Below are 56,772 nucleotides of genomic sequence, written 5' to 3'. Positions count from 1 at the left end.
CCGTTCGCTATGAACGACGGTGAGCCGTGGAAAGACAGCGCCTCGGCCTCGTCCTCGGAGGTTACTTCACGGACCGTTACGCGTCCGGCGCCTTTTCCTTCGGCTGCCAGGGCTTGACGGAACAGTTCCAGGGCCGGACCCCTATTGGGGCAACCCGGGATGGTGCGCAGTTCGTAGTCCATGACTCAGCCGTTCATGGGGCCGCGGGTCAAGCTGACAGTCGCCGGTTCAGGGTTGGAACCACAGCCTTCGCAGCAGCCGGAGACCCCGCCCTGCTCAGTGTCCCTCGTCGGTGTTACGCGTGCGTCCGGATCGGCCCGGCCGCCGTCGTGGCTCGTGCCCGCGCCCGTTTCAGGCGCGGAGCAGCAATCGTCCTTTTCGACGTCAAGCGCGTCGTGGCTGTGCGGGACGGTGCAGCAGACATCGCCGCGCCAGGCGTTGATGCCTTCCCGGACGGCAATCGCGGCGATGACCAGGGCTGCGCCGGCGTCGGCCCACCACCAGCCCAGCGTGCTGTTCAGCACGAGTCCCACCAGCAGGACCGCGGAAAGGTAAGTGCACAGAAGCGTCTGCTTGGAATCCGCCACCGCGGTCCTGGATCCGAGTTCCCGTCCGGCCCGGCGCTGCAGCCAGGACAGGACCGGCATAATCGCCAGGCTCAGGGCAGCGATCACGATGCCAGCTGAGGAATGCTGCGCTTCGCCGCCACCAACCAGGGACCGGAACGAGTCCATCGTGACGAACGCCGCGAGGGCGAAGAAGGAGAACGCGATGATCCGCAGCGTCAGGTGTTCTCGCTGTTCAGGGTCCTTGGTCGAAAACTGCCAGGACAGGGCGAGGGCGGACGCGACCTCGATCACCGAATCGAGTCCAAACCCCAATAGTGCCGAGGAGCCCGCGACATTCCCGGCCCAGAGCGCCACGACGGCCTCGATGACGTTGTAAGTGATGGTCGCGGCCGCGAACAGCTGGATCCGCCGACTCAAGACGGCGCGCCGGGAGGCGGCGGGCGCGGGCTGGAGTGCCGTCGTCATACCAGGCACGTCCCGTCCGGTGCGCAGCAACCCGGGTCAACGGCCAGCACCACGCCGAGCAGGTCCGTGACGGCGTGGCCCAGCCGGACATCGGCGAGTTCATACCGGCTCCGCCGGCCATCCGGGACAGCCACCACGAGGCCGCAACCACGAAGGCAGGTCAGATGATTGGACATGCTCTGCCGTGAGACACCCAGCGAATCGGCCAGATCCGACGGGTAGGCAGGCTCATCAGCCAGTGCCAGAAGGATCCGGGCCCGGGTCGGATCCGAGACGGCGTAGCCGAACCGTGCCAGCACCGGGGCGTGCGTGAGGGTTTCCATGAGACGAAAGTACATCCGTGCGTGTATTCATGCAATTGTGTACTGGGAGCAGGGATCAGCTGACGTTGCGTGGGGCGAACATGATCACGGCGACTCCGAGCAGGCAGATCACCGAACCGGTGATCTCCCACCGGTCGGGCCGGAAGCCGTCGAAGATTATTCCCCAGGCCAGGGAGCCGGCGACGAACACGCCGCCGTAGGCGGCGAGGATCCGGCCGAAGTTGGCGTCAGGCTGCATGGTCGCTGCGAAGCCGTAGATGCCCAGGGCCAGGACCCCGAGTCCGGCCCACCACCAGTCCTTACCTTCGCGAACCGCCTGCCAAACGAGCCACGCCCCGCCTATTTCCGCCACTGCGGCCAGGACGAACAGCAGGATCGTTTTTGCGATAGTCACGGATTCATCATGGCAGTGCCCGGCTGAGCATCCACGAAGGGACTCTCCAGCCGCACTGTGGTCTGCGTGCGCACTGACTAGCGGCTCTCGATAACGAAGGATTCCGATAATATATCGGATCGAGAATCCCGGGGCGGGTCACTCTTTAAGGCAATGTGGAGTTCTGCCGCAGAAAAATGGCTGGGGACTTTGACGGTAAATGGCGGCGTTCTGTGATCGCTTGGTGTGGCTCTTAGAGATGAGTCGCCACTCGAGCCTTGTCTTACGTGGGCTGGCCAAGCGCGGATGCCCTTCAGAAGGGCTCCTGCGCGGTAGGGGCAGCACCGAATGCGTTGACGTGCCGCTGGAGTCCTTCAACGGATTCTTCACCCCGGCATCTACAAGGTCACCGCCGAGAAAGACGCCGCCGTTACCGAACTCACCGCCCGGGTCGCCGCACTCGATACCCAGACCGCGGCGACGGACGGAGGCGCAGCTGGAGCAGGCCCGCGGGGCCGAAGGAACCAGCAGCGGCGTCCGCCGGCGGCTTCAGCCGCGCGGGAGGAGGCGCTACCTAACTTCCCTGACCTCATGAGTCGGGGCCGCCGGCCCCTCATGGAACCGCTGACCATCGTGAACTTCACTGCTGCCACTGACGGCCCTGGCGGCTTCGACTGCACCTTGACCCCTGCCGCGCGTTTGGCTGCCTGATAACTATCTTTAGGAGGGTCGGGAACCCGAGGGCGGACGGCCCTGATAGCGCCTGCTGCGCCGTCAAGAAGGCGCGCGATTCCGTGTCGTGGTTAGAATCGTCGTCATGGCTGATGATTCGAAAAAGTTGTCGCTCGCCGGTTCCGTCTCGCTAGGGACCGGGGTAATGGTCGGTGCCGGGATCTTCGCCCTCGTCGGCCAGGTGGCCGGCCTAGCGGGTGGGTGGGTGCCTGCGGCGTTTCTGGCCGGAGCCGTCGTCGTCGCCTTCAGCTCGTACTCCTACGTGAAGTACTCCGGGGCCAACCCGTCGTCGGGCGGCATCGCCATGCTGCTCAAGGACGCGTATGGGCCCGGTGTCATCGCAGGATCATTCTCACTGTTCATGTATGTGTCCATGGTGGTCGCTGAAAGCCTCCTCGCCCGGACCTTTGGTACCTACATACTTCGTCCCTTCGGTCTCGAGGGATCAGCTCTGTTGGTGCCTGCCTTGGGCGTGGCGGCGATTGCTGCCGCTGCCGTGGTGAATATCTTCGGCAATACACTGGTGGAGCGTTCCGCGACCGTCACGGCCGCGGTCAAGATCATCGGTATCGCGTTGCTGGCTATCGCTGGCCTTGTGGCTTCGGGGTGGTCTTCGCTGGGTACGGCGCTCACGGGCGGCTCGGGTGAACCTCCCCAGCAGGGCCTTATTGGGTTCCTGGCAGGCACGACGCTCTGCATCCTTGCTTACAAAGGGTTCACTACCATCACCAACCAGGGCGGTGATATCAGGGAACCGAAGAAAAACATCGGCAGATCCATCATCATTTCCTTGGCGTTGTGTACCGTCATCTATCTGCTGCTCACCATTTCAGTGATCGGAAGTCTGAGCGTCCCGGAGATTATCCAGTCCAGGGACTACGCCCTGGCCCGGGCTGCCGAGCCGCTCTTCGGTGCGTGGGGTGTGGGGCTAACTATCGCCCTGGCCGTTGTGGCGACGTTATCGGGGCTGCTCGCCAGCATCTACTCGGTGTCCAGACTCTATGCGATGCTCCAGGAGATGAAGCAGGCGCCCGGACTCCCGGGGAAGGTGAAACACCAGCCCCTGCTCATCACGGCCGGCCTCGCGATCCTGGTCACCGTCTTTCTGGATCTGAGCCAGATAGCATCCCTTGGGGCCCTGCTGTATATCAGCATGGATATCGCCGTCCACCTTGGGGTCATACGTCATCTGCACCAGGACATCGGCGCCCCAAGGTGGGTACCCTTGGTCGCGATCGGCCTCGACGTCATCCTCCTGGCAGCCTTCATCGGGGTCAAGGCCGGACAGGATCTGCTGATGCTGACCGTAGCCGCGGCCCTGTCACTGGCCATCTTTCTTACACAGTGGTGGGCCGTCCGCCGACGCGGCCAGAGTATCGAGGCGGACGACGGTCAGGTTGGGGCCGGTTAGGTCTAATCTGCGGTGCCTGCAGTGCGTGCGGTGCCCCCGCTTATGTCCGGGGCGCAGCTTACGTGCGAAAACAAGGTACGCAGCACGGCCGCCCTGGTGGCGGCGGTGACGAGCAGGTCGGCCCGGCTGCCCGCCTACACGGACCGGGGTTGGCGCGGACTTGGTCCTCAAGCCCCCATCTTTCACGCCTGCGGGGCCACGTCGTGGCTCTTGGAGGCGGGAATTCCGGCAGGGAGGCGTGGGTTGTGGGTTTCGGGGCACGAATTCCTGGGCCACCCGGCCATGCTTGACCCCATAGTTGTCGTTGCTTGAGAAAGGACCAGTCATGGATCTGCACGATCGTTCAATTCTGCTCACGGGTGCCGGCAGCGGTATTGGTGCGGCGATGGCGTTGGAGCTGGCCGCACGTGCAGCCAGGCTCACCCTGGTGGGTCGCCGGCGTGAGCCCTTGGAGGAAGTCGCCGCGATAGTGCGGGAGCGGGGCGGCCAGGCCCACGTGGTGGCCCTGGACCTGACAGCGCCGGGCGCCCCGGCCATCGCGGTCGCCGCCGCACAGGACCACTTCGAGGGCGTTGATGTTCTGATCAATAACGCCGGCAATGTCCGTGCCGGCCGGCTGGAGACCTTGGATGAGTCAGAGGTCCTGGCCCAGATCGCGTTGAACCTGACCGCGCCGATCCTTCTGACCCGTGCGGCGATCCCGGCGCTCCGCGCTTCCGGTGACGGGCTGGTCGTGAACGTTTCCTCGGGCATCGGGCTGATCGGTATGCCGTTTTATTCCACCTATGCTGCGACGAAGGCCGGGATCGCGCATTTCGGTGAGGCCCTGCGCCGGGAACTCTTCGGTGAGGGCATCCATGTCCTCAACGTCTATCCCGGCGCGACGAGTACTCCGATGATGGACAGCTCCCAAGCGGGGGCGGAGCACGGCTTCGAATATGAGAGCCCGGAGGACGTCGCAGCCGCCACGGTGGCCGGGATGGAAGAGGGCGCCCTGACGGTGGTGCGGGGAGGCGGAACCCGCAGTGCGATGATCGCCTTGAACCGTGAAGACCCCGCCGCGGTGGACAGGACCCTCTTCGCGCGGAAGGCCGACCTGGAGGAAGCCGTTGCGGAGCACTCCAGCATTTAGGCCGGCTAGACCGGCAGGCAGGTCCGGGAGAGCGGGTCAGAAGAAACGTTTGCGTAAACGGAACCTGGCGATGAGGGGGCAGTGGCGGTGGCCGGCGCTGGCGATGTTCGCCGCCGGTTACGGGGCGAACCAGTTCGTTCCCCTGCTCGCGCTCTATCGCCGCACACTCGCCCTCTCGGACGCCGAAGCGACGGCCGTGTTCGGTGTCTATGCCCTGGGTTTGATCCCGGGCCTGATTCTGGGCGGAAGAGTCAGCGATGCCAGGGGACGCCGCCCGGTCATGCTGGCGTTCACCGCGTTGTCGCTGCTGGCGACCGCCGTGCTGATCACCGGGCAGTGGGGCGTGACCGGGCTGTACGCGGGCAGGCTCCTCACCGGGGTGGTTTCCGGGACCGTGTTTACGGCCGGTACGGCCTGGGTGAAGGAGCTCTCCGGGGATGGTGCTTCGGGGACAGGTGCGCGGCGGGCCGCGCTGGCACTGACGGCAGGGTTCGGGGTCGGACCGCTCGTCGCCGGCCCGCTGGCCCAATGGGCGCCTGCGCCGCAGGTGCTGCCCTACGTGGTGCATCTGGCCCTGGCCGGTACCGCGCTGGTGATGCTCCCGCGCGCACGCGAAACACTTATCACGGGCGGGGCCGTCCACGCCCGGGCGCCTTTCTTGCCCGCATCGGTGTCCTCGGCCCGGTTCCTGCGCGTGGTCGTGCCGCTGGGGCCATGGGTGTTCGGCAGCGTCACCCTGGCGTTCACCACCCTCCCGGGGCATGCGACCGGCCCGACCGGTGTCCTCGGTGTGGCGTTCCCCGGGCTTCTCGCCGCGGGCGCCCTCGCCGCCGGTGTGCTTTCACAGCCTCTGGGCCGGCGTCTGCACCAGGCCGGCACGGCTCGCGGCGGGACCACCGCGGCGATGACGGGCCTTGGCATTGTCGCCGCCGGCTGCGCCGCGGCTGCGTACGCCACCGCCCATCCCGGGATGGCCACCGCCACGGTCGCTGCCCTGCTCCTCGGTGCGGGGTATGGGATCTGTCTCATCGTGGGGCTGCGGGAGACCGAAGACATCGCCGCCGCCGGGGAACTCGGAGCTGTGATCGCCCTGTTCTACAGCCTGGCGTACTCCGGCCTCGCCGTACCGTACGTGCTGGCCCTTCTGGCCCCGCACACCGGTTACCCCGCGGCGCTGCTCTTCACCGCAGCGGCGGCCACCTTGACGCTGTCCGCCATATTCCTGGCAGGACGGGCCGGCTACCGGGCCGGGCCCCAAACGAACCACATCTGACCCGCCGCTCCTGCCCCACCCTCAGGAGCTGCCGACGTCGGTCGAGCGTTGCACACCGTCGGCGGTGGTGGCCAGGACAGAGTCGGTGTAGGGGTGACCGACCAGGGCAGCGGGCTGGAATCCGGCCGCGGCGGGGTCGGGAGGGATGGCCCGGGTGGCCGGAGGCGAAAAACACGCCCGGATCCCTGGCGGGCGCGAATCCCATCAGGTCGTTGTCGGGCCCGATTCGGACGGCCGGCTCTGCGGACACGTCGTAGAGGCTGCTCTTGCCGGCCTCACCGTGGTCATTGCAGGCAACATCACGCAGACGCCGATCGTGGGCGGTGCCGGGTTCCTGTTAATGATCGGGGGAACGCACTGGACCCTGACTTGTATCCAGGGGCATCCCTAAATCCACGTAGGATGCTGGCAGTTGCCCGGGACCGCGCCGCATGGACACCACCGCCTCCGGTCATGCACGCCGGCTACATTCGCATCAGTGCAGAGGACGTGGGCTTGCCGGAGGAGTACGCTGTGAACTATCCAGGTACGGACGGACTACTCCGGATTTAAGGGGATGAAAACGTGGCTGCCAACCCAGCATCGAGTCCTTCAACCGGCCCAGGGCGCCTCCCGCGCCCGGTGGATACAACTGTGCCTTCCAAGCCGAAACGTCGCCCCCGGATACCATCCCCATCTTCGGCCCGGGGCGGGGGTGGGGGCCGGGAGGCGGCAGTGACGCGGGCCGGGATGATTTGGGTCGCCGTCAGCACCGGGCTGATCCTGCTGGTGTTGCTCATCATCTTCATCCTGCAAAACCAGGACCGCGTGACCGTACACTATCTTGGCGTGACCGGGGAGCTTTCCCTGGGCATGGCGCTGTTTATCGCCGCGGTGGCGGGCGGGATTCTGGTGGCCGTGGCCGGAGCAGCGCGGATCCTCCAGCTTAGACGCCAATCCCGCCACCTGCCCGGCGATCCGCCGGCCGTTCCGGGACCGGGAACAACCGGCAAGCCCGGACCTGCACCCGTGCCCTGAGAGCCCGCCTCCGGTCCGACGTTCAGCCGCCGGGATGCCCCTTTGAAAAGGAGCGGAAATGCCGGTGCACCGGTGACGCCGGCATCACGGCCCTGTTCCGTCATGGACGTCCGGACCCAGGAGCATCCTGAATACCATCGAGTGCCGATCCGTTGCCCAGTTCACTCTTGGGAATGACGCTGATGGTTCCGTTCGTTTCGAGCACCACAGCCGCAATGTCGGAAAGGTCGCCGGAACCGGCGGCACGGACCGCCTGCAGCACCTCGGATTCGCTGAGGCGGTGCCTGCGGAGCTGGGCATGCTGGAGTTCCCCGGACACAACCAGTGCCACAGGCCTGGATGTCACGGCAGACCTGGCCCCGGGCACATGCGCGGACGCCCACGCGACGATGAACTGCAGGCCCGCAAGCAGCGCCAGCGCCGTCAGTCCCTCAAAAAAGGCGACGTCTGAACTGAGCAGGATGGTCGCGAGCGTGGAACCCAGGGCGACGGTCACAATGAAATCGAACGCGTTCAGCTGCCCCAGGGTTCTTTTGCCCGATACCCTCAGAACCGCCACCAGGGCAGCATACGAAACTGAACCCACGATCAGGACACGGAGGATCTCTGCCCAGGAATCAAACCACATACGCTTCATGCTCCTTCAAAAGAGGTTCGGCCGATAGCAGGACACGGGAACGTCATTGACAGTACGCTTTGTATTCCGGATGGGTTAGCTGCAAGCCAACGGGGCCGTGGAAGAGGCAGTGAGTCACCCGCCGGTTCCTGGTCCCCGCGGGAGAGTAGGAGCATATGACTGGAGCACCTCAGGAACAGTCAGGCCGCCGCTGATGAACGGCCGTGCCGCGCATTGGCTGGATGCGCTGCGGACCAGGTTGTGGCCTCTGCCGGTGTTCGCGGTTGCCGTGGCTGTGGTGCTGGGCATGGTGTTGCCTGCCTTGGATTCCGCTGTTGATGGTCAGCTGCCCGAGAGCGTCACTGTTTTTCTTTTCAGCGGAGGCCCGGAAGCGGCCAGGGCGGTCCTGCAGGCCATCTCGGGGTCCCTCATTACGGTGACGTCCCTGACCTTCTCGCTCACTGTGGTCACGCTGCAGCTGGCCAGCAGCCAGTTTTCGCCGCGGCTTTTGCGGACTTTTACTTCCGACCGGTTTGTCCACGGAACGCTGGCCCTTTTTCTGGCGGCCTTCGCCTTCGCCTTGACGGTCCTCCGGAGCGTCCGCGACGAAGGCAGTGGACACACCGCCTTCGTGCCGGAAATTTCGGTCACCGTCGCGTTCGCCATTGCCATTGCCAGTGTTGTTGGTCTGGTGCTCTTCCTGGGGCACCTCACCCGGGAAATCCGGGTGGAAACCATGATGCGCAGGGTCAACGTGGAAACCCGGGAAACCATCGATCGGGTTTTTCCTGAGGACCGGCCCGCACGCGGACCCGAGCCCGGGCCCGGGCTGGCATCCGTCGCCGTACCCATTAAGTCCAGCTCCTCGGGATTCCTGACCTCGTTGGATAAAGGCGCACTCCTGGCGGCCGCGAGAGATTCCGGTGCCGTGGTGCGGATAGACCGGGAACCGGGCAGCTCCCTGGTGGAGGGCGTTCCGTTCGCTACTGCCTGGCCCGTGGAACCGGGAACAATTTTCGGGCCGGAAACCTGCGAGAAGTTGACCAAAGACGTGAATTCCGCCGTGTCAACAGGATTCGAACGCACCAACGTCCAGGACGTCGGATTCGGATTCCGGCAGCTTGTTGATGTCGCTGTGCGCGCACTCTCGCCAGGCATCAACGATCCCACTACGGCCGTGCATGTCATCGGGCACCTCTCGGCCCTCCTGTGCCGGCTGGCGGGGCGGAACCCCGGCCCGGAGCACCTCACCGACGATGGCGGGCGGATCAGGGTGGTGCTGTCATTACCTGCGCTCCAGGACTTGCTCGACATGGCGATGAACCAGCCCCGGCAATATGGCGCCGCGGACCCGGCCGTCGCGGGCCGTCTCCTGGAACTCCTTCACGAACTCGCGTGGTGCGACCGGAAAAGAGAGTATGCGACGGAGATCCTGGACCACCTGGGCCGCATGCGTAGCGCCATTGGCGCCGCGGATTATTCAACCCCTGAACGGGAAACACTGCTGGACACGGCCGATTCCATAGGCCCCAAGCAGGCATAAAAACCCGTCGCAGAACGCCCCGGCCAATGCCCCCTTGCGCCTTGCAACCCTGCCCATGTGACTGGCAGGGCCGTGGCCATGATTGCGGCATCCTGTGCCCGGTCCGGAATGCAGCACTTCAGAGCCCACTCCCGGGACCGGAACGGAAATCACGTCAGCGCCCACGCCCGGGACAGGGACGGAAATTGAGGACGTCCACCTCGACGCGATCCGTGAAGCGGTACCGGGTGCCGACCTGGAGTACACGAAAGACACGGCACCCGGTGAGGTGGAGAAGGTGATTTCTCCGTGCGCTTTTTCCATCAAAGATCCGGACAAACCCGCCGTCGAAGAACTCCTGATCGTGAATCAATCCGGGACCTTGGCCATCGAGCCCGGTGCGAGAGTCAAGGTCACCGGCATCGTCCACCGCGGCTTCAACGTGGCGGACGTCAAACAGGAGACCGGGGTGGAACTGGATGAAGCCCCGCACCGGGAGTGGAAGGGCGAGTCGTATATCGTGGCGTCCACGTCGACGGCCAAAAGTAATACATGTGTGACCTCCTGCAGGGACACCCGAAGCTAGGCTGATAAAAAGGTGTCGAGCAGGAAGTGGTGATGTCCGCGCTGAGTGGGTCTGTGCTTGGACTGCTTCGCTGCCTCGCTGCGCTGCGAAGGGCTTTCGTGTGGCTACTAGTGGCACTCCTCCTCGCGGGAGCGGCCTCCTACACCCACGGCAGCCGATACGCCGTCGTTGGACACAGCCCCTTCCAGTCAGGGGAAGCGCAGTCGCCCGCCGCCCGGTCAGACAGCCCGGTGTGGCTTGGGGCGGTGGCGTCCTCACCCGGCCCGGGTGAGAGGCTGGCGTCGGCCTCCGAGGCGGTCCATGCAGTCCAGCAGGCCGGTCCGTTTGTTGAGCCCGGGTCGATGGAGCGGGAGTGCTGCGAACGGCGGCAGGCTCCGCGCGGCGAACCGGCACCGCTGAGGACAGGGGCAGTGGACCCGCCCTCCATATTCCAGCCGCCGCCCGGTGATGCGGTTTCCAACACTGTCCCGCCGGAGCCGGAACCCTCGGCGCTCACGGTGGTCCAGCTTTCCATCAGCAGGACGTAAAACGGCCCGCCGTTTAACTACACCAAGACCTGCTGAACAGACCTGGAAAGAGAAACCAATGACACATGTACAGTCCATGCTGGACGCCCACCCTCTGGGCGCGGGCAGCATCGATAAAGCCAAACTCGACGAATGCATCCAGGCGTGCTTTGAGTGCGCCCAAACGTGCACTGCCTGCGCCGACGCCTGCCTCAGCGAGGAGATGGTCGCCGAGCTCACCCAATGCATCCGCACCAGCCTCGACTGCGTCGACATTTGCGTGGCCACCGGAAAGATCCTCTCCCGCCATATAGGCGACACCGCTGATCTCACCCGTGCAGTGCTTCAAGCGTGCCGCACCGCATGCAAGGCCTGCGCCGATGCATGCGGACAGCACGCCTCGATGCACCGCCATTGCGAGGTCTGCGCAGAAGCCTGCCGGCGCTGTGAGCAGGCCTGCGCCGACCTCCTCACCTCGCTGGCTGAGTAAGGGAGCCGATGATGACACAACAGCTCAAGAGGGCAGCACCTGAGAGGCCCCCAGCAGATCCGCTACTTCGGCGGATGCTGGCCACACACATCCACTGCGGCGAACCGATGCAGTTACTAGCTGCAGACCAAACCCCGCCGCTCATTGAATCGCCGGAAGGTGTGAACGACGGCGGCCTGCTCACCTACCGGTGCGCCTGCGGTTTCAGCTTCGACCAGAGACAGGATTAACACTGCCCGTCTGCAACGGCGGCCGGCCGGGGTTGCTTTACTTCCGAGCCTGCCATGCACCGCCACGGTGGGTCCGTCCCACGTCCTGCCCGGTTTGCCGATGGAACTGGAACGCGCCCGTCGCGTTGATGGCCGGCAGCGTGCTTCACCACTACCGGCCAGCCATCACTGATCAGGAACCAGGTTGGGGAACAAGAGCCATTGCGGATCGGTTGCATTCGGGACAACAACCAGGAAACGAGGAACAGACCATGACCTCTGATTACGATGAACTGCGCACCGACGTTAAGGAAACGCAGGATAAGTCCCTTGAAGCGCTAAAGTCCGCCAACGCCCCCGACGCGCTCAGCGTGGTGCGGGAACTCGATGCACCCGATGATGCTGACGCTCTCGGCGTTCCCGGCGGTGAAATCGTCGCTGAGGAACTCAAAATCCAGGTCGTCCCCCAATCCGCGGACGAGTTTACGTGTCACTCCTGCTTCCTGGTCCGGCACCGGTCCCAAATGGCCCGGGAACACGACGGCCACCAATACTGCCAGGAATGCGAAGGCTAGCCGGGCAGCGCTGGAAGCCTGCAGGGCCGCGCGCAAAGCCTGCGGCGACGAAGGCGGCGGGCCCGCTTCCGTGTTCGATCACTGCCGGGTCTGCGCCACCGCCTACTGCCGGTGCGAGCGGGCCCGCCCAGACCTTCTTGTTTCACGGGTTTAATCACTTGGAATTATCGGCGGTGGCAATGAATCGCCTATGGCTGTACAGGCGCCGTTGCCGCCGCCTTGGTGGCACCGATGGGTATCCGGATGATCATCATCATGTGGGGATGTTCAAGAACAAAAGGCTGAAGATCGTCCTTACCGCTGTGATGGCTGCGGTTTTTGTTCTCATCTTCGCCTTCGGGCGGGCAGAGACATTCATCAGCGATGAGCAGTTCCTGAAATCCATGATTCCCCACCACTCCAGGGCCATCCTGATGTGCCAGGAAGCTGACATCACGGACCCCGAAATCAAAGAACTCTGGGAGGAGATCATCTCCTCCCAGCAGAAAGAAATCGACCAAATGAAAACCATCCTTGAGCGCTATTAGCGACAGAAGCTCCGGGTCGAGGTCAGCCGTGGACCGCGCCACGGCACAGTCCACGGCCAACTCCATGGGGCACGACTGAGATGAACTCCATGAAGTCCCGCTGCGGGGCAAATCGTCGGTAGCCTTGGAGCCGTTGTGAGGAAACCGGGGCCCGACGCTTCAGACGTCGCGGCGATCGGCCCGCAGAACCGACGAATGCTCAGCACCCAGATTCTCGGTGCAGTGATGCAGCCACTCCGGCTGTGACAGGTTCCCGAAGACAGCCCCGACCCATTCGAGGACGTGATCAACAACCGCTGCGGCCGCGGCCTTGCTTTCGATCAGAGGCAGTGACCCGAGTCCGTCAGGGCGGACGTAGCCACATTGGCCGAAAGCTTTTTGCACAGAGGTAAGCGTCGCCGGAAACGTAGCAAACCAAATTACTGAAGCCAGTCTGATTGCGGCCTGGAATGGGTGGGCAGATGAGCCTACCCGAGCCGCTACCGCGCAGAAGATCAGGCTGAAGCTTGACCTATCCGCCGACACACGCAGCACTTGTACGCCTAATTTGGCCAGATAGACCGCGCCCAAGCGGCCATCGGGCGCGTATTACAAGGCTCGTGGGCACCCTTTGAGTTCGCCGCATCTGCACTGCGGCTAGATTCACCGGCCCTCAGATGAACGCAATTGGGGGCGACCACAGAGTGGCCGCCCCCTTGTCGTACTTCTAGCGCTTAGAGGTCTTGGGAAGCTTCAGGCCGCGCTCGTAGGGGCTCGTCCAGCTCCGGGTACCCCGCAGCTGGATAAAGCCGCGGTCCATGGTCTTCATTTGCGCAAGCGACAGCTCCGCGGTTTGGTCCCCGACAAATTGGGGAAGCCGGCCCCGCCGGGGTCGCCGACGCACGCTTGTCTGTTAGATCGCGGCCGTCCCAGGACCTTTCCGCCGGGTGCCAAGCGCCCCTATTTCCGCAGGACCAAGCGGTCCATAATGGCCACATAAGCTTCGGGGACCCTCGCGCCGGCGATGGGTGGCGCGGCGTTGAAGAGTCCCAGGTGGCTGCCCGGCTAGGCGCAAGGACGGTCACAGGCTCCGGACAAGGATTCCGGGGACCGCAACCTGGGGGAGCAACGCCATCGCTGCGATCATCAACGCACAGAAGGGAATCATCATGTTCAAGAATTCAAACATCATCGCTGTCCTCGCCGCGAAGGACATCAACAGGGCGAAGGAGTTCTACCGGGACAAGATGGGAATAGAGCCCTCCGAATCCATGGAGGAGGGCAGCGTGATGTACAGCTGCGGCCAAGGAACGGGCTTCCTCCTTTACCAGACCGAGAATGCAGGGACAGCCAAGAACACCCAGATGGGCTGGGAAACGGACAACCTCGAACGCGAGATGGAGGAACTGCGAGGCCGCGGCGTCGTCTTTGAAGAGTACGATTTTCCCGGCCTGAAGACGGAGAACGGCATTGCCACCGCTGACTGGGGGAAGGCAGCCTGGTTCCTGGACAGCGAGGGCAACATTCTCAACATCTCCCAGCGCTCGTAGGCCGGACGCCCCCGATGCGCTATCACATTTGGTCGTTCTGAGCGCTGAGAGCAGCTACAAGTGATAGCGCAACGGTGGAGCCGAGCCGTCCGGCTCGGTGGGTGGGGTATCGGGTGATGGTGAACGTGAGGGAATGCGTGAACCTAGACCAAGATGTCCAGGACACCGCGCACAATAGTTGCGGCAGAACCAAGGTAGGCAAGAACTATCAGCAGGAGTTGGGCGCTCCTGGCGGGGACGTACTTGGCAGCGACGTCGCCCAGAACCAGGCCCGCGAGGCACGCAATGGCCACGGCCAGCCACATGCTCAACGGGAGGACGGGGAAGGATGCCGGAGCGGTAATTGCCTTGGAAACCAAAGAGAAGCATCCGATGGTGAAAAAGTAGGGTTGCATCGTGGCCGCGAACGAACGGTGGTCCCAGCCGGTGGCAATGGAGTACATGCTCACTGCGGGCCCGCCCACACCCGCCGCCGTGTTCATGAATCCGCTCAGGCCTCCGGCTGTCCAGAGGTAGCGGCGACGGGCGGGCAGTTTCGCCGATTTCAGTGCCAGCAGGACGGTCAGCCCGACAGCCAGAAAGACGCCGATCGAGATTTCCAGGACAGCCGGGGGGATCAGCCTGATCAGGAACGCCGCCGGGATGATCCCGAGGAGCGCTGAGGCGGCCAGTGCTGCATAACGGCGCCAGTCGATGTCCCGGACCACCCGGAAGATGATGGCACCGGCGGTCACGGCTCCGCAGAGGTTCACCAGCACCACACCTTCCACCGGTCCGAGGAGCAGGACCAGGAAAGGAGCGGCCACCAGGGCGAAACCCATGCCGGTGATGCGCTGCATCCCAGCGCCCATGACGACGGCGGCCAGCACCAGCCCGGTGGTCAGCACCTATGGCCTCCAGGCCACGTACTGGACCTCCTCGAACTCGGCCATGCCCAGGTCTGATCCCTCCCGGCCGAGGCCGGACTGCTTGACGCCGCCCATCGGCGCGAATGCCACGGACGGCAGGGGATCATTGACTCCCACGATGCCTGCTTCCAGCCGTTCCGGGATATTCCAGGCACGCTTGGAATCGGCGCTCCAGACATAGGCTGCGAGCCCCATCTCGGTGGCGTTTGCTTTCCGGATGGCGTCCTCGTCCGAGGCGAACGTGACAATACCGGCTGCCGGGCCGAAGACCTCCTCGGTCACCAGGGCGGCGTCGTCCGGTACGTCCATCAGGAGCGCCGGGGCCATGAATGCCCCACCGCCGGGAACTTCCGTCCGCTGGGTGATCCGTCGGGCACCTCGTTCGACGGCGTCGTCCACCAGGGCCTGCACGGCTGACACCCGTTCGCCGTCGATCATTGGACCAAGATCCGGAACGGCTGAACCGTCATCGGGAACACCGTGTCCGATCGACATCGCATCGAACCGCGCCCCAAGCTTTTTCGCGAATTCCTCGGCGATGCTTTCCTGGACCAGGAAGCGGTTGGCTGCAACACAGGATTGCCCGGTGTTGCGGAGCCTTCCAAGAATGGCGCCTTCTACCGCCGCATCCAGGTCGGCATCTTCGAACACGATATACGGCGCGTTGCCGCCCAGTTCCAGAAGCGGACGGACCAGGCGATCGGACGACATGGCCATGATCTGCCTCCCCACACCGGTGGAACCCGTGAAACTGACGGCCCGCACGGCCGGGTGACGGACCAGGGCTGCGGTGATGTCCCGGGAGGGCCCATGGACGACGTTCACGACGCCGGCGGGGAACCCGGCGTCGTGCAGGACCTCGAACAGCCCGGTCGCCGCGAGTGGCGCCTTTTCGGAGACCCGTCCCACCACGGTGCAGCCTGCAGCCAGCATGGCGGCAAGCTTGCGGGCCTGGATGGACACCGGGAAGTTCCACGGTGTGAGACTCAGGGCAACCCCGATAGGTTTGCGAAGGCTAAGGTGACGCCGTCCCTGCATTTCGGGCGGACTGATCGTCCCCGTGGAGCGGCGGACTTCCTCGGCGAACCAGCGGAAGTACTCGACAGAGAAGTCCACTTCACCCTGAGCTTCGGGGAGCCGTTTGCCGGCCTCCAAGGCCAGGGTGAGGGCCAGTTCGTCGCGCCGTTCGGCGAGGAGGTCCGCCGCGTTCCGGAGCAGGTCGGCCCTCATCCGCACGGTGGTTTGGGACCATGACGCGAACGCGCCGGCAGCGGCGTCGGCGGCCTTGACGGCGTCGCCAGCTGTTCCCCAGGCTACTTCACCGACGGTGAGGCCATTTCCGGGGTCGACAACGTCCCTTGATTTGTCGGCGGACTGCCAGGTGCCGTTCACCAGGTGACGGGCTGATTTCAGGTTCACGTGTGGGTTCTCTTTTCTTGGGCTAGTGAATTTCAAGCACGGCGGGGCGGGCACGGCCACCCACAGCCAGGGTGGGCCAGGTGTCATCGATGGTGAGAATCCGGGGACCGTCGGCGGTGACCAGCACGGTGTCCTCAACTTTGAACCAGGCTCCGGATGGATTCCAGCCCAGCACCATGCCCTCAGCAAGTTCAAGGGTTGTGCGCGGGTTCGCTATCAGTTCGCGCGGGTTGAACCCGGTGAGGCCGCCCTGGTGGTGCCGGCGCCACTCCTCGACTTCGAAGCCGTTGTCGCCGTAGGCGCCCGCCCCGTGGGCGAAAATCTCGCCCAGCACGGCGCCGGGTTTGCTGTGGTCCAGGAACATCTGTTCCACGTGTAGCAAAGCGTTGTACCTGGCGGATTCGGCACCGAGCGCGGAAAAGGACGCCATCCGGGTGATGGTTCCCACCATGCCGCCCCGTCGCCCGCAGCAGGCAACCATCACGCGGTCCTGCACCGGCTTCGCGGAGGCGAGAGGGTGGCGGTGGGCACCGATCCGTTCGTCGGATCCCACGAAGAGGGCCACTGCCTCAATGCTTTCGTCCAGCAGCGCTGCCACCAATTGGCCGGCAATGTGCTGCTCTGAGTCGCCTGGCCTGATGGCAGACACAACCCGTCCGGTGATCCGCGCAAGGTCGGCGCACAGTCCGGTGAGGGTCTGCTGCTGGCCGGGGGTGAGGATCCGGCGGATGGCGGCAAGCGGTGCCTGACCGTCAATGCTGCCGGCGCCCATTCCGTTGGGCTGGTCCGTCAGAACACCTGGGCCGGCGGGCAGCCGGGAAGACCGGTCTTCCGTCCAGTCCACGACGTCGAACACCACCGCGCGGCCGGCAAACTCTGTGTCCCTCAGCCGGGGCGCCTCGATGGCATTCGTGACGATCCGCACCTCTTCGCCGCCCGGCGGTCCGGCCAGGCCGGAGACGACGACGTCGAAGCAGGCCATGTTCAGCGTCTGCGGCACGTGCCACCGGGCGCCCGTGAACCATGAGAGGTTCAGCGGGTCCCGGATCACCACGGTGTGCGCACCGTGTTCCACGGAAAGGCGGCGGAGGGAGGCGAGTTGATCTTCCCAGCTGCCCGGGAGGCTTGCTGCGCTCATCCCTTGCTTGCTCCGGCGGTGATCCCGGCAACGAAGTATCGCTGCAGGAAGACGTACGCCACCACCACGGGCAGGGAGGCCAGGATGACACCGGCAAACAGCAGCGGATAGTTGGTCTGGAACTCGCCTTGGAAGCTGAGCAGTGCCAGCGGCAGGGTCCGGTTGCTCGGCGACTGGATGAACAGCAGCGGGTACAACAGTTCATTCCAGTGGATCACGAACAGGAAGATTGCTGCCGCCGCCACTGACGGGGCGGACAGCGGGAGGGCGATGGAGACGTAGGTCCGCCAAGGTCCTGTTCCGTCAATGGAGGATGCCTCGAAGAGTTCCTTGGGCAGGGTCCGCATGAACCCGCCCAGAATGAAGACCGCGATCGGCAGCGTGGAAACCACATTGGCCAGCACCAGGCCGGTGAGGCTGTCCAGCAGCCCGAGCCGACCGAGCAGTACGTAGAGCGGCACCATGTTGGCCTGGGCGGGGATCGCCATGCCCAGGACCAGGAAACCGAAGACGGCCCAGGACATGAAGCCCCTGAGCCGGGCCACGGCGTAGCCAGCGAGGCTGGCAAGGAACAAGGTGAGCGGCACGGAAATGGCGGTGACAATGACGCTGTTCATAAACGACGAACCAAGGTCCTGACCGCCGATGACCTCCGCGTAGTTGGCCGGGGAGAGCGACTGCGGCAGGCTGAACGGCCCCTCGAAGAGTTCCTGGGTGGACTTGAAGCTGCCGAACCCCACCACGGTCAGCGGAACGATGATGATGACCGTGTAGATCGCGAGGATTCCGCGGCGGGTTATTGACGAGAGCATGCTGTCATTCCCCCTTCGGGGTGAGACGGAGCAACCGGCGCTGCAGCCACGTGACCAGGGCAATCATCGCCATGAAGATGATTGACTGGGCGGCGGCATAGCCGAACTCCGAGTTGGCGAAAGTGCTGTAGATACGGGTGGAGAGGATGTCCAGGGACGCTTTCGGCGGATTGCCGGCGATACCGAGGATTAGGTCGAACGCCTTGAACGACTGGACGGTGGAATAGGCCACCACGATGGACGTGGCGGGTGCCACGAACGGCCAGGTGATCGACTTGAACTGCTGCCATTTGCCGGCGCCGTCCATCTCAGCCGCTTCGTAGAGTTCCCGCGGGATGGCTTGCAGCCCGGCGATGAAGACGACCATCATCTGTCCTGCGTGGAACCAGACCTGTGTCAATGCCACCCAGTACAGCGCCTGCGCGTTGTTCCCCAGGTAGGAGCCCTGCAGGGCTTCCAGGCCTACGGCCCCGAGTACCGAGTTAGCGAGTCCGAAGTTCGGGTCATAAATGAACTTCCAGATGAACGCCACGGACACGGAGGACAGGATGGTGGGGAAGAAGAACAGGGCGCGGAGCAGGATGCCTCCGCGGGAGTTCTTGGTGAGCAGCAGGGCCAGCAGCAGCGAGAACACTGTCTGCGCCACCACCACCAGCAGCACGAACTTCAGGTTGTTCGTCAGCGCGTTGGTAAACAGCGAATCCTTGGTGAACGCGCGGACGAAGTTGTCCATACCCACGTAGTTGAACGCGGCGGAGAAGCCGTTCCAGTCAGTGACGGCGTACTGGAAGGCCTGCAGCGTGGGCATCACCAGGAAGAACGAAATGATGGCCACGGCCGGCAGCGGGAAAAGGTAGAGAGCGGGGTTCACCCGGGTGGGTGAACGGCGGCGCGCCTTCGGGTCGGGGGCGCCGGGACGGCTGTCCGGTGCGCTCCTCTTCGCAGCCGTTCCGGGATGGATACTCATAGCCGTTCGTCAACAATCTTCTGGGCGGCCTCCGCTGCCTGCTCCGGACTGGTGCCGGAGATGACGGCCGTGGCGCTGGCTTCCACGGCATTGCGGACATCCAGGTTCTGGAACTGGAACCGGGCGGCCAGCGCCGTCTTCTTCTCCAGCCAGGGGCTCAGCCGCTTCAGGTCGGGATTGGTGTAATCCACCTTGTCCACGGACACGTGCTGGGCCGTCTCGTTGGCGTAGTAAGCCGCGTTCTCCGGTTCGGAGAGGAAATCGACCCACGCGGCTGCGGCTGCCTGGTTCTTGCTGGCGGCGTTCACGCCCAGGATGAAAGTGGCGTTGTAGACGCCCTCGTACTTGGCATCGCCGCCGGTGGAAGTGTTGGGGAACACCAGCTCGATGGGGAACTGGGCGCCCAGTCCGCGGACAGCGGCGATGTGGTACGAGCCGGTGGCGAGCATGGCGGCCTTGCCCTGGGAAAAGAGGTTCTGCGCCGGCTCCACCGCGGTGCCCGTGGCGTTGGGCTGCAGGTAGGGGACCAGGTCCTTGTACTGTCCGAGCATCTTCAGGAACCAGTCGTCGGTGACCTTCAGCTTGCCCTGCTCGATCTGCGCGCACATGTCATCAACGGGGGCATTGTTGGCGATCATGCAGTTGAACAGCTGGCCGCCGTTTCCGACGTCGCCGCCCGGCCAGGAGATGGGGATAACGCCGGAGGCCGCGAGCTTTTCGCACATCGCCAGGAAAGCCTCCCAGTCCTTGGGTGCAATGTCTGCCCCGGCCTTGTCGAACAGGTCCGCGTTGGCCATGGGCATCGGGAAGACCACCTGGTAGGGGAGGCCCAGTTGGTTGTCCCCGGACTTGCCGGCGGCGAGGAGACCCGGCTGGTAGTTCGACGCCGCCTTGCTGTCCTTCAGATCGGTGTAGATGCCGGCCTCGGTGAAGTTGTTGAACTGGGACCCGCGGAAGGTGGCGAAGGCGTCGCCGATCGAACCGCCGCGCAGCTTCTGCAGTGCCTGCGCGTTGTAGTCGTTGGAGGTGGAAATATCCTGCGCGACTTCGACGCCGTCGTGGAGGGCGGCGAAGCGTTTGATCAGCTCGTCGAACACCACCTTGTCCTCACCGCGCCAGTGCGCAAAGGACACTTTGCCGGTGATGTTCCCGGCGGACGGGGCAACGGCGCCGGCGCTGCCGCCCGGTGCCGTGCTGCCACCGGGGCCCGCGCATGCCGCGGCCGTTGCGCCGAAGCCAAGGGCGCCAAAAACAGTAAGTGCCTGCCTACGTGAAATCTGACTCACAATATTCTCCTCGTTGAGTGTTTGCGTTGCCTTGATGCGGTCTGATGAGGGGGTCACCACTCGGTGACGGGGATCCCCAGGAGGTCAGCCGCGGTGCGGAGCTGGGGACGGATGTCTTTCCACGCCAGGACGGTGTGGTGGGGGAACCCACCCACCACCAGTGAGTTCACGAACGAACTGGCGTCCACGTCGAGCCGGACTTCCGCAGTGTTTCCCTGGAAGTGGTTGGGCGCGGGGATGGATTCTCCGGCGCCGATGAGCAGCCGGAGCCCGCCACCGCCGTCGTTGTTCTCGGTCAGGCGGGCCATGACCACCGGTCCGGTCTTCAGCGGGAAGTTGCCGGCAACGCCGATTTTCCGGTTGCAGTGGGTGAACTGGGTGGCCTCGGCCGGATCGGCCGCCAAGGCCGTAGCCGCCGAGCCGCAGTGCCAGAGCCGCACGCTGTTGTTGTCCGTATTGAGGTCCACCGTGTCCACCAGGTAGGTGGGGCCGGAGCCCAGGGACTGCATCAGCAGCATGGTCACGGCGCCGTAAACGTCGCGCTCGCAGGCCGTGGGTGTCCCTTCGTCTGCGACGCGTGACAGGGAGGAGCACGGGCATACCCCGCGCTGGGTAGGAAATTCCGGCCAGCAGCGGACGGCGATCGCGGACAAGTCCTTGGCAGCTCCCCATTCGCGCATGGCGACTGTGGTGGCGGCGGACCGCGCGACCTCCTCCGCGTTCACGGAGTTGAGGCTGGGCTGGGCGGCGCGGGCGGCCTTTTGCTCGGCGTCGCACTGGGCGGGGGCCACGTCGTCGATCTTGCTGAACATCTCATCGATGCTGAGCTGCTCCACCTGCAGCCCGAAGAGCTTTTCCAGCAGGTCGGGATCAAACTGGCTGGGAGTGAAGCCCGGGGGAGCCTCGGACACGAGTCCCAGGCGCTGGCCCTTCATGCCGAGCAATGACGCGCCCACGGCTTCCGTGTCCTTGGCACGTTCGCCGTGCACTGCTTCCAGAGAGGTGCCGGAGGGCAGTGTGCCGTTGATGGCGTTCCGCAGGACGGCCGCCACGTTGCCCTCATCCGGGTTTCCGTACATCAGCCGGACGCTGCGGCCGGCGCGGACCAGGGCGTGGGCGTACAGGTTGGACCCGCACAGCGAGTTGAGCCAGAGCCTGTCTCCCACCGGTCCCGGTTCGCGGAATGACCACAGGAGAACCGGCTGGTCCAGGTCTGCATACAGCGCCAGCGCCGGGGAGGCGTCGGAGAAGCTGGCGCAGACGTTGACCACCAGGTCGAAGTCCTCCTGCAGGTACGGCAGGGCGGCTTCGATGTCCTCGGGGGTCATGACCAGTTCGCGCGGTCCGAAGACCTCAGCTCCCAGTTCCTCAACCAGTGCGCGGGCGGCTGCGGCGTAGCGGTCGGCGACTTCCACCACGAAAGTGGGCCGCGCCGTCGCGATCATCAGTACGCGCTTCTTGGCGCCGGTGGTGCTCATGCGTTGGTCCGCTGGGAGGCGACGACGTCGTCCACGACGGCGCAGAGGTGCTGCAGCCGCCGGACGGCGTCGGTGGACAGGGAGGCGACGACGTCCGGGGAGCCGATGCAGGATGCCCACACGGCGCGTCCGGAGAGGAAGCCGCTGGCACCTTCGAGGCAGGCCCACCGGACGGCGTCGGGGAAGACGTCCTCAGGGACGCCGGAGGAGAGGACAACCCAGGGGCCGTCGATGGCCCGGGTCAGTTCAGCGCAGGCTGCCCGGACTTCCTGTTCCGGGGCCTGTCCGTGGAACGGCACTTCGGCCTTATACAGGTCGGCTCCCAGGCTGCCCAGTTCCCTGGCCGCGGCCAGGATGCCGGCGTTCCAGTCGAAGTCGTCTCCGGAGAGCGGTTTGCGGGATACAGGTTCGATGATACTGATCAGCCCGGCGGACTTACACAGTTCCACGAACTCGCGGACCATCTGAACCCGGCCCTCGGCAGGCTCATCCGGGCGGTAGAGCACCAGCAACTTGAGTGCTTTCGCGCCCAGGGCGGCATACTTGTGCGGATCAACCAGACGGTCGATGGTTACCTCGCCCACCAGTTCGCCATGCGCGGGTTCGAAGTGGTCGGCTGAAGCGATGAGACCGCAGGCAGGGTCAACCACTCCTGCTTCTATGGCCTGGTCCAGGGCGAACTGCCGGTCAATCAGGACACCGGAAGCGTACGGGGTGAGGATGCGGGCAGCCTCGAGTTTGAAGTCGCGCAGGTCATTGTCGGTGACCGGCGCTTCCTGGTGTTCGGCGATCATGTTGCGCATGGCTTCGCGCTGGTCGACGGCGAGCATTGCGAAGGCGCCTGAGGGGCGCTGGAGGGGTGAAAGGTCTGTGCGGGTCATGGGCTGCTTCTTTCAGCTAGGGGTGTGGTTTGAGGCAAGAACAGGTGTGATGATTTCGCGCGGGATGGCCGAGCGGCCGTCCAGCCCGGCGCAGGAGGCGGAGGCAATCCGGCCGGCGTAGGCTGCGGCGTCGACGAGGGGCAGGCCGGCGGCCACCGCGGCCAGCAGCGCGCCGTGAAAGACGTCGCCGGCGCCGAGGGTCGAGACAATATCGGCAGGCGTTGCCGGTACATGGACCGCCTCGCTGCTGGCGGACTTCACCCAAGCCCCGTCCGCGCCGGCAGTGGCGACGACGGCGGTGGCGCCGTCGTCGATCGCTTTCTGCAGCAGCGTCTCGACCGGCAGGTTCCCGCCGTACTCCGCCTGCAGGCGTTCAACGGTGGGGACATAGAGGGCCACGCCCCGCGGGCTGAAGTTCGGGATGGGGTTGCCCGCGTCGACGCTGAGGTTCAGGTTGGGAATACCCGCTAGGGCGTTCCAGCCGAGGTGGTCCGCATGGACCCACGCTGCGGCGTTGAGCAGTTCCCGGAAGCGTCCGTCCGTGGGGAACTGGACCGGCGGCACCGGCCGGGTGACGATGGCGCGGCTTTCGGAGCGCTTGCTGACGACGATCACGCTGGCACCTGTTTTGACGCCCGGATCGCGGAGCACGGCGGAGGTGTCCACCCCCTCGGCCTGCAGGCCGGCGATGATCCGGTCCCCCTCCTCATCCGTGCCGAGCACCCCGGCGAAGGCGGCATCCGCTCCGGCGCGGGCGGCGGCGACGGCAGCGGTGGCGGCGGGTCCGCCGCCCGCTGTGGCAAAGTCGGTTGCGATGGTGCGGCTGTCCGCCGCGGGGTAGTCCTGGACCAGGGCAATGGAGTCAAGGGTTGCGCAGCCTACGAATAGCAGGGTTCCGGTTGACGGTTGGGACACGTTCCACCTCGTTGTAGTTCCGGTTGTAATGAAGAAATATACACACGCTATGTTGGAATAACAACACTTTCTGTATAGTTCTGTCTGGGATGCAACGCGATCCCATCCTCAACGTAGAGAAACGGAGCAGCTCATGTCATTGCCCACTGCGGAAGCGGTCAGGACCATTCGTTACGGACTCATAGGCGCCGGCCACATGGCCCGGGAACACGTCCGCAACCTTGCCCTGATCCCCGGAAGCCTGATTACCGCCGTGTCGGACCCCCAGCCTTCCTCTCTCGCTGAGACGGTGGAAGAGGTCGGCTACGAGGTGAAGACGTTTTCGGACCACCGTGAGCTCCTGGCGTCAGGCCTCGTTGATGCGCTGGTCATCGCAAGCCCAAACGACACGCACCTGGACATCCTGAAGGACATCTTCTCTCACCAGGTGAAGCTCCCCGTGCTGGTGGAGAAGCCGGTCTGCACCACGGCCGAACAGGCTGACGAACTCGAGTCCCTCGCCGCGGGCTACTCCGCCCCCGTGTGGGTGGCCATGGAGTACCGCTACATGCCTCCGGTGCAGGAGCTCATCCAGGCCGCCCACGGCGGCAAGCTGGGCAACGTATTTATGCTGTCCATCGTGGAGCACCGGTTCCCTTTCCTGCACAAAGTGGATGCGTGGAACCGCTTCGCCGAGCGCACGGGCGGAACCCTGGTGGAGAAGTGCTGCCACTTCTTCGACCTGATGAGGCTGATCCTCCAGGACGAGCCCACCCGTATCTATGCGAGTGGCGGCCACGACGTCAACCACATGGACGAGCTGTACGAAGGCAGGGTGTCGGACATGATCGACAACGCCTACGTTGTGGTGGACTTCAAGAGCGGCCGGCGGGCCATGCTGGAGCTGTCCATGTTCGCCGAAGGATCCAAGTTCCAGGAGCGGATCTCCATCGTGGGCGATGCCGCCAAGATCGAGTGCCTTATCCCCGTCGCCGCCAGCCACTGGATCGAGGGCGATGAATCCGAAGCTGTGGTGGAATTCAGCCCGCGCTCACCGCTGGGCCCTGAAACACACGAGGTCCCTGTGGATGAAGCGGTGCTGGCAGCAGGCGCCCACCACGGCTCCACCTACTACGAGCACCTTGGCTACCGTAAGGCCATTCTGGGGGAGGGCCCGGTGGAAGTTACGGTTGCGGACGGACTGCAGTCGGTGCGCATGGGCCTCGCGGCCGAGCGCTCCATCATTGAAGGACGCCCGGTTGAGCTGCTGAGCGCCAACAGCGCCGTCAGCTGACACGTAAGTTCACAAAGTACATTGGAGCGTGGAGTGAAAATCCCCGCCAGGCCAAATCGTCCGGTTAAGGGACGCAGGGAGAAGGGGACATGAGCATCTCACGTGAAGAGGCGCCGTTGACGCCCCGGCAGCGCACCATACTTGATGAATTGGAGCGGCGGGGGTTCATCTCCACGACCGATCTGGCCGAGACTTTTTCAGTCTCGGACATGACGGTGCGCAGGGACACCCGCCAGCTCTCGCAGCGTGGTCTGGTCCGGGTGGTGCATGGTGGGGTGAGCGCGGTCAACGGGGCCGGGCAGAACGCTGACTTTGCCGCGCGGGTCCGCGAGGACGCGGATGCGAAGCAGCGGGTGGCCCGCGCCTGTGTTTCCCTCATCAGGGAGCGTGACGCCATCATCCTGGATGCCGGCACCACCACGTACCAGATAGCGCAGGAGCTGCCCGCGTCCTTTGCCGGCACCATCATTACGCACTCGGCCCCGGCCATCCAGCGGTGCCTGCAACTGACCTCAGCCCGGACCATTTGTCTTGGCGGGGAGCTGCTTCTGGACAGCCAGGCGTTCAACGGGGACATGACCGTCGCTGCCGTGGCGGGGCTCCGGGCAAAGACCGCATTTATCGGGGTGAGCGGGATCCACGACGAGGCGTTCTATATTGAGCGGGATATAGAACGTGCCACCAAAATTGCGCTGATGAACTCTGCCGAGCAGGTGGTCGTGGTGGCGACCCAGCAGAAGATGCTCAGGTATGCGCTGGCGCGGCTCGCCGGCTTCGAAGCGGCGGATATTCTCGTCACGGATGCTCCGCCGCCGCGGGAAATTGAAGCTGCACTGCGGGCGGCGTCCGTCAAACTGATAGTGGCGCGGTGACGACCCGGCTGGCCGCAGTGAAATCCCCACACAGCTGAAAAGGTGCCGGGCCCGTGGGGCCCGGCACCTTTTTTGCGCTTCGGCGCCTTAGCGGCGAATCATCTCCAGGACACTGTCCCGGACCCGCTGCATGGTTTCCGCGTCCTTGCCTTCGACGTTCAGCCGCAGCAGCGCTTCCGTGTTGGAGGCGCGCACGTTGAACCACCAGTCGCCGGTGACGGCGGCAACGCTCAGGCCGTCAAGCTCATCTACGATGATGCCGCTGGTGCTGTCGAAGCCGGCGCGGACCCGGTCCACGGTGCTGGCGACGCCGTCCACTGAAGAATTGATTTCCCCGCTGGCCGTGTACGGTTCGAATTTTTCGCCAAGTTCAGACAGCGGCAGCGGCTGCTCGCCCAGGGCGGCGAGCACATGCATCGCGGCCAGCATCCCGGTATCCGCGTTGTAGAAGTCGCGGAAGTAGTAGTGCGCCGAGTGCTCGCCGCCGAATACGGCGCCCTCCGCGGCCATTTGGGCCTTGATGAAGGAGTGACCGACGCGGGTGCGCACCGGCCGCCCGCCGGCGGCGGTGACAAACTCGGGTACCGCCTTTGAGGTGATCAGGTTGTGAATGACGGCTGGTTCCGGTGTGCCGGCGGCCTGTGCGCGGGTGATCTCGCGGACCGCGATCAGCGACGTGATGGCAGAGGGGGTCAGCGGCTGGCCCATTTCATCCACCACGAAGCAGCGGTCGGCGTCGCCGTCGAAGGCCAGGCCAAGATCGGCACCGTGTTCGAGGACTGCGGCCTGCAGGTCGCGGAGGTTGTCCGGGTCCAGGGGGTTTGCCGGATGGTTGGGGAAGGTGCCGTCCAACTCGAAGTACAGCGGTATCACTGAGAGGGGCAACGCCGGGAGGATCTGGTCCCCGAGGACTGCGGGGACGGTCAGCCCGGCCATGCCGTTGCCGGCATCCACCACTACTTTGAGGGGGCGGATGCTGCTGAGGTCCACGAGGGAGCGCAGCTTCTCGGCGTAGCCGGTCAGGATGTCGACTTCCGACGTGGTGCCCGGTGATTTGTCGTCCGGGATCCCCTCGGCGAGGTACTGCTGGGCCAGGTCCCTGATCTCGTTGAGTCCGGTTTCGGAGGAAACAGGCACTGCGCCGGCCTGGGCCATCTTGATCCCGTTGTATTCGGCGGGATTGTGGCTCGCGGTGAAGATCGCGCCGGCTGCATCAAAAGCGCCGCAGGCGTAGTAGAGCTCGTCGGTGGAGATCAGGCCGAGGTGCCTGACGTCCGCGCCGCGCTTCGTGGCTCCGGCAGCGAAGGCGGCCGAAAAGGCGGGGGAGGATGGCCGCATGTCCCCGCCGCAGAAGATCGACTGTCCGCTGAGTCCCAGCACATCAACAAAGGCCGCTCCGACAGCCTCGCAGCTCTCCGCGGTGATGCTCTCCCCGACGATGCCGCGCACGTCGTAGGCCTTGAATGCAGCTGACATGTCCATAAGACTCCCGGTGGTTGCTAATGCAAACATAAAATGTTGGATAAACAACATCAGCTTAGCCGGGGTTGGTTTGGGGGCGCGAATCGCCGGGAGGGTGGCGCGGAGTCCTCCCGTCGCATCGAGGTTTAGATGTCGCCGAGCCCGGTGCTGAAGGCGGAGGCAGCAGCAAAATCCCACGCAGACAGTGGGCGGTCACTTAGGGGCCGCCCCTGTCGCCTAAGCAGGGGCAGAGGACCAGGTTTCCCTAGTCCCAGATCCGTGAATCGCGCTTCAACTCGGGCATCCTGTGGACGCAGACGGAAGCAGATGTAACGAACGAAGTGGACTGCCGTTCGCGGTCAGGTGGTCAACGCCGGGATGATGGCGCCCGAGAACACCTGCCAGGCGAGGGCGGTCTTGGCGATGAGGCTGAGCGTGATGTAGACCCGTTCGCCGTAGAGGTAGTCGCGCCACGGACCCACCTGGCGGTACTGGAGCCACTGGTTAATCGCGAAGGTGTTGAAGAACAGGAACAGCGAGACGATGATGCCGTAGACGAAGGCGGGCGGCCCCACCGTGCTCGTCGACCCGGGGGAAAGGAAGTAGATCAGGATCGCGATCCAGGGCACCACCCCGGCCATGGACCCCATAATGAAGGGCAGGAAATTGCCGCTGCCAGGCTTCTCGTATTTTTCCTGCAGCGCACCGAAGCCGATCATCGCCGCATTGGCGGCGAAGAGTGAGACCAGGGCGGCGATGTCGGTGATCCCCGTCGTCTGGGCGATGAGCCAGATCATCACGGATGAACTGAGTGAGTATTCGACCCAGCGGAAGTAGTTGTGGTTCGCTCGAAGCCCGGCACCGTAGCGCGGGAAGAAAAGGGGCGATGCTACGGCGAAGTGGAACAGTGCGGAGAGGGCGAGGAACACGACAACACCCGCACCCACGTTGACGGCAAAGAGTTCCACGCGCTCAGGTGGCACCGGGAAGCCAGGAGGACCCGCCAAGTAGTCCGCGGTTACACCGAACGTGACCTGGTTGCTCAGCATGGTGAGGATGACCGCAAAGCCGATGGCCTGGACCAAGTGAAGAGACCCGGCCACAAGGTTGTAAGGGCGAAGACGGCGGATGCGCTCGTCGGTGGTCCGGGTTGTGCGCGCCATGGGTGCTCCTCGATGAGCGGACGAACAGTCTGTGCTGCCCACGATAGCAGTCAGGCGCCCGCGCGTGGCCGTACATCCGCCTGACTACGCAAGCCCGAGGTCTGCCCGCTCCCACGCCGGGCCGTCAGGCCGAGCGGGCAGTAGCCACGGCATCTTGACACGCTCGGAACACCGGAATAGGTTCTGACTTAACAGGGCATCTCGCCCGTTCCACTACTTTTTCCACAGTCTTCCTCGGCACTCCGCGCGGTGCTCGCTTCCCGGAATGGCAGCCTGACGGCGTGGGTTCGTGCGGCATGCCCGGTCAAGGCGCTGGGGGTCCCATTCGGTCTCTCGTCTGCAAGGAGTCGGAAATGTCTGAAGGTTTTGGACTGATAGAGCGGTTTTACAAGGACGTACTAGAGAGCGGAAACCTCGCCCTCGTCGATGAGTTGGCAACGGAAAGCTATGTCGATCACGAGGAGGGGCTCCCGGGACAACCGGCCGGCAGGGACGGGGTTAGGTACTTCGCGAACACGATGCGGTCGGCTTTCCCGGACATCAAGGTCAAAGAGATCGCGCCCTCAATGAGCGCCGGAAACATGGAGGCGTGCCACGTAATCCTGACGGGCACCCATCGTGGCGAACTCGCCGGCATCCCGGCAACGGGCAAGACCGTCGAGTTCGACTGCACCGACATCATCCGCGTCGAAGAAGGCAAGGTAGCCGAGCACTGGGGCACCACTGACAACATGAGTATCATGCGGCAGATCGGCGCCATGGCTATGGCCTGAGAAAAAGCGAAGCACGACGGCGGCCGGAACAGCCGCCGTCGGGCATCCAAGGAGGCTGTCCCCGAGTCCCGGCCGGAAACCCGGACAGCCTTCTGCGTCAGCTACGACTGGGGCGTTGCTCCGGGGCCTCCCCAGCACCTCTCACCCTGATGCCATGCACCCCTAATTCCGGAGGCCCAAGCGGTCCATAATGGCCACATAAGCTTCGGGGACCCCTCGCGCCGGTGATGGGTGGCGCGGCGTTGAAGAGTCCTATGTGGCTGCCCCGGCTCGGCGCAAGGGGCGGTCACGGACTCCGGACGAGGATTCCGGGGACCGACACCGGGGGGAGCAACGCCATCGCTGCGAACATCAACGCACAGAAGGGAATCATCATGCTCAAGGACTCAAATATCATGGCTGTCCTCCCCGCGAAGGACATCTACAGGGCAATGGAGTTCTACCGGGACAAGATGGGGATCGAGCCCGCCGAAACCATGGAGGACGGCAGCGCGTTGTACCGCTGCAGCCAAGGAACGAGCTTCCTTGTCTACCAGACAGACAATGCCGGGACAGCCAAGAACACCCAGATGGGCTGGGAAACGGACAACATCGAACGCGAGATGGAGGAACTGCGGGGCCGCGGCGTCGTCTTTGAAGAGTACGATTTTCCCGGCCTGAAGACGGAGAACGGCATTGCCACCAGCGATTGGGGGAAGGCGTCCTGGTTCCTGGACAGCGAGGGCAACATTCTCAACATCTCCCAGCGCGCATAGGTCGGGGCCTGGCGCCGATAAGGGAGTGAAGCACCGCTGCCGCTGGCAACGGAGCAGACGGGAACCGGCTCCCGCTTTCAAAGCGGGAGCCGGTTCCCGCCTGGTTGCCAGCGTTCAGAGCGCGGGCACCTGCGCTGCCCAGGTCGACGGCGGCATTACGCACAATTGGCGTATTGGTCTGGGGTCGGCATCCGATAATGCCGGAAACAAGCCCAACAAGGGTCCGAAAGACAATCAGGTTCTCAGCCTGGCTGCGGTGATGGAGGTACTGGTGTCCTGGCTGCACGGCCGGGGTTTGCCGCTGGGCTACGGCGCGGCCTTGAGGATCTACCGGGGCGCTTGACCCAAACGGTTCGCCGACGGCGGCCCGCGCGGCGTCCAGCGGAGACGGCTCAGGGCCGCCCTCCGCTTGACGCCGGAGCAGAGGCACGCGGCGTCACGGATTCTGCCAGGACGCCGCTGACGAAACGCAGGATTTCCTCGCCCGCCAGGACACCGGACGCCGACGTCACCGTCAGCGCCGGCGCGGCGCCCAGCTCGAAAAATACTGCCCGCGCCGCCTCACGTTCCAGCCGGTTGGATTCCCCGTCGCCGAGCGCGGCGCACAGCTTGGCCAGGAGGGCGCGGCAGTGGGCCGCCTCGAAGGGTGCGTCGAGGCTGAGTCAGCGGGACCAGGGCAGCCGCTGGGTCGCCTTCGTGGAACAGTGAAGCGGCCTGGGACTGCTCGGCGAGGGCGTGCAGCAGGGGCATGCCGATCGAGGCGCACAACGAGATCAGCTCCTCCACCGCGGCCCGGGCTGCCGGTGCGTCGCCTGCTGCCAGTTCGATCTCCACCCGGGCGGCGGGCATACGGCGCGGCGGTAGGCGGGATCGATGCCGTCCATGTCCTGCGGCGGAAAACTGGTCTCCTGAGCATGCAGGTAGCAGGCCTCGGCGGCGTCGAAGTCGACCGGGAGCCGGTGGATTTCGGGGTGGTCTGCCAGGGTTAGCTGGCAGCCGCCGGAACAGACTCGCTGTCGCGTAAGGCAGGAGTGCTGCTGCGGCGCCAGTAAGCTGCGAGTACCGCACCGGAAACGTTATGCCAGACTGAGAAAATAGCCCCCGGCAAAGCCGCTTCGGGAGTCAGATACTGCCGTGCCAAACCTGCTGCAAGGCCTGAATTCTGCATGCCGACCTCAATCGCAGTGGTACGCCTGGAGGGAATCGGGAGCCGGAATAAACGGGCTGCAGCGTAGCCGAGGGCATACCCCAGTCCATTGTGCAGAATTACGGCCGCGAGAACCAGAAGTCCGGCTGCGAAAATGGCCTTTGCGCTTCCGGCAACCACCGCAACCACCACAGCGGTGATAGCGAGTACCGAAATCCAGGGAAGGGCAGGCAGCGCACGGTTGACGAGCCGCGGCAGGAAGAATCGAAATAAAAGTCCCAGCAGCACTGGGAAGAGCACGATCTGGACGATGGACCACGCCATCGAACCGGCGTCCACCGGCATGTACTGACCGGCCAGCCACAATGCCAGCACCGGGGTCAGCAGCGGAGCAAGCAGAGTTGAAACGGTCGTCATGGCGACGGACAAAGCGACGTCACCCCTAGCCAGGTAGGAAACGACGTTAGAAGCCGTTCCGCCGGGGCAGCAGCCCACCAGGATGACGCCCGCGGCCAGGGCAGGGGGTAGCCCCAGCGCCGCTGCGATCAACCAGCCCAGGAACGGCATGATGGCATATTGCGCAACAACTCCGATCACCACCGGGATAGGGCGTTTGGCAATGACGGCGAAGTCAGGGGGCGTGAGTGTTAGCCCCATGCCGAACATGATGAGTCCCAAGAGGGGGTTAATCCAGGGGGCCAGCCCTGTAAAGGCTGTTGGGGCGGCAAGCGCTACGGCTCCTCCGGCCAGGATAAGCACGGGAAAAAGAGTGACTGCGACACGGGCGCTGCGTTCTTCAGCGGCTGATGACGTCTTTGACGATTCGGATAAGGAAGACATACCTACCGGATTAGCACAGTGCGGGTTGGGTTTCAGAATCAGCGTGTACTGATGACGCAGGCGGGGCGATGTTCGTCATCGATATTACGCAAGAGAAGAACCAATTCTTTCGGATGTTCGAGATACGTTGCCGTAAATTCTAAAGGTCGACAAACAGCGGAGAGAGCGGACCGGGCAGCACTCCCACAATGCTTGCCGGAAATAGAGCCCCCTTTGGATAAAGATGGGTTCGGACTCCGGGGTGTCAGTCCCCGGTTCGGGCGGCGCAGTGATGGCACGGGATTGCAGGATGACCAACCCGTGGGCGGCGGCGCGGATTTCGAGCGTAACGGGATACGCAGGTGAGAACCCGTGCCATCGCTTTCGGTAATGACTTGAGACTCGATCCGAGTCGTGGAGCCCGCTGGTGGTGAGGCTCAGCTGATCCGGAACATTTTCCCCGACGCGGGCATGTGGATCAGGGTCTCGACGACGGGACGCCCGGTGATCGACTGGATCGCTGCGGCATAGCCACGCATCTGGCCAACGTACTTGTCCTTGATATGGCCAACGGGGTCCTTGCCCGGATAGGACTTGTGATCCACCAGCACGTATCCGGCAGGTGTCTCCAGCAGAAGGTCGATACATCCTTCCATCAGCTGGTTGTCTGCGTTGCGCCAGGCTACGGACTGTTCCGTAATGACTGTCGCGCCGGGGTACTGCTCGGCGAAAAACGCGAGCATCCGGTCGCCGGCTTCCACCACCACGGCCGCGTCGACGGCGGACGCAGCGGTCCAGCGGTCCAGGAGCCGTTGCGCCGCCAGAAGCCGGACGGCGGTGTCTATCCCGGCAAGCGGCAGGGCGAAATAGCCAAGGATGGCAGAGCCCACGTGGTCCCAGTTGGCGGCTCCGCGCGGACAGTCCGTCGGCGAATTCCCGGGCGGCGCTCCCATCGCCGGCTGCTGGCCCATCGGCGGGCTCGTAGCTGAAGGCTTCCACGGAGAGTCTGCGTTCGCCGTCGCGGCCCTGGACGAGCAGCGTTCCGTCGTTGCCGGCGCCTACGGTCCATTCCACGATCGGTCCGGACGCGAGGGTGTTCAGCGATGCCGGGGCCGGGTTGGCCGCTGCCAGGCAGGTCACGCTGACTGAGCGGGTCAGACCCGCGTAGAGTACCCGCGCGGAGTCGGCCTGGCGCCGGGCCAGAACTTGCCGGGCGACAGCGGAAGCGTCCGCCGCCGCGGAGAGCGGTTTGAAGCCCTTGCCACCAAACGGCCACGCCCAGAAGCGGATCCACCGCCCGGCAAGGGGGTCCCGGACATCGATCTCGCCGACACCTTCAACCGCCACACCCCAGGGCGCCGCTGCAACAGCGGTGTCGAGGCTGGCCAGAACCACGGCGGGCCATTCCAGGCCCTTGGCCTTGTGATAGGTCAGCACATCAACGACGTCGTCGCCGAAGTTCTCACTGCCGGCGCTGTCGGCGTCGGCAAGGAACTTCAGCGAGCCGCCCAGCGTGACCGGCTTGGAAAGCGCAGCACACGATTCGTAGTAGCGCTCCAGCAGGGTGCGCAGCGCATCGAGATTCTTCAGCCGCGTTCCGGGGTTGCTCCACGATTTGATGAGGCGGGCAACGCCGAGCCGGGCCGTGACTTCCTCCATGATTTCCGTGGCACGTTGAAGAACAGCGGGATGATCTGGTCCACGGCGCGCCACCGGGAGCGGCTGCTGACGCCGATCCGCGGCAGTCCGCGCAGCTGCAGTTCCTGGTCTAGCAACGCCGCGCTGGCGGAAGCGACGACGGCCGAGCGGTCCGTGCCGGAATCGTCGTCGCAGGCGAGCCACCGGGCCGTGTGCTCGGCGGCTTCCCATTCGGTTTTGGCGACGAGCACGGTCACCTCGCCCACCGGCCCGGGACGGGGAACCGGCTCCTGATGTTCACTCCGTGCCGTTCGAGGGCGTCGACCAGGCGGCCCCAGATAGCGGGAAACGAGCTCCGGGGGTGCTGGAGTTCAAGCCGGGTTATTCCCAGCGGCCAGTTCGACGTGGCATCGCTCTCGAGCTCGTGAACGAGTTCCAGTGGATAGTCGGCGAATGCCCGGTCGAGGGGAAGGTGGCTCTGTTACAGGGAAGCGAGGGCATTCAGCTTGGCGCTTGGTTCATCCGGTGCCAAGCCGGTCCAGCCGTTGACGACGAGCTCGTCGCGCAGGTTCAGCAGGTCGATGGCCTTGGACCACGGGTCGACGGCGAAAGATCCATGGAACCAGGCCGCCGGGGTGTCCTGTTCCGCGAGCCTGGCCATGTATCGCCGGATCCGTGTCGAGTGGCGGGCATCGGGTCCGGCGAGCCCAAGTCTGGTCTGCAGGAGCTGGGTCGAGCCCGCCGAAATCCCGGGGGTCTCCACGGGCTCGACGGGCTCGACCGGCGGGCGGGGCTCGACGCGCCTACGGGGCGTCGATGAAGCCGTCCGCCACGTACAGCGCGCGGTCCAGGATCGCCAGGCCCTCGCGCAGGTCCTCCTCGCTGATGTTCAGCGCCGGCACCACGTGGAGGCGGTTGAAGTTCGCGAACGGCAGCAGCCCGTTGTCCTTGCAGAACGCGACGACGGCGTCCATCGCCGGGCTGGAGGATCCGTATGGGGCCAGCGGCTCGCGCGTCCCGCGGTCTTTGACCAGCTCGATCGCCCAGAACATCCCGACGCCGCGGACCTCGCCGACGGACGGGTGGCGGGCGGCCAGGTCCTCGAGCGCCGGCCGGACCACGCGTTCGCCGAGCTCGGCGGCGTTTTCCACCATGCGCTCGTCGGCCATGGCGTTGATGGTCGCGACGGCCGCCGCGCAGGCCAGCGGGTGGCCCGAGTAGGTCAGTCCGCCCGGGTACGCCCGCTCGCGGAAAGTGTCGAACACCGCGCCGGAGATCGCGACGCCGCCGAGCGGCACGTAGCCCGAGTTCACGCCCTTCGCGAAGGCCAGCAGATCCGGGACCACGTCCCAGTGGTCGACAGCGAACCACTTGCCGGTGCGCCCGAAGCCGGCCATGACCTCGTCGGCGATGTACATAATCCCGTACTTGCGGGTCAGCTCCCGAACCCCGGCCATGTACCCGGCGGGCGGGACCATGATGCCCGCCGTGCCCGGCACCGATTCGAGGAGCAGCGCCGCGATGTTGGCCGCTCCCTCGAACTGGATGATGTCCTCCAGATGGCGCAGCGCCCGCTCCGTCTCCTCGGCCTCGGTGGCCGCGTGGAAGGAGGAGCGGTAGAGGAACGGCGCGAAGAAGTGCACGACGCCGGAATCCCCGTAGTCGTTGGCGATCCGCCGCGGGTCGCCGGTCGCGTTGATCGCCAGGTGCGTGCCGCCGTGGTAGCTGCGGTACGCCGAGAGCACCTTCTTGCGCCCGGTGTGCAGGCGCGCCATGCGGATCGCGTGCTCGACGGCGTCCGCCCCGCCGTTGGTGAAGAACACGTGGTCCAGGTCCCCGGGGGTCAGTCCGGCGATGAGCCGGGCGGCCTCGGAGCGGGCGTCGTTGGCGTGCTGCGGCGCGATGGTGCACAGCTTGCCGGCCTGCTCCTGGATCGCGGCGACGACCTTCGGGTGCTGGTGGCCGATGTTCGTGTTGACCAGCTGCGACGAGAAGTCCAGCAGCCGCCGTCCCTCGCCGTCCCAGAGGCGGGTGCCCTCCGCCTTAACCACGGTCATGGGGTTGATCTTGTCCTGGGCGGACCAGGAGTGGAACACGTGCGCGCGGTCCAGCTCGTGGGCCCGGCGCCCGGCGGCCAGCTCGGCCTCCGTGGGCCCGATGCCCGCGGAACCGGCGCCGGTGGTGGTGGAAGTCAGTGTCTCGGTCATGGTGCTCCTTCGGGGCGCGGTGTAGGTGGGGTGGCTAGTCGTTCTGCGGGAAGCCCAGATTCAGGCCGCCGTGGCTGGGGTCCTGCCAGCGCGTGGTGACCACCTTGCCGCGGGTGAAGAAGTGCACGCCCTCGGTGCCGTGGGCGTGGGTGTCGCCGAAGAGCGAGTTCTTCCAGCCGCCGAAGGAGTAGTACGCCATGGGCACCGGCACGGGGACGTTGATGCCGACCATGCCCACCTGGATCTCGTTCTGGAACCGCCGGGCGGCGCCGCCGTCGTTCGTGAAGATCGCGGTGCCGTTGCCGTACGGGCTGTCGTTGACCAGCCGCACGGCGTCGTCGTAAGCGTCCACGCGCAGCACCGAGAGCACCGGGCCGAAGATCTCGTCCGTGTAGATCGGCATCTCGGTGGTGACGTGGTCGAACAGCGTGGGGCCCAGGAAGAAGCCGGAGGGGCCCTCGGGTGTGGACTCGGCATCGAACTGGTCCGTCGCGGCGGCGTCGACGCGGCCGTCGAGGACCACCGTGGCGCCGGCGGTCTCGCCGGCATCGATGTAGCCGGCCACGCGGTCGCGGTGCGCCGCGGTGACCAGGGGCCCCATGTCGCAGCCGCGCAGGCCGTCGCCGGTCCGCAGGGAGCGGGTGCGCTCGGCGATCTTGGCGACCAGCTCGTCGGCGATGTCGCCCACAGCGACCAGCGCGGAGACGGCCATGCAGCGCTCTCCCGCGGAGCCGAAGCCGGCGTTGACCGCGGCGTCGGCGGCCAGGTCCAGGTCGGCGTCGGGCAGCACCACCATGTGGTTCTTGGCGCCGCCGAGGGCCTGCACGCGCTTGCCGTTGGCGGTGCCGCGGGAGTAGACGTACTGGGCGATCGGGGTGGACCCGACGAAGGAGACCGCCTTGATGGAGGGGTTGTCCAGGAGCGCGTCCACAGCCTCCTTGTCGCCGTTGACGACGTTGAAGACGCCGTCCGGCAACCCGGCCTCCTTCCACAGCTCGGCCATCCACACGGTGGCGGTGGGGACCTTCTCGCTGGGCTTGACGACGACCGTGTTGCCGGCGGCGATCGCCAGCGGGAAGAACCACATGGGCACCATGGCCGGGAAGTTGAACGGGGAGATGATGGCCACCGGGCCCAGCGGCTGGCGGAGGGAGTGCACGTCGACGTTGGTGGACGCGCCCTCGGTGAAGCCGCCCTTAAGCAGGTGCGGCATGCCGCAGGCGAATTCGACGACCTCCTGGCCGCGGGTGACCTCGCCGAGCGCGTCGTCGAGGACCTTGCCGTGCTCGGCCGTGATGATGGCCGCGAGCTCGTGCTTGCGGGAGTTCAGGAGCTCGCGGAAGGAGAAGAGGACCTGCGCGCGGCGGGCCAGGGAGGTGTCGCGCCAGGCCGGGAACGCGGCGGCCGCGGCGGCGACGGCGGCGTCCACATCCTGCTTGCGGGCCAGCGCCACGCGGCCTGAGACCTCGCCGGTGGCCGGGTTGGTGACGGCTGAGGTGCGCCCGGAGCCGGCCGCGGTGGAGGCGCCGCCGATCCAGTGGAGGATGGTCGGCGCGCCGGAGGCGGCCTCGGGGCGGGCGGACTGCTGGGTGATGGTCATCGTCACTCCTGGGGGATCGGGGGAGGGGTTCGGCCGTGCGGCCCTGCACCCATCCTGTCCGCCGGCCCCACCCCGCACAACAGGCAATGTGTCGGAAATCGGATAAGAATGCTTACACTGTGTCCATGCATCTCAGCGTCCGGACCCTCCTCGCCCTCCCAGAGCTCCAGGCGGCGGACCCCGAGCTCCTCGCCGGGGCCGAGGGCCTCGACGCCCCCGTCCGCTGGGTCCACGTCTCCGAGCAGGCCGGGGCGTCGGTGCTCCTGCAGGGCGGGGAGTTCGTGCTCAGCACCGGGCAGGCGTTCGACGGCGGGACCCCGCTGGACGCGGACGCCGTGGCCGCGCACCTGCGCGGCTTCCGTGAGGCCGGCGCGGCGGGCATCGCCTTCGAGATCCTGGGGGACCGGCCGGCGACGGCGGCGCTGCTGCGCGGGGTCGCGGGGGCGGCGGGGCTGCCCGTGATACTCCTGCGCCGCCGGATCCGGTTCGTCGGCGTCACCGAGACCGTCCACCGCATGATCGTCGCGGATCAGGTGCGGCAGCTGGAGGCCTCGCGCCGCGTACACGAGGCCTTCACCGCCCTCAGCGTGGAGAACGCCGGGGCCGGGGAAATCGTCGCCGCCGCGGCCGGGCTGGCGGGGCGCCCCGTGCTGTTCGAGTCCCCGGACGGGACCGTGCTGCACGCGGGGGAGGGCGCCGGCGCGCTCGCCGCGGACTGGGCGAGCCGCCGCGCCGGGGCCGCCACGGCGGACACGCTTACCGCCCCGGTCGTGGGGGCCGGGCAGGACTGGGGCCGCCTCGCCGCCCCCGGGACCCCGCCGGACGACGCCGCCGCGGCCATGGTCCTCCAGCGCGCCGCCCAGGCCCTGGCCATCCACCACATGGCCGAGCGGGACCAGCGCGAGGTGGCCCGCCAGGCCGAGGCCGTGCTGGTCAACGAGCTGCGCCAGCCCGGGACGCTGACGGAGAAGCAGGCCCTGGACCGGGCCGCTGCCATGGGGTTGGTCGCCGGCGTCGCGTATGTCCCCGTGGTGCTCGCGCTCGACGCCGGACGCGGCGGGCCGCTCGAGGCCCAGCGCCGCGGACGGCTGGTTATGGACGCGCTCGCCCGGGTGGTGTCCGCCGCGCGGGCCTCGGCGCTGGTGGCCCGGCTGCACTCGGACCAGGTCGGGCTGCTGCTGGCCCTGCCGGCCCGTCAGCTCGAGGACCCCCTGCTGGCCCGCGTCTGCGCCGGCCTGGCGCGGACCGACCTCGACGCAAGCGGTGGTTCGGGGCAAGCGGGCGGCGCGGGTCGCGCCGGAGAGGGTCCCGGCGGCGGTCCTTGGTGGACCGTGGGCGTCGGGCGCACGCAGGCCTCGCTGCTGGACACGGCCCTCGGTCTCGACGAGGCGGGGCACGTCGCGCAGGGGGCCGCCTCCTTGCCCGCCGCCGAGCGCGCACGGCGCCCGTACCACCGCTCCGCGGACGTGCGGCTGCGCGGGCTGCTGGCCGTCCTGCGCGAGGACCCGCGCGTGCGCGCCTTCGCGGAATCGGAGCTCGCCGGCCTGGCCCCGGCCGAGCTGGGGCTGCTCGAGCGGTTCCTGGCCGCCGGCGGCAACAAGGCAGCGCTGGCGCGCGGGGAGCTGGTCAGCCGCCCGGCGCTCTACGCGCGTCTGGACCGGCTGGAGCGCCGCCTGGGCGTGCCCCTGGACGACGCCGAATCCCGCGCCTCCCTGCATGTCGCCGTCCTGGTCTCGCGGCTCGGCTCGCACCCCGGTGCGCAGCCCGGCGCGCGGTGACGGGCACAATGGGGGAGTGACCAAGCCCTTCACGCTCGTCCAGCTCCGCTACTTCGCCGCCGTCGCCGAGACGCAGAATATGACCGAGGCGGCCTTGCGCCTAAACGTCACCCAGTCCACGCTGTCCTCCGCGATCGCGCAGCTCGAGGGCGAGGTCGGCGCGTCCCTGTTCGTGAGGGTGCCGCGGCGCGGGCTGCGCCTGACCGACGCCGGCCGGCGGCTGGCCCGCGAGCTCGGCCCCTTCCTCGAGGAGGCCGACCGGATCAATGCGCTGGTCGCGGGGGAGGCGGACGCGCTCGAGGGCGAGCTCCGCGTGGGCCTGTTCGCCCCGCTGGCGCCGTTCCGCGCCCCGGTGATCCTCTCCGCGTTCGAGCGCAGCCACCCCCGCGTGCACGTCTCTTTCCTCGAGGGCGACCAGGAGTTCGTCCAGCGGGCCCTCGCCGAGGGGCGTTGCGACGTGGCGCTGATGTACGACATCGGACTGGAGGCGGGGTTCACCACGCACGTCGTCGAGCGCGTCCCGCCGCACGTGATCGTCCATGCGGGGCATCCGCTGGCCGCCGCCGCGGACCGCTTGGTGTGGCTCTCCGAGCTGGCCACCGAGCCGCTGATCCTGCTGGACCTGCCGCACACCCGGGAGTACTTCCTGCACCTCTTCCGCCTGGCCGGGGTCGAACCGCGGATCCGCCACCGGGCCACGGGGTACGAGACGGTGCGGGCGTTCGTCGGGAAGGGGCACGGCTACTCCGTGCTCAACCAGCGCATCCACCACCAGCTGACCTACGTCGGTGACCGGATCGTCCCGCTTACGCTCGCCGACGACCTGCCGTCGATCGCCGTGGTGCTGGTCCGGCCCGACGGCGTCCGCCCCACTCGCCGCGCCCTCGCCTTCGAGGAGGTGTGCCTTCGGCTTTACGGGGCCACCCGCGGTTGACCTGGAGCCCGCCCAGTCATCGATTTTCTCGATGCGAACCAGCTAGAGAATCAATTAGACACGTGTGACCGGGGTCACGCAGACTGGGCTGACCAACGACTCCCCTTCCCGGACCCGGCGCAGCCGGGCACCGCGCGGACGCCGCAACGGCGCGGATCCGCACCGGGAAGGGCCACCACCCCACCAGGAGACCACGATGCCCGAGCAGGACCACCGTTTCCACGGTGTTTCGCGAACCCCCGGCCACAGCGCCGGAACGCGAAACAACAACGCACCGACGAATTCACCATCCCGAAACACCGTGGGCGCCCCCGGTAACCGCGCCTCCGTACGGTTGATGCCATGACAACCACACAGCAGCCAGCCCCCGCGACCGGCCCCGGCTCAGGCTCAGGCTCCGCGCCCACCGTCGAGTTCAACACCGGACGGAAGTCCACCGGCATGCAGAAGCGCGTCCTCGCCGGAGGCAGCGTCGGGCAGTTCATCGAGTTCTACGACTTCTCGCTCTACGGACTCTCCGCCGTGGTGCTTTCCCAGCTCTTCTTCCCCAGCCAGAGCCCCGTCGTCGCCCTGCTCTCCGTCTTCGCGACGTTCGGCGTCGCGTTCTTCATCCGCCCGCTCGGCGGTCTGTTCTTCGGCGCCCTCGGAGACAAGATCGGGCGGCGCAAGGTCCTGTACATCACGCTGCTGACGATCGGCGTCGCCACCGCGGCCATCGGCCTGCTCCCGACGTTCGACCAGATCGGCGCGCTCGCCCCGATCCTGCTGGTCCTCTGCCGCCTGCTGCAGGGCTTCTCCGCCGGCGGCGAGTCCGTCGGCGCCCCGGCGTTCGTGTTCGAGCACGCCCCCGTCGACCGCCGCGGCTTCTGGCTGAACATCACGCTCGCGGCCACCGCGCTGCCGTCCGTGTTCGCCGGCATACTGATCCTGCTTCTCAGCCAGTCGATGAGCGCCGACGCCTTCATGAGCTGGGGATGGCGCGTGCCGTTCCTGCTGGCCCTGCCACTGGCCGTGTTCGGCCTCTGGATCCGCTCCCGCACCGAGGAGTCGCAGGCGTTCAAGCAGGTCGCCGCAGCCGAGCAGTCCAAGGAGTACAGCCCGGTCCGCGAGGCCTTCCGCGAAAACCGCCTGCGCATGGTGCAGGTCGTGTTCGTCATGGGCCTGACCGCCATGGGCTTCTACTTCCTGGTGGGCTACTTCGTCCCGTTCGTGCAGACCAGCGGCAACCTCACCCGCGAACAGTCGCTCATGGCCAACGCCGCGGCGCTGCTCTTCTACGCGATCCTGCTGCCGATCTGCGGCAGGATCGGCGACAAGGTGGGCCGCAAGCCCATGCTGATCGCCGGCGCCGCGGCCATCGCCGTCTTCGCGGTCCCGTGCTTCATGCTCGTCACCAGCGGTTCGCTGACTCTGGCGATCCTGGGCCAGCTGCTGTTCGTCGTCCCGCTCTGCATCTACGGCGGCGGCTGCTATACCTTCTTCGTCGAGATCTTCACGACCCGCACCCGCTTCACCTCTGCAGCCGTGAGCTACAACCTGGCCTACGCCCTGTTCGGCGGCACCGCGCCGTTTATCGGCACCGCGCTGATCGGCGCCACCGGCAACAACCTCGCCCCCGGCATCTATCTGGCCGTGGCCGCTGTGATCGTCCTGCTGCTGCTGACACTGACCAAGGTCCCCGAGACGCGCGGCAACCTGCACTAGCGGCAGGCAAGCCAGCACCCTTCCGAACGCACCTCACGCACAAGGAGAACCACCGTGAACGCCCAAGCATTCCTGACTGACTTCCACCACGTCGCCACCTTAGGGGCCACCGAGAACCACGGCGTCGACCGCCAGGCGGCCACCGCCGAGGACAAGATGAGCCGCGACTGGTTCGCCGCCTTCGTCGGGCAGCGCGGCTGGGAGACCCGGGTGGACGGGATCGGCAACATGTTCGCCCTCATCGAGTTCCATCCGGGAGCCCCGTACATCCTCATCGGCTCGCACCTGGACTCCCAGCCCCTCGGCGGCCGGTTCGACGGCGCGTACGGCGTGATCGCCGGGCTGCACGCCGCGGAGCGGGTGGCGGAGCGCGTGCGGGCGGAGGGCGCCCGCCCGCCGTTCAACCTCGCCGTCGTCAACTGGTTCAACGAGGAGGGCGGCCGATTCGCCCCCTCCATCATGGGCAGCTCGGTCTTCGCCGGGCTGATGGACCAGGAGCGCATGCTCGCAGTCCAGGACCTCCAGGGCACCAGCGTCCGCGAGGCGCTCGAGGCTATCGGCTACCTCGGCACGGACGAACGCCCAGACGTCGCCGGCTACGCGGAGATCCACATCGAACAGGGCCGGATCCTGGAGCGCGAAGGCTACGCGATCGGCGCCGTCGACTACTCCTGGCACACGCAGAAGCTGGACATCGAGGTGCTCGGCGAGCAGTCGCACACCGGCGCCACCGCCATGGCGGACCGGCACGACGCGCTGGTCGCCGCGTCGAAGATCGTTCTCATGGTCCACGACGTCACGAGGGACTTCGAGGAGGAGGCCCTGGTCTCCTCCGTGGGCCAGCTGACCCTGGAGCCCAACTCCCCGATCGTGGTCCCGCGCCGCGTGCACCTGGTCGCGGACCTGCGCTCGGCCAGCCCGGAGACCGTCGAGGCGGCCCGCGCGACGCTCCTGGAGCAGATCGCGGCGCTCGCGGCGGAGCACGATATCCGCATCAACGTGAAGGACTTCGATGTCCGCGGCATCCAGCGCTACCCGGAGGAGGGCCTCGAGCTCGCGGAGAAGGTAGCCGCGGACCTAGGCCTGCGCGCGCGCCGCATCCGCACCATGGCCGGCCACGATTCGGTCGCCCTGAACCGGATCGTGCCCACCGTCATGTTGTTCTGTCCGTCCGTGGACGGCGTCTCACACTGCGAGCGGGAATTCACTACCGACGCGGACATGGTCGCCGGCGTCGACGCGCTGACCGGCGTCGCCTGGGAGATGGTCCGCGGCGCGCTCGCGGGGGACTTCGCGCCCGTCGAAGCCGCGAGCGGGGCCGGCGCGTAGTGGAGGAGCTCCACTACCTCGACGCCGCAACCGCCCTGCGCCTCTTCCGGGCCCGCGAGCTCTCGCCCGTGGAGCTCATGAACGCGGTCATCGCCCGGACCGAGGAGGTCAACGGCGAGGTCAACGCGCTCACCGAGACGCTCTTCGACGACGCCCTGGCCGCCGCGCGGCTGGCCGAGGCCCGCTACGCGCGGTCCGCGGATGACGCCGGCGCCCTGCCCGCGCTGCTGGGCCTGCCGGTGGCGACGAAGGAGAAGCACGCGCTCGCCGGGCGGACGATCGAGCAGGGCCTGGGTTCCCACCGCGGCCGGATCGCTGCCGCGGACCACCCGGTGGTCGCGCGGATCCGGGCCGCGGGCGGGATCGTGCACGCGCGCACCGCGTCCCCCGAGTTCAGCTGCGCCACCGTCACGCACAGCCCGCTGTGGGGCGTGGCCCGCAACCCCTGGAACCTGGACCGCTCGCCCGGCGGCTCCTCCGGCGGTGCCGGCGCGGCGCTGGCTGCCGGGTTCGCGCCGCTGGCCACCGCCAGCGACATTGCTGGCTCCACGCGTATCCCCGCCGGCTTCACCGGCACGGTCGGGTACAAGGCGCCCTACGGCCGCGTGCCCGGCGCGCCGCCGCTGTCCGCAGACTGGTACCGCGGGGACGGGCCGATGGCGCGCACCGTCGCTGACGCCGCGCTGCTGGCCAACGTCATGTCCGGGCCCGACGCCGGGGACCACTCCACGGTCCCGGCGGGGGAGCCGATCCCGTCAGCCCACGCGCCCGTCGCAGGGATGCGGATCGCGCTGAGTGTGACCCTCGGCAACTTCCCGATCGACCCTGCCGTGGAGGCCAACACCCGCGCCGTGGCCGCCGCCCTGCGCGACGCCGGCGCCGACGTCATCGAGGTCGCACTGCCGTGGACCACGGACCAGGTCCGGGAGACCATCTTCACGCACTTCGGCCACATCCTGGGACCGGCCATGGCCGCGGAGCTCGCCGGCGGGGACGCCCCGGTGGCGGCCTACACCACCCGGTTCATCGCCGACGCAGCGGCCGCCGCGGCGCGGAACACGCTGGCGGAGGGCCTGGCGATGGACGCACGGATCCAAGCAGAGCTCGCCGCGGCGATGTCCGGGTTCGACGCGCTGCTGTGCCCGACGTCCGGCGTCGCGTCGCTGGACGCCGCGGGGGACTACCTCGCCGGGATCGACGCCGGCGGGCGGCACCTGGAGCACTACTGGGAGGCGCACCTGACCAGCCCGTTCAACGTGGCCAACCGGTGCCCGGTGCTTGCTGTGCCCAGCGGCTTCGCGGCCGACGGCGTACCCACAAGCGTGCAGGTGATCGGGCACCCGTTTGCCGAGGGCAGCGTGTTCCGGGTCGGCGCGGCCATCGAGGCCCTGGTCCCGTGGGCCCATCACCGCCCGTCCTTCAGAGGATCGCGCTTGCCGACGTCCTGAGCAAACGATTTGAAGGTGTCGGCGATCTTCCTCGTGTTGCGGAGGTTTTCGTCGATGTGGATGGTCACATGGCGCCAGGTCGAAACCCTGTCCTGGAGGTACTGGCTTAGGCCCTTGCCGCCATCTCCCAGTCACGGGGCACGGCCCTTCTTGCGTGTCTGGAATGCTATTAGGCCGCATGCGTGCTCTCGCGGCCGCCGATAGGCGTGGTCCCGGGAGAGGCGTACGACGGCGGCGCGTGGGTTCCAGTCGAAGGAACCCAGGAGCCGGAGTCATCCGAGGTGATCCCCCGCGTTCATCGGCGCCCCGGTCTGTTGTGATCGGCCAGCACAGTGCTGCCGCCAGCCCACTTCAGGCCGCACGTCGGGCACTCGATGTACCACTCGTCGTTTCCGGGAAACTCGATCATCCTACCCACGTCCTCGCCGCTCGACGGGCACCACGTCTTCATGTCCTCCTCCTTTTGGAGGAGCGCCTCTTGGATCTGCATGAAGTCCAGGTCATCGTCGTCTCTGATCATGGTCGCGACCTTACGCTGGGTGACCGACATCAAACCTTCGGGGCCGCCGCCGACTGGAACCGCCGAGGTGTCTGAGGTGACTGCAAACTCCTGCCGGGAAGCGGACCCGCCCGACGTGCCTGGTTCCTTCCCGGTCCGCCGGGCTGACTAGCTAGCCACCGCCGCCTTCGCCGCCCGCGAGGCTTCCATCCACTCGCTCAGCCACGGGGCCCGGACGCTGGAGGTGATGCGACAGTCGGCCACGAAGGTTCCCTTCGCGCCGGCATCGATCCAGTCCTGCAACGCGGAAAGGTCGGACAAGGAGCGGATGATCGCGGACTCGGCACCCAAAGCGCGGGCGACGCCGCTGAAGTCCACCTCGGGGATCAGCATGGGCTTTTCGGTCAGGCCCTGGGAGCCGTACTGGTGGATTTCGGCTCCATAGGCGGCATCGTTGTAGATCACGACGACGGCGCTGCTCGCCGCGCCGATCAGCGATTCGAGGTCGGACAGGCCCATCAGGAAACCGCCGTCGCCGGAGGCCAGCACCAGGGTGCGGCCGTCCTCCACCGCGCGGGCTGCCCCGACGGCGCTGGCGAGGCCCAGCCCGATGGTCTGGTAGGCGGTCCCCACCATCACCAGGTCCTGGGGCCGCGGGATGTTCCAGTACATCGGTGCCCAGCCGAGGAAGTGCCCGCCGTCCTGGACCACCGTGCGCCGCTCCGGCAGCACGGCGTCCAACGCGGTGGCCAGGGAACGCGGGTCCAGCCGGCCGTCCGCGGTCTCCTCGGAGCCGGGGTGGTGGGCGGGTCCTTCGGCCAGCCGCTTGCGGGCTTCCGCGCGCCACGCTCCGCCGCGGCCGGCGTCCGGCGAGGCCGCGCCCTCCAGCATCCGCAGGAGGTGTCCGGCCGCGGACTTCGCGTCTGCGCTGACGAACGTATCCACCCGTGGGTGCGTCGGCTGCAGGGCGGTGTCGATCTGGATGACGGTGCTGTCCGGGCCGAGCAGGTGCCCGAACCGCATGGTGAAGGCGCTCAGGCTTGCCCCGGCCACGAGGACCACATCGGCCTCACCCATGAGCCCGGCTGCGGTGTCCGTGCCGAAGCCGCCCGCCACGCCGAGGTATCCCTCGCCTTCGAGGAGGTTGAGCGCCAGGGCGGTTCCGGCGGTCACGGCGCCGAGGCGGTCGGCGAGCTCCCGAAGCTCCGGGCCGGCGCCGGCGAGGTGCGCGCCGCGGCCGGCGAGGATCAGCGGCCGCTTCGCACCGGCGAGCAGGCGGGCTACCTGCCCAAGGCCGCCGTCGACGTCGTCCGTCACCATTCGTGCCGAGGGTGCCGGAAGTTCCTCGTCCGCAGCCTCGAGGGCCGCGAGGTCGTAGGGGATGGCAATCACGACGGCGGTGCGCTTGGTGAGTGCGTACTCCACCGCCTGCCGGGTGATGGAACCCGCGGCGTCGCGGGTGACGGTGAAGGTTGCCGCGCCGAGGCCTGCGGCGATGGCCGCCTGGTCCACGTCCCAGGGCCGGGCGCCGGTGGTGGGGGCGTCCCCGGTGACCAGCACGACGGGGATCTGCGCCTGGACCGCCTCGGCGAGGGCGGTCAGCGCATTGGTGTAGCCGGGGCCGTAGGTGGTGGTGCCCGCGGCGAGACGTCCCGACGTCCGGTAGTAGGCGTCGGCCGCGGCGATGGCGGCGCCTTCATGGCGGACGGCGGAGAAGCGGAGGCCCAGCTTTTCCGCGGCGTCCAGGAAGTAGACGTTCCCGTTGCCCATGACGCCGAAGACATCGCTGAGATAGCTGCTGAGAATCTGCGCCACGCGGCCGGACACGGTGAGAGTAGTCATGCAGGAATCTTGTGGTCTGGTTCACAGATAGGCAAGAGCGGCAGATTTGATAGGGATTATTGGCAGGAAATGGGAGTGAAAACTGAAAATATGCCCACTTGTGGTCTGCATCACCCCAACTTAGGCGGAGGGGCGGGATTCCTGTTCGGAGAGCCGGCTCAGGAGGCCGTCGTAGCGGGGCGGCATGAGTTCCAGGACGGAAATGGCGGTGCTGGTCCGTTGGATCCCCTCGATTTCCAGGATCTCGTTGGTGATGCGGTAGAGATCGGCTGTACTGCGTGCCACCACCTTGGCCATGAGGTCCGCGTCGCCGGTGGTCGCGTGCACCTCGATGACCTCCGGGATCGCGGCGAGTCCGTCTTCCACCGCGCCTGTCCGCGTCTGGCTGATGGACAGGGAGAGGAAGGCCATCAGGTCATAGCCGAGTGCGGCGGGATCCAGTCGCCGGCTGAAGGAGCGGAGGGCGCCGCTGCGCTCGAGCCGTGCCAGCCGGGCGTGGACCGTGTTCCGTGCGACGCCGAGTGTCCGGGAGAGTGCCAGGGCGCTGGCCTCCGGATCCTTATCCAGGGCCAGGATGATCCTGCCGTCGAGTGAATCCAGGGTGCGGGGGTGCAGGATGGTCATATTTTCACCAGAGACAGTAGAAGTTGAGCAGAAGTCCCAATGGGTTGAGCGTACCTTGCATTGTGGGCGGAGTCACAACCATGATCAGTCCTCATGACCCGTGATCAGCTCCTCACCGCAGCGGACGCCGCACTCCCCGCCCTTCGTGGCGCTGTGTCCGGCCTCCCGCCGTATGTCCCGGGCCGGCGCAGCGCCGGCATGGACATTGCTGCCCTTGCCAGCAACGAAAGCCACTACGAGCCGCTGCCCGCTGCCGCCGCTGCGGTGGCCGCAGCGGCCGGTACCATGAACCGCTACCCCGACAGTGCCGCCGTCGAACTCCGTGAACGTATCGCCAGCCACTTCGGCGTCACCGCCGGAGAGGTCGCGGTGGGACCCGGCAGCGTGGGCGTCCTCCAGCAGATCATCACCGGGCTGTGCGATGCCGGGGATGAAGTGATCTTCGCCTGGCGCTCCTTCGAGGCGTACCCCATCCTGGTGGAGCTGGCCGGCGCCCGGCCGGTCCGCGTTCAGCTGGACACCTTTGAAGGCCACGACCTTGAAGCCATGGCCGCGGCCGTGACCGCCCGCACAAAGGTGATCCTGCTCTGCACCCCCAACAACCCGACCGGCGTGCCGATCAGCCACGAACGCATCGAGGCCTTCCTGCGCTCCGTCCGTTCTGACATTCTCGTGGTGATCGACGAGGCCTACGTGGAATACGCCGAAGCGGGCAGCGGCCCCGATTCCCTGGCGCTCTACCGCCAGTACCCCAACGTCTGCATCCTGCGCACCTTCTCAAAGGCCTACGGCCTCGCCGGCCTGCGCGTGGGCTACGCCGTGGCGGGGCCGGCCATCGCTGAGGGACTGCGCCGGACCGCCCTTCCCTTCGCCGTGAGCGCGCTGGCCCAGAAGGCCGCCGTCGCGTCGCTGGACGCCGGAGCGGAGATGGAAACCCGGGTGGCCGCGGTCAAGCAGGAGCGCGCCCGGATGGCCGCGGAGCTCGAAGCCCAGGGCTGGAAGCTGCAGCCGAGCCAGGGCAACTTCCTGTGGATCCGTGCGGATGAGAGCCTCCAGACAAGGCTCGTGGATGCGTTTGACCGCGCGGGCATCATGGTCCGGGCCTACCAAGGTGACGGGGTGCGGATCACCGTTGCCGGCCCCGCCGCCAACAACCGCGTGCTCCGGGTTTTGGAAGCCCAAGCAGCCTAGGAACTTTCTGACCCTTATCAATCCGTTCCACAACCAGAGGACTCTCCATGGAACAACAGACAAAGACGTCTGGCCGCCCGCTCGGCGCCACACTCAAACCCCGCCAGCTCACCATGATGGGCCTGGGAAGCGCCATCGGTGCGGGGCTCTTCATCGGCTCCGGGGCCGGCATCCAGGCCGCCGGCCCTGCCGTGCTGATCTCCTACCTCGTGGCCGGCACCCTCATCATCCTGGTGATGTGGGCCCTCGGCGAGATGGCCGCCGCCAACCCGGACAGCGGAGCCTTCTCCGTCTATACCGCCAAGGCCTACGGGCCGGTGGCCGGTGCCACGGTGGGCTGGCTCTGGTGGCTGCAGCTCGTGGTGGTCATCGCCGCCGAAGCGCTCGGCGCGGCAGGCCTGCTGGCCACCATCTTCCCGGCCCTGCCGGTGTGGCTGATGGCCTTCGTGTTCATCGTGCTGCTCACCGCCGTGAACCTCACCAGTGTGAAGAACTTCGGCGAGTTCGAGTTCTGGTTCGCCCTGCTCAAGGTGGCAGCAATCGTGGGGTTCCTCCTGGTGGGCGCAGCCCTGCTCTTCGGCTGGCTGCCGGGAGTGCAGTCGCCCGGCCTGTCCAACTTCACCGGTGCCGGATTCGCACCCAGCGGTTTCGCCGGGATTGCCACAGCACTGTTCGTGGTGGCCTTCGCGTTCGGCGGCACCGAGATTGTCTCCGTGGCGGCTGCCGAGACGGCGGAGCCGGCCCGCAGCGTGAAGAAAGCGGTCCGGACGGTGCTGTGGCGCATCCTGGTTTTCTACATCGGTTCCATCTTCATTATTGCGGCTGTGGTTCCCGTGGGTTCGGCGGGGCTGAAGAGCCCGTTCGCGGCGGTACTGGACGCCGCCGGCATGCCCGGCGCAGCCACCGCCATCACCCTGGTGGCCGTGGCGGCACTGCTCTCGGCGCTCAACGCCAACCTCTACGGCGCCTCCCGGATGGCGTTCTCCCTCGCCGAGCGGGGCGACGCGCCGCGCCTGCTCGCCTCGGTGTCCAAGGCACGGGTCCCGGTTATCGCAGTCCTGGCCAGCGTCGCCTTCGGCGTTGTCACGGTCGGGCTGGAGCTGGCTTTCCCCGAGATGGTCCTTCCCGTCCTGCTCAACATTGTGGGCTCGACCTGCCTGCTGGTGTGGACGTCCGCGCTCCTGGCCCAGCTCGCGCTGCGGCTCCGCGCCGACAGCGAGGGGACGGAGCTTCCCCTGCGGATGCCCGGCTTCCCGTGGCTGACGGGCTTTGGCCTGCTCATCCTCGTGGCGATCTTCACGGTGGGCTTCATCGGCGAGGATTCACGTCCCCAGCTGCTGAGCACTTTCTCGCTTGTGGCTCTGCTGGCGGTGGCGAACTGGCTGCACCAGCGGAGGAAGGTTCCGGTTCTTGTTGACACTTCAGAGGGTGACAAGCAGCCGGCGCTCGTCGACTAGTTAACTCGCCTGAACCGACTCGCGGCTTCGGGGCACTGAAGGGCGCGTCCGGTCTTGCCGGGCGCGCCCTTTGCTGTCTGGCGGTACTGTCCTCGTCCGTGTTCTTCACGCTGATGACTCCGGGCTGCCGCTCCTGCTGTTCCTGCTGCTGGTAGCCGGCGCCGCACTAGGCCTTGTGGTCACAGTGCTGCGAGCGTTGCTCCGGCAGGCCACCGACCTGCGCACCGACATGGAAGCGGTGATCTGATGCCGATCGTGGTGCGCATCGACGTCGAACTGGCCAAACAAAAAATGAGTGTGGGGGAGTTCGCCGACCGCGTGGGACTCACCCCGGCCAACGTGGCGGTGCTCAAAACGGCCGGGCCAAGGCCGTCCGCTTCAGCACCCTGGAAGCAATGTGCCGGGTCCTCAAGTGCCAGCCGGGTGACCTGGTGGAGTTCGTCGAGGAATGATCGGGTTCCCTGCGGCGAGGGGGCGGCCCGCTTGGAAGGCTCGTTACGGCAGCGGTCCGTCAGAACTCGTTGCACTGAACTGCGGGTACAGACGGCTGATAGTGGCCGCCTGCACCCGCCTCATGGCTACTTGGTGACGTGAACGACGACGGATTTGCTAAGGGGCTGCTCAGCTCCCGGGTTGTCGATGCCGGTGACTGTCCAGTTCCTCAGCAAGAGGACTGTCTTGCCGGTATCGGAGTTGTAGATGACGGTCTCGAATCCCAAAGCAGCCAGGTCCTCGTCGAGGGCCTGAGCATTCATGCCTTCAACTGCGGCCGGAATTACGGCCGTCTTGGGCGGAGCCGGAGCGGCAGGTACGGCTGCCACAGGCGCGACCGCGACTGGAGTCGCCGCGGCTGTCACCGTAGCCGTTACAGTCGCCGTCGCGGTTTCCGTCACCGTCACCGTCACGGTCTCGGTGACGGTCGGAGCAGCTTGAGGCGTCTTTGCTCCCGCGCATCCTGATAGCGCTATACACAGCAAGCCCGTGAGGGCCAGTTCTTTCTTCATTACTCCCATTTCATTTGTTCTGGATTTCTAGCCCATCGACAGGACTTGATCGATTCCGGCCCCTAGAGACCCGTCTGGCTCACTCCGTACTCGGCCTGCGCCGGGGTGTAGCCCTCGTAGATCAGTTGATCGAACAGTCCGCTGCGAGAAAACGAGGTGAATTCGAGGTAATCCTTGGCTTTTAGGGCTGCCTGCTCGTTCCAGTCGACTGTCACGCGGTCCACGGCCCAAGTCGCATCCACGGTCGAATACTTCTCGTACTCGAGTTGCCCGATCAGACCGGTGCGCGAGAAGGCGGAGAAATCGAGGTAATCAGCAGCCTTCCGCAGTGCGTTCTGCTGGCTGATCGTCCCGGCTTTGGCAGCGGCTTCGGCATCAGCTTGGGCCTTTGCAGCGGCGTCAGCTGCAGCCTTAGCGGCGGCGTCCGCCTCAGCTTTCGCCTTGGCAGCGGCGTCAGCCTCAGCCTTAGCCTTGGCAGCAGCCTCAGCGTCAGCTTTAGTCTTAGCAGCCGCCTCAGCCTCGGCGTCTGCCTTAGCTTTTGCGGCGGCAGGATCCTCTGTTGGCTTTGTGGTCTCTGCCGGGGTCGCAACAGCGGAGTTTTTCGGAGCGGAAACGGCGGAGGCGGACGTTGTCGCGATCGAAGCGCCGCGGCTGGCGTTGATAATGATTCCCAGGACGAGGAAAACGCCTGTGACGATCAAGGCCACTTTCTTGTGCTTGTCATAACCCTCCAGCGGAAGACCCTGCTTATCTCGGGTCTTGTTCGCCAGAACGAGTACAAGGTCGACGAGGGCCCAAATACCCAGACCGCCGATGGTAACCAGCTTGAGGATGCCGGTTCCGACTTTGCCCAGGTAGAACCTGTCCACGCCCAAAACGCCGAGGAGGAGGGAAAGTAGCCATGTCACGAGGAATGACTTATTGCTCTGCTGCGCCGGTCCATAGCCGTGCGCTGGCGGATAGGGGGCGAGGTATGGGGACTGGCTCATGAGAGTCCTTTCATAGGACACCTGACCGACGTGCGATGCGAAGCGTGCGGAGTGGGTGCGGTGATGGACGCGCACAGAGGGAGCCCGGCATGGAATACGGCCGCAGAGGCGCTACATCGCGCCAGCCAACAGTCACAAGCATTTTCGCTTCCCCCAATAACGTCACGGGCGTAAATGCCCACAAAACGGATGCTACACCTCGACCCCGACATCAAATGCAATCACTGCCAAAATGTCATCTCAGTCGTTTTTCGAAAAGTGCCGGCGTTCAATAAAAGCTAGCTGATTGGCATTCCGAGGCGGAGAGTCATAATGAATCAGACTTGTCGGCACGCCATCAAGGAGGAAAAGGGCGTCTGCTTAACGGATGACGATCGAAAAGCCACCATGCCCGTCCGGGGATGACTCGACGAGAGGGTCGTGTCGTCAATCTTGCGTTTTGGCTTTGCCTGCGAGAGATCGTTGTTAGAGTCCCTGCATGAATACACTCGGAGTACTTGATCCCCACCTCCAAGCGGTTGTCCAGGCGGCGGAGAACGGCGCGATCTTACAGCGCATCGTTGTTGTGTGCGGGTCCACCGTGTACATAGGCATCCCCACGTCCACGTCCAATTTTATCGGCACCAATGTGACCGCGTTTGCAGCAGAGATTGCGAAGGACGTCGGCGGTTGGAAAATGCCCCGGCACGAAAAGGAGGCTATCGCAACCCAACAGGCGAGTGATTTGATGGAGAAGACGTCCACGGGGGATAGCCTCCCCTCACTGGAATTCCTCACGCTATGTCCCGCCCAAGTGATCCCCTCAGGAATGACCAGCTACGAAGTCCCGGCTATTCGTGTGAACCTTTACCAAGTCGATGCATGGTGGGTTGCGCCGTTCTTGGAGCACCAAGCGAAGTTCCGGGGCGGTGGCGTAGGAGTAAGCTTCTAGCTCCCTCTTGGAGCCCAAGCGATACGGCCGTGTTTGCGTCCTTCGCTACCAACAAATGGGCCGTCCGCGTTCCTTTATGGAACCTGGACGGCCCATGTGAGATCCGTCGAGTCAGACACGGGGCACCCACGCGGCGTTGTTCGGCTGCAGTCAGCCGTCCCCGGCAAGCTGATTCTGAGCTGTAGTGGGCCCTGGCGCACCAAAGGGCTGGGAGATGGGGCAGAGATTGACCGGGCAAAGTCCAAATGAGGCATTTGTTCGAGGAGTCTTAAACGCGCCGCGACCTGCCAAGCCAGGATCCATGAATACAATCACCAGAGATCCAGGGGGCACTGGTGGATTCTCACTTATCAGCCGCCTTCTCACATCTCGGAGAGGTGCAACCACAGAGGAGTAAGCGATGACCAATATTGAGAGCATCACGCTTGAGGCGGAGCTCGTCGGCGAGGACGCCACGCGTGACATTGCGAAGGCGGTCAGCGCCCGTCACTCGATCGCTCGCAAATACGTCATGAGGCTCCGCCGGCGGCATCCAGACGCATCGCCCGCTGAAGTAATTCAGATGTTGGAGCGTCACTACGGCACCTCGATCACCACTGCTGGTGCCCTCATCAGCGCCGGCGCGATCGCGGCCGACATTGGTATAGCGATGATTCCTGGCGTCGGGGCGGCAGCAGCCGGCATGAAGAGTGCGGGACAACAGGCCGCCAAGAAGACTGGCAAGGAAGCCGTCAAACTTGCCGCAAAGAGCGCTGCGAAACAGGCCGCAAAGAACATGGCGCTGGGTACTGCGAAGAACGGTGCAGAGCGAGCCGCTGCTCTCCTGCCCGCAGGCGATGAGCAGTTGCAGTTCGAGATCACGGCGGTTTTCGCGCTCGCTATTGCCGATATTCACGGAATGGACCTCGACAAAGACCAGGCTCTCGCCCTTGTCTACGGTCTCTCGAACGAGCGCGTGAGCCAGAAGCAAATCGCAACGATGGCGACAGACCTATCGAGCGCATCGTCTGAAGGCGTCGTCGGCGTCGGCGATAAGATCTCCGACGGCCGCGGGGACTGGTCGCACTGGGCGAACACGCTCGCGGACACCCTCCCTGGAGGCGCCGCGCAGAGTCTGGTTCGGACCATGGAGACGGGTCAGCTGGACGCCGTGCGCGAAAAATTGAGTGGAAAGCAGCAGGCAACGATTGAATACGGAGTTGGAGCATTGGCGGGAGGAGTCACGCGTTTTGTGTTCGGTCGCGACGTCATCGTCGCTGCCCGGGCAGCGTTCGCCGATGCCCCAGACATGTTCCCCGAACATCTGGCCGTTCTTGTGGGGGCTGGAGCTGAGGACGGAGATGTCGAACAGAACCGAGCTCTCGCAGCAATGGAGGACGCCGCCAAGGTGACGGGAAATTGGATTGCTGGCACTGCCAGCACTGTCGGAGGCGGGGTTGCAACGGGCGCTGTGGCAGTGGGCGCCGGGGTGGCAACCGCGGCCGATACGGTATCGCGCGCGTTCCGGAGCGTGGACATCGACGGGGACGGGATCCCGGACGAGGCCCAGGCCCTCACCGCGGTCAAGGGCCTCGGTGGCGCCATCGCTGGTACGGCGGGCTCGGTCGGAGGGAGCGTCGCAGGGCTGTTCAAACGGAAAAAGCGCGGCGAAGAGACCGCGGGCGGGGCTGAGCACGGCAGCGAGGAACTGCTCCAGAAGTAACGACCGAGGTTAGTCAGCTGCGGAACGCGGTCCCGTTGCGCTATCACCTGTGGTCGTTCTCAGTCGCTGATGGCGGCTACAAGTGGTAGCGCAACCGGGGCGGGTGTCTGGAACGCGGACGGCCCCGAAAGGACTGGCCTCAGCCGCGCAGCACTGCGTTGTTCGGATGCAGACAGGCGTCTTGATCCAGCGGTTCGGCGCTGAGCGGCACCGTTCCACCGGGAAGCTGCACCGGCACCGTTCCCATCGGCTCGACTCGTTGGTGGCGCCGTCGTTCGCGGCCGAAGACCCGCTCTTCCGCCTCAGCGGCACGCGGGCGCCGTCAACGCCGACGCCGTCGCGTGCCCACTCTCGGTAGCGACAGGAGCGTCGTCGTAGCCGCCAAAGAGTAGCGCCAGCCATGAAGTGCGACGGCGGCTCTCTGGTTGGGTGCCGCTGTTGCCTGTGCCGTGGCGTAGGAGGGACAGGCCACAGGATAGCCAGCACAAGAACCGGCACAAGAAGACGCCGACGTCGGGGGAACTGGCGGACGATGACGGACAGGTGGGTGTCGAACCGGGCGGGGCTCGATGCCGGGCTTTCTAGGTCACGTCAGCGCGGTCATGGCATTCCAGCCGCTGCCGATTTTGACGCGGGTGAGGAGGGTCCCGGTGCCGTTGCCGGGGTAGAACCAGAGGATGCCGCTGCTGTCCCTGGCGAGGAGGTCTGCTTTGCCGTCGTCGTTGAGGTCCCCGGGGCTGGTCAGGGAGGTCATGGTGTTCCAGCCGCTGCCGATTTTGACGCGGGTGAGGAGGGTCCCGGTGCCGTTGCCGGGGTAGAACCAGAGGACGCCGCTGCTGTCCCTGGCGAGCAGGTCTGCTTTGCCGTCGCCATTGAGGTCCCCGGGGCTGGTCAGGGAGGTCATGGTGTTCCAGCCGCTGCCGATTTTGACACGGGTGAGGAAGGCCCCCGTGCCGTTGCCGGGGTAGAACCAGAGGACGCCGGCACTGTCCCTAGCGAGTAGGTCACTCCTGCCGTCACCGTTGAAATCGGTCGACTTCTTGGCTGAGGCGAAAGTCGTAGTCAGTGTGGCGGTCCATGTCGTTGCCACCCCGGAGGCCAGGACATAGTCCGGGCGGGCTTTCGCGGTGACGGTGACGGTTCCGGTGCCGGGGTAGGTGCCGGCCGGGACGACCTTGTCAGCGATGAGGTAATCAACGCCCGTGGTGGCCGGGACCGTATACATGTCGGCGGCAGTTCCGTCCTTGTCGGTGAAGACGACCGCAGCCGGGATGACCGGGTTGGGGGTGGTTTTGAACGTCGCGGCCCAGGTTGCGGTGGCGCCCGGGGTCAGGATGTAACCGGTCTTGGCTTTCGCGGTGACGGTGACGGTTCCGGTGCCGGGGTAGGTTCCGGCAGGGACGACCTTGTCGGCGACGAGGTAGTCCACGCCTTCGGTGGCAGGGATCGTGTAGGCGTCCTCGGCGGTGCCGTCCTTGTCCGTGAAAACCACCTCAGCCGGGGCTACAAGGCGATCGTTAAGGACGGTCAGTTCTGGGAGGGTGATGTTCGCGAGTGACGAGTTGCCGGAATTGTTGCCGACAGCGTCTTGGACGTGGCTGAAGCGGGGAGTCCAGGTGCCCGGAGCGCCACCAAAGGGAATTGTTAGGTTAGCGGTGAACGTGCCGTCGGTGGATGTCCCGCTGGTCAGGTTCATGTATCCGTAGACGTTGGTGCCCGTCGACCTGTTTTCAAGGTAGACGAAAAGAAACGTGGTTCCGGAAATGTCGTCTGTGATGTGTGCGGTGACCGTTACCGGCTGGGAGGCCGTCGTGACGTCGACGGTCTGCGGCGATATTGACATTTCGCGGACCACCGGTGCGGTCGTATCAGCCGCCGCGTTAAGGACGGTCAGTTCTGGGAGGGTGATGTTCGCGAGTGACGAGTTGCCGGAATTGTTGCCGACAGCGTCTTGGACGTGGCTGAAGCGGGGA

Annotated in this window: 54 protein-coding genes and 1 pseudogene (1 of these 55 only partly in view); 27 read left to right on the top strand and 28 right to left on the bottom strand. The window is 66.0% G+C overall.

Annotated elements, in window-relative coordinates; all coding sequences use genetic code 11:
* The 4 genes in view from ABIB29_RS09340 to ABIB29_RS09325 are tightly spaced (at most 55 nt apart) and all read right to left on the bottom strand, a layout consistent with a single transcriptional unit that may run on beyond the window.
* On the bottom strand, positions 1–182 hold the 5' portion of the coding sequence (locus ABIB29_RS09340; protein WP_354172140.1) for a hypothetical protein. It extends 133 nt beyond the left edge of the window; only the first 182 of its 315 coding nucleotides appear in the window; its start codon is at positions 180–182; its stop codon lies off the left edge, out of view.
* Between the two features lie 3 nt (positions 183–185).
* The gene (locus tag ABIB29_RS09335) at positions 186–1,034 is read right to left on the bottom strand and encodes a cation efflux transmembrane domain-containing protein (RefSeq protein ID WP_354172138.1); all 849 of its coding nucleotides are present in this window, start codon (positions 1,032–1,034) and stop codon (positions 186–188) included.
* Positions 1,031–1,357 (bottom strand): ArsR/SmtB family transcription factor, encoded by a 327-nt coding sequence (locus tag ABIB29_RS09330; RefSeq protein ID WP_354172136.1) that lies wholly within the window; start codon positions 1,355–1,357, stop codon positions 1,031–1,033. Before ABIB29_RS09330 ends, ABIB29_RS09335 begins: the two co-directional genes overlap by 4 nt.
* Before the next feature lie 55 nt (positions 1,358–1,412).
* Complete coding sequence (locus ABIB29_RS09325) at positions 1,413–1,751, bottom strand: YnfA family protein (RefSeq protein ID WP_354172135.1); 339 nt, start codon at positions 1,749–1,751, stop codon at positions 1,413–1,415.
* 796 nt (positions 1,752–2,547) lie between these two features.
* Here ABIB29_RS09325 and ABIB29_RS09320 point away from each other — a divergent pair.
* The 5 genes from ABIB29_RS09320 (at position 2,548) to ABIB29_RS09300 (ending at position 7,295) form a co-directional block, all read left to right on the top strand.
* Positions 2,548–3,873, top strand: coding sequence for an APC family permease (locus tag ABIB29_RS09320; protein WP_354172133.1), 1,326 nt, complete (start codon positions 2,548–2,550; stop codon positions 3,871–3,873).
* Positions 3,874–4,198: 325 nt separating this feature from the next.
* Positions 4,199–5,005 carry an SDR family NAD(P)-dependent oxidoreductase gene (locus ABIB29_RS09315; RefSeq protein ID WP_354172131.1) on the top strand — a complete coding sequence of 269 codons (807 nt, stop codon included), beginning with the start codon at positions 4,199–4,201 and terminating at the stop codon, positions 5,003–5,005.
* A 49-nt stretch (positions 5,006–5,054) separates the two neighbouring features.
* The gene (locus ABIB29_RS09310) at positions 5,055–6,278 is read left to right on the top strand and encodes an MFS transporter (protein ID WP_354172129.1); all 1,224 of its coding nucleotides are present in this window, start codon (positions 5,055–5,057) and stop codon (positions 6,276–6,278) included.
* 154 nt (positions 6,279–6,432) lie between these two features.
* Positions 6,433–6,669, top strand: coding sequence for a hypothetical protein (locus ABIB29_RS09305; protein WP_354172128.1), 237 nt, complete (start codon positions 6,433–6,435; stop codon positions 6,667–6,669).
* 323 nt (positions 6,670–6,992) lie between these two features.
* Entirely contained in the window at positions 6,993–7,295 is a 303-nt protein-coding gene (locus ABIB29_RS09300; RefSeq protein ID WP_354172126.1) for a LapA family protein, read from the top strand.
* A 100-nt stretch (positions 7,296–7,395) separates the two neighbouring features.
* On the opposite strand, the gene ABIB29_RS09295 is transcribed toward ABIB29_RS09300, so the two are convergent.
* Positions 7,396–7,923: a DUF421 domain-containing protein gene (locus tag ABIB29_RS09295; protein ID WP_354172124.1), complete on the bottom strand. Its 528-nt coding sequence runs from the start codon at positions 7,921–7,923 to the stop codon at positions 7,396–7,398.
* 202 nt (positions 7,924–8,125) lie between these two features.
* Between ABIB29_RS09295 and ABIB29_RS09290 the strand changes: the two genes are divergently transcribed.
* From ABIB29_RS09290 to ABIB29_RS09260, 7 genes are all read left to right on the top strand, one after another.
* Entirely contained in the window at positions 8,126–9,454 is a 1,329-nt protein-coding gene (locus tag ABIB29_RS09290) for a DUF2254 domain-containing protein (RefSeq protein WP_354172122.1), read from the top strand.
* Positions 9,455–9,731: 277 nt separating this feature from the next.
* On the top strand, positions 9,732–10,019 hold the full coding sequence (locus ABIB29_RS09285; RefSeq protein WP_354172121.1) for a hypothetical protein: 288 nt from the start codon (positions 9,732–9,734) through the stop codon (positions 10,017–10,019).
* A 110-nt stretch (positions 10,020–10,129) separates the two neighbouring features.
* Positions 10,130–10,546 carry a hypothetical protein gene (locus ABIB29_RS09280; protein ID WP_354172120.1) on the top strand — a complete coding sequence of 139 codons (417 nt, stop codon included), beginning with the start codon at positions 10,130–10,132 and terminating at the stop codon, positions 10,544–10,546.
* Between the two features lie 58 nt (positions 10,547–10,604).
* Positions 10,605–11,015 (top strand): four-helix bundle copper-binding protein, encoded by a 411-nt coding sequence (locus ABIB29_RS09275; protein WP_354172118.1) that lies wholly within the window; start codon positions 10,605–10,607, stop codon positions 11,013–11,015.
* Positions 11,016–11,496: 481 nt separating this feature from the next.
* Positions 11,497–11,799: a DUF4193 domain-containing protein gene (locus tag ABIB29_RS09270; RefSeq protein WP_354172116.1), complete on the top strand. Its 303-nt coding sequence runs from the start codon at positions 11,497–11,499 to the stop codon at positions 11,797–11,799.
* A 263-nt stretch (positions 11,800–12,062) separates the two neighbouring features.
* Positions 12,063–12,326: a DUF305 domain-containing protein gene (locus tag ABIB29_RS09265; protein ID WP_354172114.1), complete on the top strand. Its 264-nt coding sequence runs from the start codon at positions 12,063–12,065 to the stop codon at positions 12,324–12,326.
* A gap of 1,148 nt (positions 12,327–13,474) precedes the next feature.
* Complete coding sequence (locus ABIB29_RS09260; protein WP_354172112.1) at positions 13,475–13,855, top strand: VOC family protein; 381 nt, start codon at positions 13,475–13,477, stop codon at positions 13,853–13,855.
* 143 nt (positions 13,856–13,998) lie between these two features.
* Here the strand turns inward: ABIB29_RS09260 and ABIB29_RS09255 are convergent, their stop codons facing one another.
* Genes ABIB29_RS09255 through ABIB29_RS09215 form a run of 9 tightly spaced genes read right to left on the bottom strand, consistent with a single transcriptional unit; the run spans position 13,999 to position 23,659 of the window.
* Positions 13,999–14,742 (bottom strand): sulfite exporter TauE/SafE family protein, encoded by a 744-nt coding sequence (locus tag ABIB29_RS09255; RefSeq protein WP_354172110.1) that lies wholly within the window; start codon positions 14,740–14,742, stop codon positions 13,999–14,001.
* Positions 14,743–16,182 carry an NAD-dependent succinate-semialdehyde dehydrogenase gene (locus ABIB29_RS09250; protein ID WP_354172108.1) on the bottom strand — a complete coding sequence of 480 codons (1,440 nt, stop codon included), beginning with the start codon at positions 16,180–16,182 and terminating at the stop codon, positions 14,743–14,745.
* Between the two features lie 22 nt (positions 16,183–16,204).
* Positions 16,205–17,320: a M24 family metallopeptidase gene (locus ABIB29_RS09245; protein ID WP_354172107.1), complete on the bottom strand. Its 1,116-nt coding sequence runs from the start codon at positions 17,318–17,320 to the stop codon at positions 16,205–16,207.
* Positions 17,317–18,132, bottom strand: a complete 816-nt coding sequence (locus ABIB29_RS09240; RefSeq protein WP_354172105.1) for a carbohydrate ABC transporter permease — start codon at positions 18,130–18,132, stop codon at positions 17,317–17,319. Before ABIB29_RS09240 ends, ABIB29_RS09245 begins: the two co-directional genes overlap by 4 nt.
* A 4-nt stretch (positions 18,133–18,136) precedes the next feature.
* Positions 18,137–19,099, bottom strand: a complete 963-nt coding sequence (locus tag ABIB29_RS09235; RefSeq protein ID WP_354172103.1) for a carbohydrate ABC transporter permease — start codon at positions 19,097–19,099, stop codon at positions 18,137–18,139.
* Positions 19,096–20,385: an ABC transporter substrate-binding protein gene (locus ABIB29_RS09230; protein ID WP_354172101.1), complete on the bottom strand. Its 1,290-nt coding sequence runs from the start codon at positions 20,383–20,385 to the stop codon at positions 19,096–19,098. Before ABIB29_RS09230 ends, ABIB29_RS09235 begins: the two co-directional genes overlap by 4 nt.
* A 53-nt stretch (positions 20,386–20,438) precedes the next feature.
* A complete protein-coding gene (locus tag ABIB29_RS09225) occupies positions 20,439–21,863 on the bottom strand; it encodes a hypothetical protein (protein ID WP_354172099.1) in 1,425 nt (474 codons plus the stop codon).
* Positions 21,860–22,744, bottom strand: coding sequence for an aldolase (locus ABIB29_RS09220; protein WP_354172098.1), 885 nt, complete (start codon positions 22,742–22,744; stop codon positions 21,860–21,862). The genes ABIB29_RS09225 and ABIB29_RS09220 overlap by 4 nt, the downstream gene beginning before the upstream one ends.
* Before the next feature lie 12 nt (positions 22,745–22,756).
* A complete protein-coding gene (locus ABIB29_RS09215) occupies positions 22,757–23,659 on the bottom strand; it encodes a PfkB family carbohydrate kinase (protein ID WP_354172096.1) in 903 nt (300 codons plus the stop codon).
* Positions 23,660–23,792: 133 nt separating this feature from the next.
* Between ABIB29_RS09215 and ABIB29_RS09210 the strand changes: the two genes are divergently transcribed.
* Complete coding sequence (locus ABIB29_RS09210; protein ID WP_354172094.1) at positions 23,793–24,932, top strand: Gfo/Idh/MocA family protein; 1,140 nt, start codon at positions 23,793–23,795, stop codon at positions 24,930–24,932.
* An 89-nt stretch (positions 24,933–25,021) separates the two neighbouring features.
* Positions 25,022–25,804 (top strand): DeoR/GlpR family DNA-binding transcription regulator, encoded by a 783-nt coding sequence (locus ABIB29_RS09205; protein ID WP_354172092.1) that lies wholly within the window; start codon positions 25,022–25,024, stop codon positions 25,802–25,804.
* Between the two features lie 87 nt (positions 25,805–25,891).
* Here ABIB29_RS09205 and ABIB29_RS09200 read toward each other — a convergent pair whose 3' ends face one another.
* Together ABIB29_RS09200 and heR are read right to left on the bottom strand one after the other, a co-directional pair.
* Positions 25,892–27,286 (bottom strand): phosphomannomutase/phosphoglucomutase, encoded by a 1,395-nt coding sequence (locus ABIB29_RS09200; protein ID WP_354172090.1) that lies wholly within the window; start codon positions 27,284–27,286, stop codon positions 25,892–25,894.
* A 338-nt stretch (positions 27,287–27,624) separates the two neighbouring features.
* Positions 27,625–28,428, bottom strand: coding sequence for a heliorhodopsin HeR (gene heR, locus ABIB29_RS09195; protein ID WP_354172088.1), 804 nt, complete (start codon positions 28,426–28,428; stop codon positions 27,625–27,627).
* Between the two features lie 353 nt (positions 28,429–28,781).
* Here heR and ABIB29_RS09190 point away from each other — a divergent pair, with 353 nt between their 5' ends.
* Both ABIB29_RS09190 and ABIB29_RS09185 read left to right on the top strand, forming a co-directional pair.
* Positions 28,782–29,201 (top strand): ester cyclase, encoded by a 420-nt coding sequence (locus ABIB29_RS09190; RefSeq protein WP_354172086.1) that lies wholly within the window; start codon positions 28,782–28,784, stop codon positions 29,199–29,201.
* A gap of 374 nt (positions 29,202–29,575) precedes the next feature.
* Positions 29,576–29,956 (top strand): VOC family protein, encoded by a 381-nt coding sequence (locus ABIB29_RS09185; RefSeq protein WP_354172085.1) that lies wholly within the window; start codon positions 29,576–29,578, stop codon positions 29,954–29,956.
* A 985-nt stretch (positions 29,957–30,941) separates the two neighbouring features.
* Here the strand turns inward: ABIB29_RS09185 and ABIB29_RS09180 are convergent.
* From ABIB29_RS09180 to ABIB29_RS09155, 6 genes are all read right to left on the bottom strand, one after another.
* Positions 30,942–31,943, bottom strand: a complete 1,002-nt coding sequence (locus ABIB29_RS09180; RefSeq protein ID WP_354172083.1) for a bile acid:sodium symporter family protein — start codon at positions 31,941–31,943, stop codon at positions 30,942–30,944.
* 416 nt (positions 31,944–32,359) lie between these two features.
* Positions 32,360–32,893, bottom strand: coding sequence for a hypothetical protein (locus ABIB29_RS09175; protein WP_354172081.1), 534 nt, complete (start codon positions 32,891–32,893; stop codon positions 32,360–32,362).
* Between the two features lie 615 nt (positions 32,894–33,508).
* Positions 33,509–33,817: a hypothetical protein gene (locus ABIB29_RS09170; RefSeq protein WP_354172079.1), complete on the bottom strand. Its 309-nt coding sequence runs from the start codon at positions 33,815–33,817 to the stop codon at positions 33,509–33,511.
* Positions 33,818–34,041: 224 nt separating this feature from the next.
* Positions 34,042–34,323 carry a hypothetical protein gene (locus ABIB29_RS09165; protein WP_354172078.1) on the bottom strand — a complete coding sequence of 94 codons (282 nt, stop codon included), beginning with the start codon at positions 34,321–34,323 and terminating at the stop codon, positions 34,042–34,044.
* 40 nt (positions 34,324–34,363) lie between these two features.
* Positions 34,364–35,767 carry an aspartate aminotransferase family protein gene (locus ABIB29_RS09160; protein ID WP_354172076.1) on the bottom strand — a complete coding sequence of 468 codons (1,404 nt, stop codon included), beginning with the start codon at positions 35,765–35,767 and terminating at the stop codon, positions 34,364–34,366.
* Positions 35,768–35,801: 34 nt separating this feature from the next.
* Positions 35,802–37,367: a CoA-acylating methylmalonate-semialdehyde dehydrogenase gene (locus ABIB29_RS09155; protein WP_354172074.1), complete on the bottom strand. Its 1,566-nt coding sequence runs from the start codon at positions 37,365–37,367 to the stop codon at positions 35,802–35,804.
* Positions 37,368–37,492: 125 nt separating this feature from the next.
* Between ABIB29_RS09155 and ABIB29_RS09150 the strand changes: the two genes are divergently transcribed.
* From ABIB29_RS09150 to ABIB29_RS09130, 5 genes are all read left to right on the top strand, one after another.
* Positions 37,493–39,145 (top strand): PucR family transcriptional regulator ligand-binding domain-containing protein, encoded by a 1,653-nt coding sequence (locus tag ABIB29_RS09150; protein WP_354172072.1) that lies wholly within the window; start codon positions 37,493–37,495, stop codon positions 39,143–39,145.
* 16 nt (positions 39,146–39,161) lie between these two features.
* A complete protein-coding gene (locus tag ABIB29_RS09145; RefSeq protein ID WP_354172070.1) occupies positions 39,162–40,079 on the top strand; it encodes a LysR family transcriptional regulator in 918 nt (305 codons plus the stop codon).
* A 342-nt stretch (positions 40,080–40,421) separates the two neighbouring features.
* On the top strand, positions 40,422–41,783 hold the full coding sequence (locus ABIB29_RS09140; RefSeq protein WP_354172068.1) for an MFS transporter: 1,362 nt from the start codon (positions 40,422–40,424) through the stop codon (positions 41,781–41,783).
* A 54-nt stretch (positions 41,784–41,837) separates the two neighbouring features.
* Entirely contained in the window at positions 41,838–43,112 is a 1,275-nt protein-coding gene (locus tag ABIB29_RS09135) for a M20 family metallo-hydrolase (RefSeq protein WP_354172067.1), read from the top strand.
* A complete protein-coding gene (locus ABIB29_RS09130) occupies positions 43,112–44,560 on the top strand; it encodes an amidase (protein WP_354172065.1) in 1,449 nt (482 codons plus the stop codon). Before ABIB29_RS09135 ends, ABIB29_RS09130 begins: the two co-directional genes overlap by 1 nt.
* Before the next feature lie 295 nt (positions 44,561–44,855).
* On the opposite strand, the gene ABIB29_RS09125 is transcribed toward ABIB29_RS09130, so the two are convergent.
* From ABIB29_RS09125 to ABIB29_RS09115, 3 genes are all read right to left on the bottom strand, one after another.
* Positions 44,856–45,080: a hypothetical protein gene (locus ABIB29_RS09125; RefSeq protein WP_354172063.1), complete on the bottom strand. Its 225-nt coding sequence runs from the start codon at positions 45,078–45,080 to the stop codon at positions 44,856–44,858.
* 147 nt (positions 45,081–45,227) lie between these two features.
* Positions 45,228–46,901, bottom strand: a complete 1,674-nt coding sequence (locus ABIB29_RS09120; RefSeq protein WP_354172061.1) for a thiamine pyrophosphate-binding protein — start codon at positions 46,899–46,901, stop codon at positions 45,228–45,230.
* Between the two features lie 120 nt (positions 46,902–47,021).
* Positions 47,022–47,525 carry an Lrp/AsnC family transcriptional regulator gene (locus ABIB29_RS09115; protein WP_354172059.1) on the bottom strand — a complete coding sequence of 168 codons (504 nt, stop codon included), beginning with the start codon at positions 47,523–47,525 and terminating at the stop codon, positions 47,022–47,024.
* A gap of 93 nt (positions 47,526–47,618) precedes the next feature.
* Between ABIB29_RS09115 and hisC the strand changes: the two genes are divergently transcribed.
* From hisC to ABIB29_RS09095, 4 genes and pseudogenes are all read left to right on the top strand, one after another.
* A complete protein-coding gene (gene hisC / locus ABIB29_RS09110; protein ID WP_354172057.1) occupies positions 47,619–48,716 on the top strand; it encodes a histidinol-phosphate transaminase in 1,098 nt (365 codons plus the stop codon).
* Positions 48,717–48,763: 47 nt separating this feature from the next.
* Positions 48,764–50,173, top strand: coding sequence for an amino acid permease (locus ABIB29_RS09105; protein WP_354172055.1), 1,410 nt, complete (start codon positions 48,764–48,766; stop codon positions 50,171–50,173).
* Positions 50,174–50,243: 70 nt separating this feature from the next.
* The gene (locus ABIB29_RS09100) at positions 50,244–50,420 is read left to right on the top strand and encodes a DUF2975 domain-containing protein (RefSeq protein ID WP_354172053.1); all 177 of its coding nucleotides are present in this window, start codon (positions 50,244–50,246) and stop codon (positions 50,418–50,420) included.
* Positions 50,420–50,625, top strand: a pseudogene (locus ABIB29_RS09095) (helix-turn-helix domain-containing protein). The gene ABIB29_RS09100 and the pseudogene ABIB29_RS09095 overlap by 1 nt, the downstream one beginning before the upstream one ends.
* A 126-nt stretch (positions 50,626–50,751) precedes the next feature.
* On the opposite strand, the gene ABIB29_RS09090 reads toward ABIB29_RS09095, so the two are convergent.
* Positions 50,752–51,177 (bottom strand): hypothetical protein, encoded by a 426-nt coding sequence (locus ABIB29_RS09090; RefSeq protein ID WP_354172051.1) that lies wholly within the window; start codon positions 51,175–51,177, stop codon positions 50,752–50,754.
* A gap of 62 nt (positions 51,178–51,239) precedes the next feature.
* Positions 51,240–52,166 carry an Ltp family lipoprotein gene (locus ABIB29_RS09085; protein WP_354172049.1) on the bottom strand — a complete coding sequence of 309 codons (927 nt, stop codon included), beginning with the start codon at positions 52,164–52,166 and terminating at the stop codon, positions 51,240–51,242.
* A 478-nt stretch (positions 52,167–52,644) separates the two neighbouring features.
* On the opposite strand from ABIB29_RS09085, the gene ABIB29_RS09080 reads away from it, so the two are divergent.
* Entirely contained in the window at positions 52,645–53,097 is a 453-nt protein-coding gene (locus ABIB29_RS09080) for a hypothetical protein (protein ID WP_354172048.1), read from the top strand.
* Between the two features lie 400 nt (positions 53,098–53,497).
* Positions 53,498–54,799 (top strand): hypothetical protein, encoded by a 1,302-nt coding sequence (locus ABIB29_RS09075; RefSeq protein ID WP_354172046.1) that lies wholly within the window; start codon positions 53,498–53,500, stop codon positions 54,797–54,799.
* Positions 54,800–55,385: 586 nt separating this feature from the next.
* Here ABIB29_RS09075 and ABIB29_RS09070 read toward each other — a convergent pair.
* Positions 55,386–56,772: FG-GAP repeat domain-containing protein (locus tag ABIB29_RS09070; protein WP_354172045.1), on the bottom strand; the 1,387-nt coding region annotated here is incomplete at its 5' end.

It is taken from the genome of Arthrobacter sp. UYEF36 (assembly GCF_040547025.1).
Lineage (GTDB): Bacteria > Actinomycetota > Actinomycetes > Actinomycetales > Micrococcaceae > Arthrobacter.
Note: the sequence above shows the minus strand (reverse complement) of the source record. Positions and strands in the feature narration are given on the sequence as shown.

Bases quoted from the DNA above. Each gene is read 5' to 3' on its own strand.
- ABIB29_RS09335 (WP_354172138.1), bottom strand. From the start codon at position 1,034: ATGACGACGGCACTCCAGCCCGCGCCCGCCGCCTCCCGGCGCGCCGTC.
- ABIB29_RS09330 (WP_354172136.1), bottom strand. From the start codon at position 1,357: ATGGAAACCCTCACGCACGCCCCGGTGCTGGCACGGTTCGGCTACGCC.
- ABIB29_RS09320 (WP_354172133.1), top strand. From the start codon at position 2,548: ATGGCTGATGATTCGAAAAAGTTGTCGCTCGCCGGTTCCGTCTCGCTA.
- ABIB29_RS09315 (WP_354172131.1), top strand. From the start codon at position 4,199: ATGGATCTGCACGATCGTTCAATTCTGCTCACGGGTGCCGGCAGCGGT.
- ABIB29_RS09295 (WP_354172124.1), bottom strand. From the start codon at position 7,923: ATGTGGTTTGATTCCTGGGCAGAGATCCTCCGTGTCCTGATCGTGGGT.
- ABIB29_RS09290 (WP_354172122.1), top strand. From the start codon at position 8,126: ATGAACGGCCGTGCCGCGCATTGGCTGGATGCGCTGCGGACCAGGTTG.
- ABIB29_RS09275 (WP_354172118.1), top strand. From the start codon at position 10,605: ATGACACATGTACAGTCCATGCTGGACGCCCACCCTCTGGGCGCGGGC.
- ABIB29_RS09270 (WP_354172116.1), top strand. From the start codon at position 11,497: ATGACCTCTGATTACGATGAACTGCGCACCGACGTTAAGGAAACGCAG.
- ABIB29_RS09265 (WP_354172114.1), top strand. From the start codon at position 12,063: ATGTTCAAGAACAAAAGGCTGAAGATCGTCCTTACCGCTGTGATGGCT.
- ABIB29_RS09260 (WP_354172112.1), top strand. From the start codon at position 13,475: ATGTTCAAGAATTCAAACATCATCGCTGTCCTCGCCGCGAAGGACATC.
- ABIB29_RS09245 (WP_354172107.1), bottom strand. From the start codon at position 17,320: ATGAGCGCAGCAAGCCTCCCGGGCAGCTGGGAAGATCAACTCGCCTCC.
- ABIB29_RS09240 (WP_354172105.1), bottom strand. From the start codon at position 18,132: ATGCTCTCGTCAATAACCCGCCGCGGAATCCTCGCGATCTACACGGTC.
- ABIB29_RS09235 (WP_354172103.1), bottom strand. From the start codon at position 19,099: ATGAGTATCCATCCCGGAACGGCTGCGAAGAGGAGCGCACCGGACAGC.
- ABIB29_RS09225 (WP_354172099.1), bottom strand. From the start codon at position 21,863: ATGAGCACCACCGGCGCCAAGAAGCGCGTACTGATGATCGCGACGGCG.
- ABIB29_RS09220 (WP_354172098.1), bottom strand. From the start codon at position 22,744: ATGACCCGCACAGACCTTTCACCCCTCCAGCGCCCCTCAGGCGCCTTC.
- ABIB29_RS09210 (WP_354172094.1), top strand. From the start codon at position 23,793: ATGTCATTGCCCACTGCGGAAGCGGTCAGGACCATTCGTTACGGACTC.
- ABIB29_RS09205 (WP_354172092.1), top strand. From the start codon at position 25,022: ATGAGCATCTCACGTGAAGAGGCGCCGTTGACGCCCCGGCAGCGCACC.
- ABIB29_RS09200 (WP_354172090.1), bottom strand. From the start codon at position 27,286: ATGGACATGTCAGCTGCATTCAAGGCCTACGACGTGCGCGGCATCGTC.
- heR (WP_354172088.1), bottom strand. From the start codon at position 28,428: ATGGCGCGCACAACCCGGACCACCGACGAGCGCATCCGCCGTCTTCGC.
- ABIB29_RS09190 (WP_354172086.1), top strand. From the start codon at position 28,782: ATGTCTGAAGGTTTTGGACTGATAGAGCGGTTTTACAAGGACGTACTA.
- ABIB29_RS09185 (WP_354172085.1), top strand. From the start codon at position 29,576: ATGCTCAAGGACTCAAATATCATGGCTGTCCTCCCCGCGAAGGACATC.
- ABIB29_RS09180 (WP_354172083.1), bottom strand. From the start codon at position 31,943: ATGTCTTCCTTATCCGAATCGTCAAAGACGTCATCAGCCGCTGAAGAA.
- ABIB29_RS09175 (WP_354172081.1), bottom strand. From the start codon at position 32,893: ATGGGCCAGCAGCCGGCGATGGGAGCGCCGCCCGGGAATTCGCCGACG.
- ABIB29_RS09160 (WP_354172076.1), bottom strand. From the start codon at position 35,767: ATGACCGAGACACTGACTTCCACCACCACCGGCGCCGGTTCCGCGGGC.
- ABIB29_RS09155 (WP_354172074.1), bottom strand. From the start codon at position 37,367: ATGACCATCACCCAGCAGTCCGCCCGCCCCGAGGCCGCCTCCGGCGCG.
- ABIB29_RS09150 (WP_354172072.1), top strand. From the start codon at position 37,493: ATGCATCTCAGCGTCCGGACCCTCCTCGCCCTCCCAGAGCTCCAGGCG.
- ABIB29_RS09140 (WP_354172068.1), top strand. From the start codon at position 40,422: ATGACAACCACACAGCAGCCAGCCCCCGCGACCGGCCCCGGCTCAGGC.
- ABIB29_RS09125 (WP_354172063.1), bottom strand. From the start codon at position 45,080: ATGATCAGAGACGACGATGACCTGGACTTCATGCAGATCCAAGAGGCG.
- ABIB29_RS09120 (WP_354172061.1), bottom strand. From the start codon at position 46,901: ATGACTACTCTCACCGTGTCCGGCCGCGTGGCGCAGATTCTCAGCAGC.
- ABIB29_RS09115 (WP_354172059.1), bottom strand. From the start codon at position 47,525: ATGACCATCCTGCACCCCCGCACCCTGGATTCACTCGACGGCAGGATC.
- hisC (WP_354172057.1), top strand. From the start codon at position 47,619: ATGACCCGTGATCAGCTCCTCACCGCAGCGGACGCCGCACTCCCCGCC.
- ABIB29_RS09105 (WP_354172055.1), top strand. From the start codon at position 48,764: ATGGAACAACAGACAAAGACGTCTGGCCGCCCGCTCGGCGCCACACTC.
- ABIB29_RS09090 (WP_354172051.1), bottom strand. From the start codon at position 51,177: ATGAAGAAAGAACTGGCCCTCACGGGCTTGCTGTGTATAGCGCTATCA.
- ABIB29_RS09085 (WP_354172049.1), bottom strand. From the start codon at position 52,166: ATGAGCCAGTCCCCATACCTCGCCCCCTATCCGCCAGCGCACGGCTAT.
- ABIB29_RS09080 (WP_354172048.1), top strand. From the start codon at position 52,645: ATGAATACACTCGGAGTACTTGATCCCCACCTCCAAGCGGTTGTCCAG.
- ABIB29_RS09075 (WP_354172046.1), top strand. From the start codon at position 53,498: ATGACCAATATTGAGAGCATCACGCTTGAGGCGGAGCTCGTCGGCGAG.